This is a genomic window from Marinobacter lutaoensis, from assembly GCF_001981305.1.
Taxonomy (GTDB): domain Bacteria; phylum Pseudomonadota; class Gammaproteobacteria; order Pseudomonadales; family Oleiphilaceae; genus Marinobacter; species Marinobacter lutaoensis.
In genome coordinates this window covers 615,164-670,936 of record NZ_MSCW01000007.1, presented here as the reverse complement: position 1 = coordinate 670,936, position 55,773 = coordinate 615,164, and the positions used below count along the sequence as shown (strand labels likewise).

Annotated in this window: 51 protein-coding genes and 2 pseudogenes (2 of these 53 only partly in view); 28 read left to right on the top strand and 25 right to left on the bottom strand. The window is 65.0% G+C overall.

The window, feature by feature from the left end; all coding sequences use genetic code 11:
- From BTO32_RS12775 to BTO32_RS12760, 4 genes are all read left to right on the top strand, one after another.
- Positions 1–1,109: the final stretch of an acyl-CoA dehydrogenase gene (locus BTO32_RS12775; RefSeq protein WP_076724996.1), read on the top strand. The gene continues 1,342 nt to the left of window position 1, outside the view; only the last 1,109 of its 2,451 coding nucleotides appear in the window; the start codon falls outside the window, past its left edge; it ends in the stop codon at positions 1,107–1,109.
- Positions 1,110–1,188: 79 nt separating this feature from the next.
- Entirely contained in the window at positions 1,189–1,569 is a 381-nt protein-coding gene (gene crcB / locus BTO32_RS12770; protein ID WP_076724995.1) for a fluoride efflux transporter CrcB, read from the top strand.
- Positions 1,570–1,804: 235 nt separating this feature from the next.
- Positions 1,805–2,011: a transcription antiterminator/RNA stability regulator CspE gene (cspE, locus tag BTO32_RS12765; RefSeq protein WP_076724994.1), complete on the top strand. Its 207-nt coding sequence runs from the start codon at positions 1,805–1,807 to the stop codon at positions 2,009–2,011.
- Positions 2,012–2,147: 136 nt separating this feature from the next.
- Complete coding sequence (locus BTO32_RS12760; RefSeq protein WP_245820327.1) at positions 2,148–2,906, top strand: lysophospholipid acyltransferase family protein; 759 nt, start codon at positions 2,148–2,150, stop codon at positions 2,904–2,906.
- Here BTO32_RS12760 and BTO32_RS12755 read toward each other — a convergent pair.
- Positions 2,875–3,678, bottom strand: a complete 804-nt coding sequence (locus BTO32_RS12755; protein WP_076724993.1) for a dienelactone hydrolase family protein — start codon at positions 3,676–3,678, stop codon at positions 2,875–2,877. The two genes, BTO32_RS12760 and BTO32_RS12755, sit on opposite strands and share 32 nt — an antisense overlap.
- 200 nt (positions 3,679–3,878) lie before the next feature.
- Between BTO32_RS12755 and BTO32_RS12750 the strand changes: the two genes are divergently transcribed.
- From BTO32_RS12750 to BTO32_RS12740, 3 genes are all read left to right on the top strand, one after another.
- The gene (locus BTO32_RS12750) at positions 3,879–4,451 is read left to right on the top strand and encodes a glutathione S-transferase family protein (RefSeq protein ID WP_076724992.1); all 573 of its coding nucleotides are present in this window, start codon (positions 3,879–3,881) and stop codon (positions 4,449–4,451) included.
- 175 nt (positions 4,452–4,626) lie between these two features.
- Positions 4,627–5,235 (top strand): Yip1 family protein, encoded by a 609-nt coding sequence (locus tag BTO32_RS12745; RefSeq protein WP_076724991.1) that lies wholly within the window; start codon positions 4,627–4,629, stop codon positions 5,233–5,235.
- A 208-nt stretch (positions 5,236–5,443) separates the two neighbouring features.
- Entirely contained in the window at positions 5,444–7,174 is a 1,731-nt protein-coding gene (locus BTO32_RS12740; RefSeq protein ID WP_076724990.1) for an alkaline phosphatase D family protein, read from the top strand.
- Between the two features lie 18 nt (positions 7,175–7,192).
- Here BTO32_RS12740 and BTO32_RS12735 read toward each other — a convergent pair whose 3' ends face one another.
- The 4 genes from BTO32_RS12735 to BTO32_RS12720 form a co-directional block, all read right to left on the bottom strand.
- Positions 7,193–9,589, bottom strand: a complete 2,397-nt coding sequence (locus BTO32_RS12735) for a phosphoketolase family protein (protein ID WP_076724989.1) — start codon at positions 9,587–9,589, stop codon at positions 7,193–7,195.
- A 73-nt stretch (positions 9,590–9,662) separates the two neighbouring features.
- Complete coding sequence (locus BTO32_RS12730; RefSeq protein WP_076724988.1) at positions 9,663–12,278, bottom strand: EAL domain-containing protein; 2,616 nt, start codon at positions 12,276–12,278, stop codon at positions 9,663–9,665.
- Positions 12,279–12,449: 171 nt separating this feature from the next.
- Positions 12,450–13,142, bottom strand: coding sequence for a 16S rRNA pseudouridine(516) synthase RsuA (rsuA, locus tag BTO32_RS12725; protein WP_076725108.1), 693 nt, complete (start codon positions 13,140–13,142; stop codon positions 12,450–12,452).
- 28 nt (positions 13,143–13,170) lie between these two features.
- Positions 13,171–14,457, bottom strand: a complete 1,287-nt coding sequence (locus BTO32_RS12720) for a lytic murein transglycosylase (RefSeq protein WP_084206843.1) — start codon at positions 14,455–14,457, stop codon at positions 13,171–13,173.
- 196 nt (positions 14,458–14,653) lie between these two features.
- Here BTO32_RS12720 and BTO32_RS12715 point away from each other — a divergent pair, with 196 nt between their 5' ends.
- Positions 14,654–15,502, top strand: a complete 849-nt coding sequence (locus BTO32_RS12715; RefSeq protein WP_076724987.1) for a response regulator — start codon at positions 14,654–14,656, stop codon at positions 15,500–15,502.
- Between the two features lie 7 nt (positions 15,503–15,509).
- Here BTO32_RS12715 and phoR read toward each other — a convergent pair whose 3' ends face one another.
- From phoR to BTO32_RS12690, 5 genes are all read right to left on the bottom strand, one after another.
- A complete protein-coding gene (phoR, locus tag BTO32_RS12710) occupies positions 15,510–16,829 on the bottom strand; it encodes a phosphate regulon sensor histidine kinase PhoR (protein WP_076724986.1) in 1,320 nt (439 codons plus the stop codon).
- A gap of 50 nt (positions 16,830–16,879) precedes the next feature.
- On the bottom strand, positions 16,880–17,572 hold the full coding sequence (gene phoB, locus BTO32_RS12705; protein ID WP_076724985.1) for a phosphate regulon transcriptional regulator PhoB: 693 nt from the start codon (positions 17,570–17,572) through the stop codon (positions 16,880–16,882).
- Between the two features lie 77 nt (positions 17,573–17,649).
- Positions 17,650–18,537: a 4-hydroxybenzoate octaprenyltransferase gene (gene ubiA / locus BTO32_RS12700; RefSeq protein WP_076725106.1), complete on the bottom strand. Its 888-nt coding sequence runs from the start codon at positions 18,535–18,537 to the stop codon at positions 17,650–17,652.
- Positions 18,538–18,603: 66 nt separating this feature from the next.
- On the bottom strand, positions 18,604–19,170 hold the full coding sequence (locus tag BTO32_RS12695; RefSeq protein ID WP_076724984.1) for a chorismate--pyruvate lyase family protein: 567 nt from the start codon (positions 19,168–19,170) through the stop codon (positions 18,604–18,606).
- Complete coding sequence (locus BTO32_RS12690; protein ID WP_076724983.1) at positions 19,151–19,708, bottom strand: hypoxanthine-guanine phosphoribosyltransferase; 558 nt, start codon at positions 19,706–19,708, stop codon at positions 19,151–19,153. The genes BTO32_RS12695 and BTO32_RS12690 overlap by 20 nt, the downstream gene beginning before the upstream one ends.
- Positions 19,709–19,995: 287 nt before the next feature.
- On the opposite strand from BTO32_RS12690, the gene rubA reads away from it, so the two are divergent.
- The 3 genes from rubA to BTO32_RS12675 all read left to right on the top strand — a co-directional run bounded on the left by rubA (position 19,996) and on the right by BTO32_RS12675 (position 22,272).
- Positions 19,996–20,163, top strand: a complete 168-nt coding sequence (rubA, locus tag BTO32_RS12685) for a rubredoxin RubA (protein ID WP_076724982.1) — start codon at positions 19,996–19,998, stop codon at positions 20,161–20,163.
- Positions 20,164–20,182: 19 nt separating this feature from the next.
- Positions 20,183–21,337 (top strand): NAD(P)/FAD-dependent oxidoreductase, encoded by a 1,155-nt coding sequence (locus BTO32_RS12680; protein ID WP_076724981.1) that lies wholly within the window; start codon positions 20,183–20,185, stop codon positions 21,335–21,337.
- Between the two features lie 74 nt (positions 21,338–21,411).
- Entirely contained in the window at positions 21,412–22,272 is an 861-nt protein-coding gene (locus tag BTO32_RS12675; RefSeq protein WP_076724980.1) for an acyl-CoA thioesterase, read from the top strand.
- Here BTO32_RS12675 and BTO32_RS12670 read toward each other — a convergent pair.
- The 3 genes from BTO32_RS12670 to BTO32_RS12660 all read right to left on the bottom strand — a co-directional run bounded on the left by BTO32_RS12670 (position 22,269) and on the right by BTO32_RS12660 (position 26,553).
- The gene (locus BTO32_RS12670) at positions 22,269–24,824 is read right to left on the bottom strand and encodes an EAL domain-containing protein (RefSeq protein ID WP_076724979.1); all 2,556 of its coding nucleotides are present in this window, start codon (positions 24,822–24,824) and stop codon (positions 22,269–22,271) included. The two genes, BTO32_RS12675 and BTO32_RS12670, sit on opposite strands and share 4 nt — an antisense overlap.
- A gap of 97 nt (positions 24,825–24,921) precedes the next feature.
- Positions 24,922–25,368 carry a flavodoxin domain-containing protein gene (locus BTO32_RS12665; protein ID WP_076724978.1) on the bottom strand — a complete coding sequence of 149 codons (447 nt, stop codon included), beginning with the start codon at positions 25,366–25,368 and terminating at the stop codon, positions 24,922–24,924.
- Positions 25,369–25,458: 90 nt separating this feature from the next.
- Complete coding sequence (locus BTO32_RS12660; protein ID WP_076724977.1) at positions 25,459–26,553, bottom strand: GGDEF domain-containing protein; 1,095 nt, start codon at positions 26,551–26,553, stop codon at positions 25,459–25,461.
- A 196-nt stretch (positions 26,554–26,749) separates the two neighbouring features.
- Between BTO32_RS12660 and BTO32_RS12655 the strand changes: the two genes are divergently transcribed.
- Both BTO32_RS12655 and BTO32_RS12650 read left to right on the top strand, forming a co-directional pair.
- Complete coding sequence (locus tag BTO32_RS12655; protein WP_076724976.1) at positions 26,750–28,312, top strand: inorganic phosphate transporter; 1,563 nt, start codon at positions 26,750–26,752, stop codon at positions 28,310–28,312.
- Positions 28,313–28,403: 91 nt separating this feature from the next.
- Positions 28,404–28,670, top strand: a complete 267-nt coding sequence (locus BTO32_RS12650) for a hypothetical protein (protein WP_076724975.1) — start codon at positions 28,404–28,406, stop codon at positions 28,668–28,670.
- A 38-nt stretch (positions 28,671–28,708) separates the two neighbouring features.
- On the opposite strand, the gene panP is transcribed toward BTO32_RS12650, so the two are convergent.
- The 4 genes from panP to BTO32_RS12630 form a co-directional block, all read right to left on the bottom strand.
- Positions 28,709–30,385, bottom strand: a complete 1,677-nt coding sequence (panP, locus tag BTO32_RS12645; protein WP_076724974.1) for a pyridoxal-dependent aspartate 1-decarboxylase PanP — start codon at positions 30,383–30,385, stop codon at positions 28,709–28,711.
- A 186-nt stretch (positions 30,386–30,571) separates the two neighbouring features.
- On the bottom strand, positions 30,572–30,913 hold the full coding sequence (locus BTO32_RS12640; protein ID WP_076724973.1) for a DUF503 domain-containing protein: 342 nt from the start codon (positions 30,911–30,913) through the stop codon (positions 30,572–30,574).
- Between the two features lie 55 nt (positions 30,914–30,968).
- Positions 30,969–32,669, bottom strand: a complete 1,701-nt coding sequence (locus BTO32_RS12635; protein WP_076724972.1) for an acyl-CoA dehydrogenase family protein — start codon at positions 32,667–32,669, stop codon at positions 30,969–30,971.
- 2 nt (positions 32,670–32,671) lie between these two features.
- A complete protein-coding gene (locus BTO32_RS12630; RefSeq protein ID WP_076724971.1) occupies positions 32,672–33,301 on the bottom strand; it encodes a TetR/AcrR family transcriptional regulator in 630 nt (209 codons plus the stop codon).
- A gap of 299 nt (positions 33,302–33,600) precedes the next feature.
- On the opposite strand from BTO32_RS12630, the gene BTO32_RS12625 reads away from it, so the two are divergent.
- From BTO32_RS12625 to BTO32_RS12610, 4 genes are all read left to right on the top strand, one after another.
- On the top strand, positions 33,601–33,822 hold the full coding sequence (locus tag BTO32_RS12625; protein ID WP_076724970.1) for a hypothetical protein: 222 nt from the start codon (positions 33,601–33,603) through the stop codon (positions 33,820–33,822).
- A gap of 262 nt (positions 33,823–34,084) precedes the next feature.
- Entirely contained in the window at positions 34,085–35,137 is a 1,053-nt protein-coding gene (hemB, locus tag BTO32_RS12620; RefSeq protein WP_076725105.1) for a porphobilinogen synthase, read from the top strand.
- A 57-nt stretch (positions 35,138–35,194) separates the two neighbouring features.
- On the top strand, positions 35,195–37,333 hold the full coding sequence (gene ppk1 / locus BTO32_RS12615) for a polyphosphate kinase 1 (RefSeq protein ID WP_076724969.1): 2,139 nt from the start codon (positions 35,195–35,197) through the stop codon (positions 37,331–37,333).
- Positions 37,334–37,364: 31 nt separating this feature from the next.
- Complete coding sequence (locus BTO32_RS12610) at positions 37,365–38,645, top strand: DUF945 family protein (protein WP_084206842.1); 1,281 nt, start codon at positions 37,365–37,367, stop codon at positions 38,643–38,645.
- Positions 38,646–38,724: 79 nt separating this feature from the next.
- Here BTO32_RS12610 and BTO32_RS12605 read toward each other — a convergent pair whose 3' ends face one another.
- The 4 genes and pseudogenes from BTO32_RS12605 to BTO32_RS12590 all read right to left on the bottom strand — a co-directional run bounded on the left by BTO32_RS12605 (position 38,725) and on the right by BTO32_RS12590 (position 41,488).
- Positions 38,725–38,973 (bottom strand): YfhL family 4Fe-4S dicluster ferredoxin, encoded by a 249-nt coding sequence (locus BTO32_RS12605; RefSeq protein WP_076724968.1) that lies wholly within the window; start codon positions 38,971–38,973, stop codon positions 38,725–38,727.
- A gap of 13 nt (positions 38,974–38,986) precedes the next feature.
- Positions 38,987–39,469, bottom strand: coding sequence for a pantetheine-phosphate adenylyltransferase (gene coaD, locus BTO32_RS12600; RefSeq protein WP_076724967.1), 483 nt, complete (start codon positions 39,467–39,469; stop codon positions 38,987–38,989).
- A gap of 101 nt (positions 39,470–39,570) precedes the next feature.
- Positions 39,571–39,774, bottom strand: a pseudogene (locus tag BTO32_RS12595) (GMC oxidoreductase); the annotation flags it as partial.
- A 268-nt stretch (positions 39,775–40,042) separates the two neighbouring features.
- Positions 40,043–41,488, bottom strand: a complete 1,446-nt coding sequence (locus BTO32_RS12590; RefSeq protein WP_076724966.1) for a coniferyl aldehyde dehydrogenase — start codon at positions 41,486–41,488, stop codon at positions 40,043–40,045.
- A 176-nt stretch (positions 41,489–41,664) separates the two neighbouring features.
- Between BTO32_RS12590 and BTO32_RS12585 the strand changes: the two genes are divergently transcribed.
- Complete coding sequence (locus BTO32_RS12585; protein ID WP_076724965.1) at positions 41,665–42,333, top strand: TetR/AcrR family transcriptional regulator; 669 nt, start codon at positions 41,665–41,667, stop codon at positions 42,331–42,333.
- A 194-nt stretch (positions 42,334–42,527) separates the two neighbouring features.
- On the opposite strand, the gene yihA is transcribed toward BTO32_RS12585, so the two are convergent.
- Positions 42,528–43,157 (bottom strand): ribosome biogenesis GTP-binding protein YihA/YsxC, encoded by a 630-nt coding sequence (gene yihA, locus BTO32_RS12580; protein WP_076724964.1) that lies wholly within the window; start codon positions 43,155–43,157, stop codon positions 42,528–42,530.
- Positions 43,158–43,335: 178 nt separating this feature from the next.
- On the opposite strand from yihA, the gene BTO32_RS12575 reads away from it, so the two are divergent.
- From BTO32_RS12575 to BTO32_RS12565, 3 genes are all read left to right on the top strand, one after another.
- A complete protein-coding gene (locus BTO32_RS12575) occupies positions 43,336–43,944 on the top strand; it encodes a c-type cytochrome (RefSeq protein WP_076724963.1) in 609 nt (202 codons plus the stop codon).
- Positions 43,945–44,098: 154 nt separating this feature from the next.
- The gene (locus BTO32_RS12570; RefSeq protein ID WP_076724962.1) at positions 44,099–44,734 is read left to right on the top strand and encodes a thiol:disulfide interchange protein DsbA/DsbL; all 636 of its coding nucleotides are present in this window, start codon (positions 44,099–44,101) and stop codon (positions 44,732–44,734) included.
- Positions 44,735–44,803: 69 nt separating this feature from the next.
- Positions 44,804–45,670, top strand: coding sequence for an endonuclease/exonuclease/phosphatase family protein (locus tag BTO32_RS12565; protein WP_076724961.1), 867 nt, complete (start codon positions 44,804–44,806; stop codon positions 45,668–45,670).
- Between the two features lie 59 nt (positions 45,671–45,729).
- On the opposite strand, the gene rpmG is transcribed toward BTO32_RS12565, so the two are convergent.
- The 3 genes from rpmG to radC all read right to left on the bottom strand — a co-directional run bounded on the left by rpmG (position 45,730) and on the right by radC (position 47,024).
- Entirely contained in the window at positions 45,730–45,885 is a 156-nt protein-coding gene (gene rpmG, locus BTO32_RS12560; RefSeq protein WP_076724960.1) for a 50S ribosomal protein L33, read from the bottom strand.
- 11 nt (positions 45,886–45,896) lie between these two features.
- Entirely contained in the window at positions 45,897–46,133 is a 237-nt protein-coding gene (gene rpmB, locus BTO32_RS12555) for a 50S ribosomal protein L28 (protein ID WP_076724959.1), read from the bottom strand.
- Positions 46,134–46,349: 216 nt separating this feature from the next.
- Entirely contained in the window at positions 46,350–47,024 is a 675-nt protein-coding gene (gene radC / locus BTO32_RS12550; protein WP_076724958.1) for a RadC family protein, read from the bottom strand.
- A 171-nt stretch (positions 47,025–47,195) separates the two neighbouring features.
- Here radC and coaBC point away from each other — a divergent pair, with 171 nt between their 5' ends.
- From coaBC to argA, 7 genes and pseudogenes are all read left to right on the top strand, one after another.
- Positions 47,196–48,407, top strand: a complete 1,212-nt coding sequence (coaBC, locus tag BTO32_RS12545) for a bifunctional phosphopantothenoylcysteine decarboxylase/phosphopantothenate--cysteine ligase CoaBC (RefSeq protein ID WP_076724957.1) — start codon at positions 47,196–47,198, stop codon at positions 48,405–48,407.
- The gene (dut, locus tag BTO32_RS12540) at positions 48,404–48,865 is read left to right on the top strand and encodes a dUTP diphosphatase (RefSeq protein WP_076724956.1); all 462 of its coding nucleotides are present in this window, start codon (positions 48,404–48,406) and stop codon (positions 48,863–48,865) included. The genes coaBC and dut overlap by 4 nt, the downstream gene beginning before the upstream one ends.
- 95 nt (positions 48,866–48,960) lie before the next feature.
- On the top strand, positions 48,961–51,573 hold the full coding sequence (locus BTO32_RS18220; RefSeq protein ID WP_076724955.1) for a phosphomannomutase/phosphoglucomutase: 2,613 nt from the start codon (positions 48,961–48,963) through the stop codon (positions 51,571–51,573).
- A 55-nt stretch (positions 51,574–51,628) separates the two neighbouring features.
- The gene (gene argB / locus BTO32_RS12530; protein ID WP_076724954.1) at positions 51,629–52,525 is read left to right on the top strand and encodes an acetylglutamate kinase; all 897 of its coding nucleotides are present in this window, start codon (positions 51,629–51,631) and stop codon (positions 52,523–52,525) included.
- A 21-nt stretch (positions 52,526–52,546) separates the two neighbouring features.
- The gene (locus tag BTO32_RS12525) at positions 52,547–53,797 is read left to right on the top strand and encodes an alpha/beta hydrolase family protein (RefSeq protein WP_076724953.1); all 1,251 of its coding nucleotides are present in this window, start codon (positions 52,547–52,549) and stop codon (positions 53,795–53,797) included.
- 30 nt (positions 53,798–53,827) lie between these two features.
- A pseudogene (gene argE, locus BTO32_RS12520) lies at positions 53,828–54,996 on the top strand (acetylornithine deacetylase).
- Positions 54,997–55,009: 13 nt separating this feature from the next.
- A protein-coding gene (gene argA / locus BTO32_RS12515) for an amino-acid N-acetyltransferase (RefSeq protein ID WP_076724952.1) crosses the window boundary here: on the top strand, positions 55,010–55,773 show its 5' portion. Its footprint extends 544 nt past the window's final position; only the first 764 of its 1,308 coding nucleotides appear in the window; it begins with the start codon at positions 55,010–55,012; its stop codon lies beyond the right edge, outside the window.

Below are 55,773 nucleotides of genomic sequence, written 5' to 3'. Positions count from 1 at the left end.
CGTCGGCGATCCTGAAGTATCACCTGACCGAGTTCCAGCGGGCGGTGCTCAACGATGCCATGGACGTGCACGGCGGCAAGACCGTCACCCTCGGGCCGCGTAACTACCTGGCGCTCAGCTACAGCGGCGCCGCCGTCTCCATCACCGTGGAGGGCGCCAACATCATGACCCGCAGCCTGATGATCTTTGGCCAGGGCGCCATCCGCTGCCACCCTTATGTGTTGGCGGAGCTGGCGGCCAAGGACAACGACGACCTGCGGGCCTTCGACAAGGCGTTCTTCGGCCACGCCGGCCTAATTTTCGGCAACGCCGCCCGGGCCTTCACCCAGGCGCTGGGGCTGGGGCGGGCCGAGGTACCGTTTGACAGCGCCAGCCGCCGCTATGCCCAGGCGGTGTCCCGGTTCAGCGCTGCCTTCGGCCTGTGCGCGGATGCCGCCATGACCACGCTGGGCAGCGAACTCAAGATGCGGGAGCTGATTTCCGCGCGTCTGGGCGACATGCTCGCCAACCTGTACCTGGCCTCCATGGTGCTGAAGCACTGGTACGAGACCCAGCCGGTGGAGGGGGAGCGGGCGTTGATGGACTACAGCCTGACCCTGCTGCTGCACCGCACCGAAACGGCGCTCCTGGAATTCCTGGAGAACCTGCCGAACCGCCCGGTGGCCCTGGTCCTCAGGGCCATCACCCTGCCGCTGGGGCGGCGTTGGCCGGCGCCGGGCGATGAGCTCACCCGGACCCTGGCGCGGCTGGTCTCCACCGACAGCGCACTGCGGCACAAGCTGCTGGCCGGGGCCTGGACCACTCAGGAAGACGGGGGGGTGGACAACCCGGTGGCACGTTACAACGCTCTGCTCAGGGACTACGACAAGGCCGAGCAGTTGTATCGCAAGGCCACCCGGGCCTACGCTAAGGGCGAGCTGCCGGCCACCGCGCTGCATCCGGAGGAACGCTTCGAGGCCGCGCTGGCGGCGGGGGTGTTCACCCAGGAGGAGGCGGACTTCATGCGCGAGTACGAGCGCTCCGTGCTGGACATGCTGACGGTGGACGACTTCCCGTTCGACGCCTTCGCCCGCAACCGGGACACGCTGATCGACCACAACGCGGCTTGATTGTGGCCGGCGTTTCCGTACTGTAATAGAAGGCGCCGGTTCTGGCGCCTTCTGTCGTTTTCGAGGGGAGTTCCGGGCAATGTGGCTTTCGGTTGTAGCGGTCAGTCTGGGCGCGGTCGTCGGCGCCAACCTTCGCTGGGGACTCGGGCTCTGGCTCAACAGCACCTATCACGCGATTCCCATCGGGACCCTGGTGGCCAACCTGGCCGGGGGCTGGCTGATCGGTCTACTGATGGCCTATTTCACCCATGGCAGCTCGCTGGCGCCGGAGTGGCGGCTGTTTGCCGTGACCGGCCTGTGCGGTGCCCTGACCACCTTTTCCACCTTTTCCCTGGAGATGTTCTCGGCGCTGCAGGAGGGCAAATGGGCCATGGCTCTGGCGGGTATCCTGGCACATGTGCTCGGGTCGCTGCTGATGACCGCGCTGGGCTTTTGCAGCTTCTCCCTGTTGAAGGGATGAGCCCATGGGTAGCTTTACTTACGCCGTTATGAAAAAAAGCGCTTGGCTTTCGGGAATGACCCGAGTAAAGTTGAGCTTCAAGGAAAGAGTCAGTAAAGCTTTTCGTGAATAAGACGTACCTGTAGTTCAGTAGTGCCGTCCTGTTTTTGATTAAGCGAGTTCTGTATTTCCGTAAACGCTGATCCGGATGTTCCGGCTCGGCACCCTCATTTTGATTGATTTCAGGAAGTTTCCTATGTCTACTGTTACTGGTACCGTCAAGTTCTTCAACGAAGCGAAAGGCTTTGGCTTCATCACCCGCGAAAATGGCCCGGACGTGTTCGTTCACTACAGCGCCATCCAGGGTTCCGGCTTCAAGACCCTGGCCGAAGGCCAGCAGGTCGAGTTCACCGTGACTCAAGGCCAGAAAGGCCCGCAGGCGGAGAACGTGGTCGCTCTCTAAATCCCTCGGGATTCGCGACACAGAAAAAGGCAGCGTACGCTGCCTTTTTTGTTTTTTGTGATTTGCCCGCAACCCTGTAATCTTTATCTCCCTGTGCCTCGTGTACATCCGTTGTCGAGACCTGCCGGGAGACTTCATGCTGTTCCGCTTCGTTAAAGCCGCCTGGATCCTGTCCTGGGCCGTTGCGCTCACCCTGGTTCTGTTTTTCCCGATTCTGTTCGCCGCCTTGCTGGGCAAGCGGGGAGATGCGGCGTTCCATGGGACTCAGGTCTATGCCTGGGTGATCCTGAAGGTGTGTGGTATTCGTCTCCGGGTGAGCGGCCTGGAGCATATCCGGAAGGGGCAGAAGTACGTGATTCTGAGCAACCACGCTTCGTATCTCGATCCGCCCGCCCTGGTGCTGTCGCTCGGGCTACAGTACCGCTGGGTGATCAAGAAGGAATTGCGCAAGGTACCTCTGTTCGGGCTGGCGCTGGAAGCGTCCCGTAACCTGTTCATCGACCGTTCCCGGGGCAGCGACGCACTGGAGAGCATCCGGCGGGGCGTGGCGCAGCTGCCCGAGGGGACCGGAATCCTGCTGTTTCCCGAGGGCACCCGCTCCCGCGATGGCCGGCTGCTGCCGTTCAAACGCGGCGGCTTCGTGATTGCCCGGGACGGTGGCCTACCAATTCTGCCGGTGACCGTGGTGGGCTCCCATGAGCGCCTGCCCAAGGGGCGGGCGGCGTTCACCTCCGGGGAGATTCACGTCATCGTGCACCCGCCGGTGGCCGCCACCGATAAGCCTCTGGAGGCCCTCATGGAGGAGGTACGGGCGGTCATCGCCGGGCCGTTGGTTGCGGCCGGCGATGACACAGCGCCGGCACCTAGTCGGCAAACAGGCGCTGGTAAAATCTGAGCGTGCCGTCCCAGGCGCGTTGTGCCGCAGCCTCGTCGTAGCCGACCGGCATGCCGAACTGCTCGGCGATCCGGTCCGCGGCCGGGTTGGTGAAAGAGTGGCGCACGCCGGGAAACACCGTCAGGCTGAGGTCCACGCCAGCGTCCTGCATTTCCTTGACCAGACCGGCCACCTGCTCCGAGGGCACCATCTGGTCGGCACCGCCGGTGTAAACCTGGATCTGTGCCTTGACCTTGCCCGGCTCTGCCTGGATCGGGCTGGCCAGGGCTCCGTGGTAGCTGACCACGCCGTCCAGGTCGACGCCCAGGCGGGCCATGTTCAGCACCACCGCGCCGCCGAAGCAGTAGCCCTGGGCCGCGATGCGTTCGGGGTCCACGCTGTCATGGTTCTCCAGTATTTCCTTGGCTTTCAGGAACCGGGCCTTGACCTGATCCAGGTCCTTGGTGGCCTCGGTCATGAACGCCTTGGCGTCGTTGGGGTGGTCAGCCACCTTGCCGGAGCCGTACATGTCCAGGGCGAAGGCGGTGTACCCGGCCGCCGCCAGCTTCTCTGCCTGCTCGCGGGCAAAGGCATTGTGTCCCCACCACTCATGCACCACCAGGACGCCCGGGCGTTTCCCTTCCTCCTCGTCGTCCCAGGCCAGGTAGCCGGTGAAAGTTTCGCCGTTCACCTGGTATTCGACGGTTTCCGTGCGCAGCTCCCCAAGGGCCGGGCCTCCGGCCAGGGACAGGCCGAGGCCGGCGGCCAGTACAGTGTGTTTCAGGTGTGTCATGGCTCTGCTCCTTTCGGTGTTGGGTTGTCGGATGCCAGACCCGATCCTTCTTTTTACTACAGTTGTGCCCGAGACTCACGAATCCCGGGTGCGAGGCCCGGCACCGGGCTTCGGGGTTGGGCACGGGGCTGTGGTACAGTATGGCGTCGCGAACATGACACCGACCCCGCCCCCTGGGCATAGCGATTACGGGAGCTGCCATGAAACTGATTGGATCCACGACTTCGCCCTATGTGCGCCGGATTCGCATTCTGTTGGGCGAGGAGCCCTACGAATTCGTCAACCTGGACATTTACGGCCAGGACCGGGAGGCGCTGCGTCGTCAGAATCCGGCCCTGAAGATTCCCATGCTGATCGACGAGGCGCAGGTGCTCTACGATTCCCGGGTCATCGCCCGCTACCTCAGCGCCAAGCAGAACTGTGATCCGCTGACCTGGGATCAGCAAAATCAGCTGACCCTGATCGATGCCGCCAACGATTCGGCGGTCACCCTGGTACTGTCCAAGCGCTCCGGGCTGGATATCGACTCCGGCGCCCTGTTCTATCAGCTTCAGCACGAGCGGATCGCCACCACCCTTAAGGCACTGGCCGAGCAGGTGGAAGAGGGACATTTCCGGGACTGGAACTATCCCGCCATCTGTCTCTACTGCCTAGTGGACTGGCTGGATTTTCGCGGTCTCAGCGACTTTACCGGCGTGGAAAGCCTGCTGGCGTTCCGGGACAGCCACAAGGACAAGCCCTGGGTGGCCCAGACCGATCCCCGGCTGGCCTGACCCCGGGTACGCAAGAACCCCTGGGTCTGACAGCCGGGTTTCTTTGAACAAAAAAGCATCAAGGCCGGCTTTTCCCCCACCGGATCTTGTCTATAGTTATGGGTAGGAACGGTCGTCCGATTGGACGGGCTGATCGTATCTACCCATACTAACAACAGCAAGAAAGGGGGTGTCCATGCTCCTGCAACATGCCTTTGGTCTCTTCACGCACCCCGCAGACGAGTGGGTGTCCATCCGCAAAGAACACGAAACGCCAGTCCGGCTCTACGTCGCCTACGTTCTCATCCTCGCCGCCATCGGGCCGATCTGTGCTTACATCTCCACCGCGCACTTTGGTTGGACGGTGGGCAGCGAGCGCCTGATCAAGCTGACTGAAATCAGCGCCCTGCAACTGAGCGTGCTGACCTACTTGGCCATGCTGGTGGGGGTCTTCGCCCTGGGTTACGCCATCAACTGGATGGCTCGGACCTACGGTGCCAATGAAGAGCATGTGCCGTCCAACGGCGTGGCCTTGGCAGCCTATTCCTGCACACCGCTGTTCCTGGCGGGGTTCGCGCTGCTGTATCCGGTGCCCTGGTTCAACGCCGCAGTGTTCCTGGCCGCGGCCTGCTACGGCGCTTGGCTGATGTACGACGGCCTGCCAATCGTCATGGGGATCGAGAAGGAACAGGCGGTGCTGTACGGCGGAGCCCTGCTCACCGTGGCCCTGGTGATTCTGGTGGCCACCCGGGTCGGCTCGGTGATCCTCTGGAACTACGGTATTGGCCCGGTGTTCGTGGGCTAGCTGGCCCACGGGGGCCTCGGCCCACCGGTCATTTCATGAAAAAAAGGGAGCCAGATGGCTCCCTTTTTTTCGTTTGTGTCACATTGCGGCGTATCCGGTCCGCCGGTGTCGTCATTTGCCATGCCGGTGTCGCGATTCAGCAATCTGTTCTTCATCTGTCTGTACTAGTTTCTAGCTCCCCCCTCCTGGAGCGAAAGGACACAGACACATGAAACGACTGACACGCAGGGATTTTCTGAGGGCGTCGGCCCTGAGCATGGGGGCGGTCGCCGTCTCCACCGGATTGTCCGGCTGCCTGCTGGATTCGGATCACCGCTCCGTGGCGTTCAGCCACGGCGTTGCCAGCGGCGACCCGCTCCAGGATGGTATCATCCTCTGGACGCGGGCCGAGCCCGATCATGACCGGGATCGGCCGGTGAGTGTGGCCTGGGAAGTGGCCACGGACGACGCCTTCGAGAATCTCGTTCACTCCGGTACCACCCAGGCGTCCCGGGAGCACGACTTTACGGTCAAGGTCGATGTCCGGGGCCTGATGCCCGGTACCCTGTACTATTACCGCTTCCGAACCTCCCGCCGCACCTCGCGGGTCGGTGTGACCCGGACCCTGCCGGAAGGGGACGTGTCCCAAGTGAAGCTGGCGGTGGTTTCCTGCGCCCATTACCCGGCCGGCTATTTCAACGTCTACCGGGAGATCGGACAGCGGGACGACCTTGATGCCGTGGTGCACCTGGGAGACTACATCTACGAGTACAGCAGCGACGCCACCAGCTATGGTGCGGAGGATGCCGAGGCCATGGGCCGGACCTTCCCCGCCGACAACAATCTGGAGCTGCTGACCCTGGCACAGTACCGCCGGCGGTATGCCATCTATCGCGCCGACGAGGACTTGCAGGCCCTGCACGCGCGCCTGCCCTTCATCGCGGTCTGGGACGACCACGAGGTGGCGAACGATACCTGGCGGGACGGTGCCGAGAACCACAATGACGGTGAAGGTGAGTTTGCCTCCCGCAAGCTCCAGGCCCTCAAGGCCTACTTCGAGTGGATGCCGATTCGTCCGGTGACCGAGGGCAACGAAACCGAGATCTACCGCACCTTCCGATTCGGCAACCTGGTGGACTTGCACATGCTGGACACCCGCATCATCGGTCGTGATCAGCAACTCGACTACCTGGACTACCTGGGCCAGAGTGGCCTCGACACCGAGCGTTTCATGGCGGATCTGTCCGATCCGAACCGGACCCTGCTCGGTGCCGAGCAGCTGCTCTGGTTGCAGTCCGCCCTGGGCGGCGCCACCGGCACCTGGCAGGTGCTTGGTCAGCAGGTGCTGATGGGGCGCATGAACCTGCCGGCGGAAATGCTGCTGGCCATTGCCACCGGCGAGCTGGATGGGTTGCCGGAAACCATGGCTCAGCTGGCGGAACTGAAGGCGCGGCAGTTGCAGGGCGATCCGACCCTGACCGAGGCGGAGCTGACCAGAATCAACACGGTCGCGCCTTACAACCTGGATGCCTGGGACGGCTATCCGTACGAACGGGAGGTTCTGTTGGCCGTGGCGCGGCAGCTGGACCGAAACCTCGTGGTGCTGGCCGGCGACACCCACAACGCCTGGGCCAGCAATCTCAGGGACCTGGAGGGGAACCCGGTGGGTGTTGAGTTTGCCACGGCTTCGGTCAGCTCGCCGGGCCTCGAGGCGTACCTCGGGCTGCCACCGGAGATGGTTGCCGCCGCCGAGCAGGCCATTGGCCTGCTGGTGGACGACCTGGACTACCTCAACATCAACCAGCGCGGCTACCTGGTGGTGACGTTCGAGCCGGAGCAGGCCCGTGCCGACTGGCATTTCGTCGATACCGTCAAGTCGCGGGACTACAGTGAAGATGCGAGCCGGGCGGTGTCGCGGCGCGTCCCGGTGGGTGGCCGGCAGCTGGAAACGCCGGCGTGAAGCCGACCTGCCCGCGGCTCAGGCGGCGGGCAGGCCCCGGGTGATGGTGGTGGGGTCGCCATGGCCGCCCACCGCCTCCCGTTCCGGAGCGGACAGCCAGACTTCGGGGGCAGTCTCCAGCGCGGCTGCACAGGCCAGCAGGATATGCCCCCAGGAACAGCCGTTGGCGAACAGCAGGCCGGCCTCGTTCAGCGTGCCGCCCCGGTTGCCGTAGCCCAGTACCCGGCTGTGCGCCGGATCGGGAAACAGGGGGTGAAGGTGGCCCCGGAAGACTTCCGGCCGCAGGTGCGTTACCGCCACCCGGCGCTGCATACGATGCGGGAACAGGCGCTCACGCTCGAATTCGGTGGCGCAGAAGGGCGCTTCCCAGGCGTCCCGCGCCTGACGGAAGCGGCCGGGGGCCTGCAGGTAGACCAGCCGGAACGGTGTGCCGGTTTCCCGCAGCCGTTCGCAGGCGCGGATGCTCTCCGACAACTGGTAGGCGCCGCTGGCGATCAGCAACAGGGGCTCGCCGGGGCCTCCCACATCTTCGTCCACCACCAGCGCGCCCTGACGGGCCAGCACGTCGGCCTCGGACGCGTCGAACACTGTCGGCCGTTGCCGTTCCGGCACCACCAAGCCGGTGATCCGGCCCCGTTCCCGGTAGATCTCGGGCAGCACCGCGAGGGTACTGTTGTAGTCGGCGGGGAACAGCACCCGGGCCACGTCCTGGCCTTCGGTCAGCAGACCTTCGGCAAGACTGGTGTCCTGATGGGCCTGGCCTTGGCGGCTGCTTTCCCAGGTATGGGCGCAGGCCACCACCGCCAGTCCCAGCCAGCGGGCCGGGCGCCCGGCTTCCCGCCGCTGGCGGGTAAAGCGCAGGGCCTGGTGAAGCAGGCCGAACATCCGTGGGCCAGCGGCTTCGTAGCTCAATACCAGGTTCAGGCCGGCCTGGTTGGCCAGACAGGCGGCCAGCGCCGCCTCGGCATGGCCGGTGGTGATGATGCGGCCGGTAGGGCTCTCCCGGGGTGGGTCCGGGTCCGGTGCCCGGTATTGCAGCGCGGCCACCATCTGCGGGAGCCGGCGACCGGCCACATCCTCCAGGTTGGCCACCCGGGGCCGGAGCCCGGGGTTGGCCGCCGTCAAGGCCGTGAAGAAATGATCGACCGCGGCCAGAGGCGGGGCGAGCGGGTCCCGGCAGGGGGGCAGGACAGGCAACACCGGCCTGGCCGGGTCGCGGTGGGCCAGAGGGTGGTCCCGTTCCGGTCGGCCGGTTTCGGCCAGCCGGCGCACCGCCACGTCCAGTTCGCTGGGCGATACCCAGAGTGGTGCCACCTGGCGTTGGAACAGTTCCCGGGCCCGGGCGTCGATGCTCGGGTTACCGGGCAGCGGCAGGTCAGGGTCCTCGCCGTCCGGGAAAAAGCCGAAGCCCTTGCGGGTCTCGGCGATGCCGAACGGCAGGCGCACCTGGGCGCTGGCCTGTCGGCTCCGCTCCGCCAGGGTGCGCTCCATCCACTCCAGTGTGCAGACGTAGGCGGCGGGGTCGCGGCCGTCGAAACGGATGGGCTCGAAGCCACGGTGGACCAAGTGCCGTTCGAACCGTTCCAGTCCGCCCCGGGTGCCCAGGTCGACCCGCCGGTCTAGGCGCTGGCCGTTGGCCACCACCACCGGCATCACCAGGCCACAATCTTCCGGATGCCACCAGCGGGGGGCCTGATCGTAGCCGGGTTGGGCTTCGAGGGCTCCGTCCGACAGGAAGGCCACGAGGGCCTCGCCGGGCAGGGGCATATGCACGTACTGAAGCTCGGCACTGCCGGGATAGGCGCCGTCGAGGACGGCACCGGCGGTATGGGCGGTGATTTGGGAACCCAGCGGTGCCGCCGGCCGGCCGTGGGCGTCCTGCTGCTGGCTGTGGAAGTCGCTCACCAACTGTGACCAGCCCCGCGGCCCCCGGTAGCGGGCCCGTTGTTCCGGATGCAGGTTGTCGGTCAGGACGTTCAGGGCCTCTACCGCCGCGGCGCAATGGCCCTGCCCCATCAACCAGCTTCGGGTGGTGCCGGTCAGGCGGTTCAGGGCGAGGTAGGCGGCGTAGGCGGGTACCATGTTCAGAGCTCCGCCGGTGTGCCCTTCCGGGTGGGCCTTGAAGTCGGCTCGCTCCAGGGGATCGCCGCCAGCGTGCACGCGACGGGCGTAGGTCATGTGCGCCACCAGCCACAGGCCGGCACTGGTCAGCCGGTCGAGGGCGGCCAGGGCCCGGTACACGCTGGCTTCGTCCGGTTGCAGGCCCCGGCGTACCAGTCGGGCCGCCAGTGACCGGACTTGGGCACAGGTCAGGTCGGAGTGGCGGATGACGCCATAGCCCCGGCGCCAGCGCTCGTACTCGGGAGTATCAACACCGGCGGATGGCGCCGGCTTGGACCGCGTGGGCGATGGCATGGCATGGCTCCGTGGCGTCAGCAATCTGTGAAACGATTGTAAAAGCTGCCAGCGGCGCCGTGCTTGATGCAGGTCAGTCGGGTGGGGTTCTCTGTCCGCCGTCGGGGGGCAGCGGGCTCGGCCGTCCCCAGTAGTAGCCCTGGCCGTGGAGTCCCGGGAACTGGGACAGCCAGCCGGCCACGGCGGCGTCCTCGACACCTTCGACCACCACCGTTACTCCCAGGGCCTCGCCCAAGCCCAGGGCCATGCGCAGGATACGCTCCCGTTTCGGGTTGTCGAGAATGTCTTTGAGGAAGCTGCGGTCGATCTTCAGTTCGTCCAGGTCGAAGGTGGCCAGGGCGCTGAGGGACGAGTGGCCGATGCCGAAGTCGTCCAGAGCGATGCCGAAGCCGGCCTGACCGAGCTGGCGGAGGGTCGAACGGGCCGACTCCGGGTCGTTCATCACGGCCGTTTCGGTGATTTCCAGAATGATGCGGTCCGGCGCCAGCCGGTGCCGGCGGGTGATGTCGAGCAGTTCCCCGGGGAACTGAGGCAGGGCCAGATCCTTGGCGGAAATGTTCACCGACACCCGCAGTTCCGGACCATGCTGTTGCTGCAGCCTCGGATAGTCATGGCAGGCCCGCGCCAGCACCCACAAGGTGACCGGGTGAATCAGTCCGACCTCCTCGGCCAGGGGGATCCACTGTTCCGGCGAAATGGTACCGAATTCGCGGTGACGCCACCGTATCAGGGCTTCTACCGACATTACGCGCCGGTCCTCGATCCGGACTTTGGGCTGGTAGGCGAGGCTCATGTCACCGGACGCCAGGGCCTGCTCCAGTCCCAGCATGAGGGTCTGCTGGCGGGTCTGCCATTCGGCGATGGCTGGGTCGTACACCGTGATCGGCCCCTGCCGGTCGAGTGCGGCGAAGCCGGCGGAGGCCAGGATGCTGGCAGCATCCCGACCGTGTTCCGGGGCGTGGGCAACCCCCAGCGTGGGGCCCCAGGAAAAGGCGAAGCGCCCTTCCTGGTAACGTTGTCCCAGCCACCCGGCCACCGTTTCCAACAGCGCCGGGTCGTCATCGCCATGGCGATAAAAGGCAAAGGCATGATGGCTGGTGTCGATGGTAGCCAGAGCGTAGCCGTTGATCATCACCAGGCGGTCGCCGAGGGCCCGTTTCAGGAAACCGTTCATCTTGCTCAGGTACTGCCGCAGCACCTGCTCCGAGGTGCGGTAGCCCAGTGTCTGCTCCAGTTCCGCGAAGCGGGTCAGACGAACGATGCAGAGGGTGTAGGGCGTGGCCTGGCTGTCGAGGTTGTCGAGGGCTTCCTCGAGCATTGGCCGGTTGGGTTTGCCGGTGACCCGGTGCGTTTTCAGCAGGCGATCGTATTCCCGCTCGATCCGTGCCCGCAGTTGCTGTTCCTGGCGCACCTGGCGGTCGGAGACCAGGCGCCGCTTGCGCTCCTGTAGCAACAGCCGGCCCACGCCACTGGTAAGCACCAGGGAGCCGGAAGCGGCGCCCAGGAAAAAGGCGGAATCGGTCAGCCCGTTGACCGGCAGGAGGCCGATGGTGCGCAGGGCGGTGAGGGTGGCACCGGCGAGGATGGCCAGCACGGAAAGAATGAGATAGGGACCGTACAGATGGTGCCGGTGGCGCAGGACCAGGGCCAGGATGAACAGGCCCCCGAGCGCGGAGGTCACCAGGAACGCGTCCTGTCCCGGCAGGAATCCGGCAAAGGGCGCGGCCAGCAGATGCAGGCCGGCCACCAGGCTCAGGGTGCGCAGGACCCGGAAGGCCCGGCGGGTGACCGGCAAGAAAAAGCGGATCGATTCCAGCAGTGCGATCAGGGCCAGGGGCAGGGCCACCCCCAGCAGTGCGTTCAGCTCTGGGAACCGGGGCCAGAGCAGCCACAGACCAAGCCCGTCGAGGACCAGCTGGCTGTAGATAACGCAGGCCATGAAGACGCTCAGCCAGATCAGGCCCGGGTGGCCCAGCTTGTTGACGATGCTCAGGTTGAGCAGCAGCGCGAACACCAGAAGCCCGGTCAGGAAGGCTTTCCAGGTCAGGCTGAGAGCGCCGTCGCTGACCACTTCGTCGGCTTCTTCCAGCCGGATCGGCAGCAGCGTCGGGCCGGCATTCCGGACTTCGATCAGCACCAGACTGCGTCCGGGCTGGAGCGTGACCGGCCAGATCCATTGCGGCAGCGCCGCGTAGCGGTCCTCGAACGGGTAGCGGTCGCCGAGGGCCGCCAGTAGCTCCACGGTGCCTTCCGGTTGGATCAGCGCCGGCGCCAGGTGGTCCAGGCTCGGGGCCGGCACCACCAAGTGCTTGCGGACCAGATGGCCGGAGCGATTCTCGATGTCCAGGCGATAGGTGACCGGCTGGTAGGGATAGCCAAGGCCGGAGTGGCTGGGATCGAGGACGGTCCAGCCGGCGTCATCCCGCCAGGCCCGGCGTGACAACACCGACTGCAGCGGCGCGGTCTGGTAGCTGAGACGGGTCAGCTGCACCGACGGGCTGCCGCCCCCGGTAAAGATCGGCGGGCCGTCGGCCAGCCGGGGCATGGGAGCCAGGAAGGTCACCGCCAGCAGGCCGTAGGAGGCGACGGCCAGCAGAAGCAGGAACGGCCACCAACGGATCGCCCCGACAGGCAGGTGCCAGTGGCCGGTCAGGTCGGCACGGGCGTCGGAGCTGGGCGGCAATTCCATGCGGGGCATCCATGCTGGGGCGGCGGAGCGCGGTTACCGTTCGGTTACATCCTGAAATACAATGTAACCTTTTGAATTTTGGTAAATTTTACAGTTTTTTAATGGACTTTGCATGGATTGTTTCCAGGCCCTGTGAAACGCCCGGATGGCGCGGCGGCCGGCCGGACGGCGTCAGCCGATTCCCCGGATTTCCGGTTCGGTCAGGGGGCGGTACTGGCCCGGTGCCAGGTCCGGGTCCAGATGGATCGGGCCGATACGGGTGCGGTGCAGGGCCACCACCCGGTTGCCCACCGCCGCCAGCATGCGTTTGACTTGGTGGTAGCGGCCCTCGGAGATGGTCAGCTCGATCCGGTGGTCCCCGGTGATCCGAACCTGGGCCGGCCGGGTCGGGGTGTCCTCGTTCCGGAGCCGGACGCCCCGGGCCAGTTGCTCCGCCGCCTCGGCCGACAGCGGCTCGGCCAGGGTCACCTGGTAGGTCTTGGGGCAGTCCCGGCGGGGCGAGGTGACCCGGTGCGACCAGTCGCCGTCACTGGTCAGCAACAGCAGCCCGGTGGTGTCCCGGTCCAGCCGGCCGGCGATGTGCAGGTCCCGGGCCAGGGCCGAGGGCAGCAGGTCCAGAGCGGTCGGGTGATCACTGTCGGTGGTGGCACTGACCACGCCGGCTGGCTTGTTCATCATCAGGTAGCGGGGGCCGGGCAGCGACAGTCGCTCCCCGTCCAAGCGAACCTCGGCGTCTTCCGTCACCTTGTGACGGGCGTCCCGGCAGGGGCGCCCCTGAACCGAGGCGGCACCGCGGGCGATCGCCCGCTTAGCGTCCTTGCGCGACAGGCCGGTGGCGTTGGCAATGAACTGGTCCAGGCGCAGGGGCATCAGGACGTCTCCCTGGGCCGGGTCACTGGCCGCCCGGGTCCGGCGTGAGGGCCAGCCGTGCCAACACCGAGCGCCCGGGGTAGCCGTCGGCCACCAAGCCGGCGGCAGCCTGGAAATGGCGGATGGCCGAGCGGGTGGCCGGCCCGAGGATGCCGTCCGGAGTGCCGGTGTCGAAACCGCGGTCGTTGAGCGCCTGCTGCAAGGCCATGACCTGCTGCCGGGACAGTGCCGGGGCGTCCTCGGGCGGTGGTCGTTGGAGCCGGCCGGCGCCGGCGACGCGATCGGCCAGGTAACCCACGGCCAGGGCGTAGAACTCGGAACGGTTCCAGCCCAGGATGACATCAAAGTTGTCGTACACCAGGAACGCCGGGCCCCGGTGCCCGGCGGGCACGATCAGTCGGGCGTCGATGGGCTCATGGGCCAGGGGCTGGCCGAAGGCGTCGTGGATGCCGAGCCGGCGCCATTCCGCCAGTGGCAGACGGCGGCCGTCGGCCAGGGCGTAGTCGAATCCGGCCGGCAGCAGGACTTCCCGGCCCCAGCGGTAGTCGCCGTTCCAGCCCATGGACTGCAGGAAGCGGCCGGCGGACATCATGGCGTCGGGCAGGCTGTGCCAGAGGTCGCGGCGACCGTCGCCGTCGGCGTCCACCGCGTGCTTGAGGAAAACCGTTGGCATGAACTGCACATGCCCCATGGCCCCGGCCCAAGACCCTTCCATGTCGGCCGCGGCGATGGCGCCTTCGTCGATGATGCGCAGCGCCGCAATCAGCTGCTGGGTGAACAGGGTGGTCCGGCGGTCATCGCAGGCCAGGGTGGCCAGGGCGCTGGGCACCGACATCTTGCCGAAATAGCTGCCAAAGTTGGTTTCCAGCCCCCAGAAGGCCACGAGGTAGGGGGCGGGCACTCCGGTTTCCCGGGTGACCCGGTCGAGCAGGGCCCGGTGTTCCCGCAGCAGCTCCCGGCCCCGGCGGACCCGGTCGTCGTTGACCCTGCGGTTGAGGTAGTCGGCGAAGGGGGTGGTGAACTCCGGCTGCTGCCGGTCCAGCTCGATGACCCGGTCCAGATGACGGGCATCGGCCAGTACCTCCCGGGCGGTCCGTTCACTGACCCCGGCTTCGATGGCCAGTTGCCGGAGCTTGGTCTTGCACTGTTCGAAATCACTCGGGCCGGTGTCGGCCGGAGCTTCCGGCCCGGCCCAAAGGCTGGGGGCCACGGCCAGCAGGCCGGTGGCAAACAACAGGGCCAGGGGACGGCCCGGCCTTTTTCTCGGTGTACGCACTCGGTACCTCGAACAACGGATTGCGATGAACATCCCTGCTTTCATGGTAGCGTGTTTTCCTGATCTGAAAATACCGTGACCGCCACTCCCGGAGTGACAATTGTTTAATCTGCCGGTTCCGTTGTGTCACGGTTGTCATCTTTTTGTAGCCGGTGGCTTCCCCTGGCCGGGGTTTGTTTTATAGTGGGGCGAACCCCTGTCTTTGCGGCATGTCGGAAGGCTCCTGTCCATGGCAACACTGAAAGCGCTGGTGGTTGACGATGCCAGCTTTGTTCGAGATCTAGTGAAACGGACCGTGCGGCAACGTTTTCCGGTCATTGAGACGGCCGAGGCCCCCAATGGCCGGCGGGCGCAGTCCCTGATGTCCCGAACCGCCTTTGATCTGATCCTCTGCGACTGGGAAATGCCGGAAATGTCCGGCTTGGAGCTGCTGCAGTGGATGCGTCAGCAACCTCAGTATCAGTCGACGCCCTTCATTATGATCACCAGCCGTGGTGACAAGGACCACGTGATCGAGGCGATCAAGGAAGGGGTGTCGGAGTATCTGGGCAAGCCGTTCAGTCCCGAGGGGCTGAGCCGGAAAATCATCAAGGTGATGGGGCGGCGCCTCAAGGATGCCATGGAGCGCAAGGGGCGGTCGCTGGAAGGGCCGGCGGACGCCTTCAAGGAGTCGGCCACGTTGCTGACCCAGAAACGTCCGCCGCCGGAGGACCCCGGCAGGGCCGCACCGGCGCGCGTTGCGACCGCCTCCGGTCGGCCCCCGGTGGCGCTGGCCTCAATCCGGTTCGCCGAGAGCGTGCTCAAGTCGGTGATCAAGGATATCAACCTCACGGAAGTGAGCCTGGTGGCGAAGCGGGATCAGGATTTTCCGGGCATCCTGGAGCCGGCCGTGGTGGATATCGATCTCGGCGAGGGCCAGGTTGCCCGGCTCAACGGCTATGTGCATCAGCTGCAGGCGGTGGATAAGCGGCAGGACACGGATTTTGTCGGTGTCATCGTTCGCTTCGTGGACGAGGATCCCCAGAAGCTGGAGGACCTGTCGCGTTTTGTTGCCAGGTTCCGGGCCGGGCCGCGCTGACCCGGCGCTACTTGACCGGAGCTTCCGGCACCCGCTCGACCAGCCGCTCTCTCGGGAAGTGGCAGGTGAATTCGCTGCCCTCGCCAATCCGGCTGCGGATTTCCAGGTTCCCGTCGTGGTTGAGTAACACGTGCTTGACGATGGCCAGGCCCAGGCCGGTGCCGCCGGTGTCCTTGTGCCGGCTGGGGTCGGCCCGGTAGAAGCGTTCGGTCAGACGGGGAATGTGGATTGGATCGATGCCGATGCCGGTGTCCTTCACCGACAGGTGGGCGCCGTCCCGGTCGGTGCGCCAGGTTACCGTGATGCGGCCGCCGGCGGGTGTGTACTTGACGGCGTTGAAGACCAGGTTGGAGAAGGCGCTGCGCAGCTGGCTTTCGTCACCCCTCAGCAGGCGGTTGTCGAGAATGTTGACGTCGATGGTGTGCCCCTTGTCGCCACTGAGCGCACGGGCATCGTGGCAGATCTGGTGCAGCATCTCGTCAACGTCGGTGAGACTGTCGTCGACGGTATGTTCGCCGGTCTCGATCCGGGACAGCAGGATCAGGTCGGTAATCAGGGCTTCCATGCGCGAGGCTTGCGCTGCCATGGTTTCGATGGCTCTGCGCCACTTGGGCGGCAGCTCGTCGGCGTGATCCACCAGGGTTTCCAGATAGCCGCTGATCACCGTCAGCGGTGTCCGCATCTCATGGGAGACGTTGCCCACGAAGTCCCGACGCATCTGCTCCAGCTGGTACAGGCGGGTCACGTCCTTGGCGACGATCAGCCGGTCGTCGTCCCCGAACAGGCTGATTTGGATCTGCAAGCGAATGTGGGGCTTGGCCGGCGAATGGATTTCCAGCGGCTCCCGGTAGTCGCGGGAGTCGAAATAGGCCTTGAACGCCGGCGTCCGGATCAGATTATGGATGTACTGGCCGCGATCGGTGTTGCGGCGAAAGCCCAGCAGGTGTTCGGCCGAGCCGTTCCACCACTCCATGGCACCCTGGGCATCGGTCATGATGACGCCATCGCGCATGGCATTGGTGGACTCCTGGACGCGGTTGACCTGGGCCCGCAGCCGGTCCTGGGTGCGCAGGTGGCTCTGGTGCAGCTTGTGCAGTCCGTCGAAGATGTCACCCCAAAGCCCCAGGCTCTGGGGGGCTTCGTCGGTGCCGTTCGGGTTGGCGAGCCACTGGTGCAGGCGCCGGGCCTGGACCAGTGTCCACCAGACGTAGGCCAGCAGTCCGGCCAGCAGGCCATACAGCGGGTAGCCGAAAATTGCGCCGATCAGCGTGGTGGCGATCAGGCCCCCGATGACCGTGCGCAGATAGCGTGACCATTTGCGTTGCATCGAATACTGCCCTGTGAGGGAAACCGCCGGATACCGCAACGCCACGCAATTCAGGCGGCTTTGGTGGAAAAACGGTAGCCGGTGCCCCGGACGGTTTGGATCAAGTGGTCATACTTTTCACCCAGTGCCTTGCGCAGGCGCCGGATGTGCACATCCACGGTCCGTTCCTCGACGTAGACGTTGCCGCCCCAGACCTGGTCGAGCAGCTGCGAGCGAGTATACACCCGTTCCTGGTGCGTCATGAAAAACTGCAGGAGCCGGTATTCGGTGGGGCCCATGCTCAGGGGGCCGTCCTCGGTGGTGACCCGGTGGCCGACCGGGTCCAGGGTCAGGCCGTCCACCTCGATCGGGGTGTCCACGCCCGGTGGCGTTGCCCGGCGCAACACCGCCTTGAGGCGGGCCACCAGCTCCCGGGGGCTGAACGGCTTGGTGATGTAATCGTCGGCACCCACCTCCAGCCCTTGGATCTTGTTGTCTTCCTCGACCTTGGCGGTCAGCATGATGATGGGGATGTCGGCGGTGGCCTCTTCCTTCTTCAGACGGCGGGCCAGCTCGACGCCACTGGTGCCCGGCAGCATCCAGTCGAGCAGGACCAAGTCGGGTTTCTTGTCAACGATCAGGGCATGGGCTTCCCGGGCATCCGCTGCCTCCAGATAGTTGTAGTCTGCCATTTCGAGGGCCACGGCGATCATCTCGCGGATGGGGGCCTCGTCATCGACAATCAGGACGGTTTTTCCATTCATGGTGTGCAAACCCGTGTCGGACCTTGATTTGTTGCTGCCCCATTACAGCGTCCGAGTATGACAAGTATATGACAGTCTCAGCGGGTCAGCTGATCGAGCAACAGCCCGGCGAAGACGGCAAAGCCCGCCCAGTTGTTGTTCAGAAAGGCCTGAAAGCAGCCCTGCCGGCTCCGCTCCCGGGCCAGATAGTGCTGGTAGACGAACAGGGTCGCCATGGCGACTACGCCCAGGTAGTAGAAGGTGCCCCGCTCGGCCTGGCTGCCCACCAGAACCAGGATCAGCACCACCATGGCCTGAAGCAGGCCGATGATGGTCCGGTCGGCGTCGCCGAACAGAATGGCCGTGGACTTGATGCCCACCTTCAGGTCGTCATCCCGGTCGACCATGGCATAAAAGGTGTCGTAGGCCACGGTCCAGAGCACGTTAGCGGTGAACAGCAGCCAAGTCAGCGGGCTCAGCTCATTGGCCTGGGCAGCCCAGGCCATGGGAATGGCCCAGGAGAACGCGGCCCCCAGGAACAGCTGGGGTAGGTGGGTGTAGCGTTTCATGAACGGGTAGATAAAGGCCAGAAGCACGCCGCCGAAGGAGAGGTACAGGGTCAGGGCATTGGTCAGCAGCACCACCATCAGGAAGGAGATCAGGCTGAGGCCGGCGAACAGGGCCACGGCCTCCCAGGACTGAATGCGGCCGGCGGTCAGCGGCCGGTCCTTGGTGCGTTCGACGTAGCGGTCCCACTCCCGGTCCGCGAAATCGTTGATGGCGCAGCCGGCGGCGCGCATGAAGAAGACTCCGAGCGTGAATACCACCAGGTTGATCAGATCCGGGTGACCGTCCGCCGCCAGCCAGAGCGCCCAGTAGGTTGGCCAGAGCAGGAGCAGGGAGCCGATGGGGCGATCCAGGCGCAGCAACCGGGCGTAGTCGGTCAGGCGGTTGCGAAGGGGCTCGGGCAGGGCGTTGGGGGTCATGGTTCGCATCCGGTGATTCCAGAGGGTGTCGGGATGCGGTGATTATAGCCAGCCGGCTCGGGCGGGTTAAAGGTCCGGGTTCGGTGACGACTGGTACAGGGTTGGCAGCAGGTACTCGCTGACCAGCAGGGCGTCGGCCCCGTTGTGAAAGAGCGAACGGCGGGCCAGACGGGGGTGTGCCGGGCTCTCCAGCCGGCACACCCCGGTTTCCAGGGGACCCCGGTGCCAGTGCGGATCGCTGAACAGGTAGGCGCCAAGGGGGCGGCTGCCCAGGTTGAGCAGGACCCGGTTGGGGCCTTCCAGGCAGCCGAGGGGAATCACCGTCCGGGCCAGCACCCAGGGTTCGCCGTCGCCACACAGACGCACCTCCCGGATCCAGGCGTACCGGCGCGGCGGCTGGCGCAAGCGGCGCGCCTCCTCCGGGGTCGGGAAGTCGAAGCCCTGATAGCGGACATCGACGTGGAACCTGCGCCGGCACCGGCGCTGCAGGGCCCGGGTAAAGGAACCCTCCACCTGCAGCCAGTACCGGGCCGGGCCGTGGACCTCGGGGTTGTGGAGACCGGCCGCCGCCAGGGACCGGTACCAGTGCGCCGCAGGGATGGACAGGTGAGTGTCAGAGTCCCTTGACGGCATAGATTCCCGGGGCGTTGCGCCAGTAGCCCTTGTAGTCCATGCCATATCCGAACAGGAAGCGGTCTTCCACCTCCAGGCCAGTGAAGTCGGCCTTCAGCCCCGGCCGGGCTTTGCGTTCGTGCTGTTTGTCCACCAGTACGGCGGTCAGCACTTCCCGGGCGCCGTGGGCACGGCAGTAATCGGCGATGGCGCAGAGGGTGGTGCCTTCGTCGAGAATGTCGTCGACGATCAGGACGGTCCGGTCTTTCATGTCCGCTTCGGGCTGCAGTTTCCACTCCAGGATGCCACCGGTGGTTTCCTGGCGGTAGCGGGTGGCGTGGAGGTACTCGGCCTGAACCGGGAAGCGCAGCAGGGGCAGCAGCTGGCCGGTCAGGATCAGGCCGCCGTTCATTACACAGAACACCAACGGGTTGCTGTCTTTCAGGCGGGCGGTGATCTGGTCGGCCATGGTCCGGATGGCCGCCTGCACCTGCTGTTCATCCACCAGGCAATCGGCTTCTGCCATGACCTGGTTCATTTCGGCGACGGTATCGGTCATAACGGTCGGATCCTGTCTAAAACCGGCGATTATACCGGAGAGGATTCCGGTAAGGGAGGGGCAGGCCCGGTGCGTTGAGTCTGTATTTGTGTCTATTGGCAGCAACTCCCCCGGGCGGCCGTCGGCAACGGCATTGGTGCGGCTCCGGGGGAACGGTATGATGGTCGGGGCGTCGGCGTTGTGGCCTGAAAAGACAGTAATTGCGGCCGAAAAGCCCGGCAAACGCCTTGCGTGTATGATTGTCGGACAATTAATATGCGCCAAGTCCGAGACATCAGGAGAACAGCATGAAAAAGTGGCAGTGCGTCGTGTGTGGCTTCATTTATGACGAGGCGGAGGGTTGGCCGGAAGACGGCATTGCGCCGGGCACCAAGTGGGAAGACGTGCCGGATGACTGGGTCTGCCCTGATTGCGGGGTGGGCAAGGAAGACTTCGAAATGATCGAAATCGGCTGAGCGACGGAGGCGCGGGCGAATGACGGAACAGGCTCCCATCGTGATTGTCGGAACCGGGCTGGCGGGCTACTCGCTGGCACGGGAGTTCCGCAAACTGGATCCGGACACGCCGGTGCTGATGGTCACCGCCGACGACGGAATCAGCTACTCCAAGCCGATGCTGTCGACCGGCTTTACCAAAAACAAGGACGCCGAGGGCCTGGCCCAGGCCTCCACCGACGCCATGGCGGCACAGCTCGGAGTGCGTATCCGGACCTTCACCACGGTCACCGGTATCGATCCCGGGGCGCACCGGCTGCGCCTGGGGGACGCCTGGCTGGACTACCGCAAGCTGGTGCTGGCCTGGGGTGCCGATGTCATCCGCCTGTCCCTGGAGGGGGATGGCCAGGACCGGGTATTCGCGATCAACGACCTGGTGGACTACCGGGCATTCCGTCAGGCCCTGGCGGGGGGGCGACGGGTGGCGATCATGGGGGCCGGGCTGATTGGCTGCGAGTTTGCCAATGACCTGCGCAACGGCGGCTACGAGGTGGAGGTGATCGCCCCGTCCGAGACGGTGATGCCCGGCTTGCTGCCGGAAGCGGCCGCCCGGGCGGTACAGACGTCGCTGGCGGATCTCGGCGTGCGCTTCCACCTGGGTACCCTGGTGCAGCGGATCGACCGGGCCGGGCGGGGCGTCAGCCTGAGTCTTGCCAATGGCGCGCGGCTGGAGGCGGACCTGGTCATCTCCGCCGTCGGCCTGCGGCCGCGCACCCAGCTTGCCCGGGATGCGGGTCTGGCGGTGGGGCGTGGTATCCGGGTGAACCGAGCACTGGAGACCTCGGCACCGGACGTTTACGCTCTGGGTGACTGCGCCGAGGTGGACGGCCATGTGTTGCTGTACGTGCTGCCGCTTATGGCCAGCGCCAAGGCCCTGGCGAAGACTCTGGCGGGGGAACGCACGGAAGTGCGTTATGGCGCCATGCCGGTGATGGTCAAGACGCCCTGCTGTCCGACAGCCGTGTGCCCGCCGCCTGAGGGCGCCGAGGGGGAGTGGCAGGTGGAACAGGACGGCACCGACGTCCGGGCCCTGTTCCGCGGCCCCGGCGGGGAACTGCTGGGGTTTGCCCTGACTGGCCGGTTCGCGATGGAAAAACAGGCGCTGTCCCGGGAGGTGCCTCCCGTTCATTCCTGAGCCTAGTCGTTGCGAAACGGACCTGCTTAAGGTAGAAAACTCCTTCGCGAGCTAAGGATTTGACAGGAGTGGGCATGCTGGACGTTACACGAAGGTTGTTGGAGTTGCTGGACCTCTCGCCCATCGGCGACGATCACTTCCAGGGGGACAGCGAGGATCTCGGCTTTCCCAATGTGTTTGGCGGGCAGGTGCTGGGGCAGGCGTTGATGGCCGCCAGCCGTACCGTCGAGAACCGGCTCTGTCATTCCCTTCACGCTTACTTCCTGCGCCCGGGCAACCACCGCATGCCGATCGACTACGAGGTGCAGCGGGTGCGGGACGGCGGCAGTTTTTCGGTGCGCCGTGTGATTGCGCGCCAGGACGGCAAAGAGATCCTGACCGGCTCGATGTCGTTCCAGGTCCAGGAAGAGGGGCTGGAGCATCAGTTCGAGATGCCCCGGGTACCGGGGCCGGACGGTCTTCAGTCGGAACAGGAGCTGGGGCGCCTGCTGGCGCCTCACGTGCCGGAGCGGATGCGGGACATCCTGACCCGTGAGCGGCCGATTGAGATCCGTCCGGTGGACCCGATGAATCCGTTGCGGCCGGAGCCGCGCCCACCCTACAAGCAAAGCTGGTTCCGGGCCCTCGGGCCGTTGCCGGATGATCCGGTTCTGCACCGCTGCCTGCTGACCTACGCCTCGGACTTCCAGTTCCTGGGCACCTCCCTCAATCCCCACGGCATCACCTTCATGAGCCCGAACATGCAGGTGGCCAGTCTCGACCATGCCATCTGGTTCCATCGCGATTTCCGCATGGACGAATGGCTGCTGTACGACAAGGACAGCCCCAGCGCTTCCGGTGGCCGGGGCTTCAACCGGGGCAACTTCTACAACCGGGACGGGGTCCTGGTGGCCTCCACCACCCAGGAAGCCCTGATCCGCCGGCGCTCGTCCTAACCCAGCCCGAGCGCGGGTTGTCGGCGGGGCGTGGAGAGCCACGCCAGCAGCTCATCGAGGGGGCGTGGCGGTGTCAGCAGGTAGCCCTGGATCATGTCGCAGCCCATGGATCTGAGAATCTCCGCAGTGGCTTCGTCCTCCACGCCTTCGGCCACCACCTGATAGCCCAGGCTGTGGCACATGTCGATGGTGTTCTGCACGATCACCCGGTCCTCCGGCTGGGTTGCCAGGTCGGCGATCAGGGAGCGATCGATTTTGATCTCGCTGGCGGGCAACTGCTTGATGTAGGACAGCGACGAATACCCTGACCCGAAATCATCGATGGAAATCCGGATACCGGCCCGCTCCAGGGCGTTGAGCGCCCTCAGGGAATTGGTGGGGTCCTGCATCATGGAGGTTTCGGTGATCTCGAAGATTACCGCGCCCTTGTGGTCGGGATAGCTGGCCATCAGGCGCTGAACGTGGGGATGAAAATCCGGTTCCCGGAGGTTGTTGGGCGAGATATTGACCGACAGGTTGAGGTGCCAGCCCTCGGCCAGGAGCCGGGTGCGCAGGCTCAGGGCTTCTTCCAGTACCCAGCGGGTCAGCGGCTTGATCAGCCCGGTCTGTTCCGCCACCTGGATGATCTCGTCCGGCCGCGTGCCGTGTTGCCGTCGGGGCCAGCGGATCAGGGCCTCGACGCCGACAATCTGTCCGGAAACCATGGCCTGCTTGGGTTGCAGGTACAGCGCCAGTTCCCGGTTTTCCAGCGCGTTGCGCAGCTCCGTCACCAGAGTGAGGCGGTCGGCGCTGTAGGAATCTCGAGCCGGGGAGTAGTACGCCATGCCCCGTTCCCGGGCCCGTTCACTGCCCTCGGCGATGGTGGCGCGTCGGATCAGGGTATTGGCGTCGGCGCCGTGGTCCGGGAACAGGGCCACGCCCAGGCGGGCATCCAGGGGGATCTGCATGCCCAGATAGTCCACCGGCTGGCGCAGGGTGTCCAGATGCTGCACCGCGGCCTTCGGCGTGGCCTCGGCACGGTCGACGTCGACGATCAGGCCGAACGACTGCCGGTCCAGCGAGGCCAGGAAAAAGGTGCGTGATTTCGACTGTTCGATCGGCAGGGCGCCGGGCAGGTGGCGGGCCTCGCCGTTGAAACGCTGGGCCGTCAGCTCCAGAATGCGGTCGGTGTTGCGGTGGCCCAGGGTCTTGGTGACCGAGCCAAGATTGTTCAGGTTCAGGACCGCGACCCCCAGGCGCTTGTCGGGATGCCTCATGATCAGGTCGTTGAGCACCATTTCAAAACTGATGCGGTTGGGCAGTCCGGTCAGAGGGTTGTGCAGGGCCTGCTCCATCAGTTTCAGCTCGACCGAGCGGCGGGCCTCCAGTGCCCGCAGCTCCGCTTCCCGGGCGATGATCTTGTCCTGTCGTTCCTGGTAAATCCGACTGGCCAGGGCCATGGCCAGCAACGCCGCCTGCAGCGCCGAGCCGATCTGCATGCCATAGACGGTGACGAACGACACCGGCAACAGGCCGTACTTGTTGGCGGCGGTGACGGCGCTGCCCAGGCTCAGAGCGCCCCAGGCCAGGGTGTAGTAAACGGCCTGGCGGTTGCCCCGCAGCCATTGCTGCGGGCCGAGGACCGTGAGCAGCAGGCAGCTGGGAATGGACAGGGCCACCACCAGGCGGATAGCGGTGTTGTAGTCGGTGGCGAAGGTGAGCAGGCCGGCCGCCAGGTTCAGCAGGATCACCCCGTCCACCAGGCGTTCCAGGGTGCGGCTCTGGCTGCGCAGGTTGAGAAAGGCCTGGGAGAACCAGAGGGTGAAGATCATCGCGAAGGGGATGGCGATCAGCATGGCCCGGTTCTGGATGTCCGGGGCACCGGGCCACAGGAACTGGTAGGCGATGCCGTTGAGACTGGCGATCAGCAGCAGGTAGCCCAGAGTTGACAGTACGTAGAGCAGGTAGATTTTTTCCCGGAGGGCCAGGAACACGAAAAGATTGAAGAAAATGGCGGTGATCAGGATGCCGTAGTAGACCGCATGCACCAAGTCTTCAACGAAGGCCGCCTCGAAAAAGGCCTTGTCGTGCCACAGCCGCAGGGGGATCTGCATGGCGCCGTTGCTGCGGACCTCGAGCAGGATCTGGTAGTGGCGGTCGGGGCGGTGTTCGAACGGAAACAGGAAATTCCGGTGCCGGACCGGGCGCTGGGCGAAGGGCACCTGATCGCCGGTGCGTTCCTCCGCGATACGCCGGCCGTCCGCCCACAGCTGGAACCGGATGTAGTCCAGGTGGGAGTAGCTGATTTCCAGCAGGTTGAGGGCCGGGTCGTCCGGGACGTTGAAACGGAGCCAGACGGTGTCCCGTATGTAGCCGAAGTTGGGGCTCCGGGGCCCCAGCGTCTGCCAGCCGTCGGTGGCCATGACCTGCTCCGGGGTCAGGTGCGGGTCCGGGGGCAGGCGCAGGTACTCGATCTCCGGTTGCACGCCCGGTTCCGCGCCCTGAACGGGCAAGGCCAGCACGGCCAGCAGAGCCAGGGTTGTCAGAAGGTGGTACCAGCGCTTTGGGGTCACGGGGCTACACGTTTTATTGTTGTGTCCTGCAGTATGACCCCTCGCTGCCAGCGGCTCAAGCGTGGGGGTGGCCGGATGTGACGGCGTCCGGGGGAGGTCAGAGCTGCGCCAGCCAGGTCCTGGCCCAGGGCACCGCTTCGGTTTCCGGCTCCAGGGTTTCCAGGGCGTCGATGCGCAGGGTGTCGCCCGATTGGCTCGCGCCGGCCTCCAGCAGCGCCTCCTCCATCAGGTTGCCGGCGCCACAGAAGGTGTCGCCGTAGGAGCTGTCCCCCAGCACGATCACCCCGAACGTCCGGCCAGCCAGCGAGGGCAGCCGCTCGCGCAGGTCCAGATAGAACGGCAGCAGGTTGGGCGGGATCTCGCCCTGGCCGGTGGTGGAGGTGCACACCAGCAGGGCGTCGTCGTTGTCGAGAAGGTCGTCGAGTTTGGGCGCTTCCAGCACGGTGACCTGGTGCCCGTCGGCCTCCAGGTCGGTCTTGATGGCTCGGGCGGTCAGCAGGGCGCCTCCGTAGACGCTGCCGACCAGAATGCGGAGGCGTGTCATAGTCTGTCCTGTCGATGGTTCCGGTGATGGCCGGTGGCCAGTGGTCGCGCCCGATCATAGCGGCCCCGGCCCGGCGACTCAAGGCGAGGTTCAGACCGGCGCGACGGAGCTGCGGACCCGGGGGTGAACCCGGTTACGGCCGGCGGCCTTGGCGTTGTAGAGGTGCTGGTCGGCTTGTCGCAACAGGTCTTCCAGAGTGTCCGTCTTGGCCATGGAACAGACCCCGGCACTGAGGGTGACCGGCAGCGTCCGGCCTTTGAACTCGAATCGGGCCGAGGCCACTCGGGCCCGCAGCCGTTCCGCCAGTGTCAGTGCCTGCAGCAGTGAGGTGTCGGGCAACAGCAGTAGGAATTCCTCGCCCCCCCAACGGGCGGCATGATCGCTCTGGCGGGTCAGGCTGGTCAGCTGTTGGGCGAACTGGCACAGCACCGCATCACCCGCGTCATGGCCAAAGCGGTCATTGATGTCCTTGAACAGGTCCAGGTCGATCAGGGCGATGGAAAAGTGGCGGCCGGTGCGCTGATAGCGGGAGAATTCGCTGGCCAGCCGCTGCTGCATGTCCCGGCGGTTGGCCAGACCGGTCAGCTCGTCGGTCCGGGCGGCCTGTTCGTGAGCCTCGGCGAGTGCCAGCAGCTGGTTGCGTGCCTTCAGACGGCCGGCTTCCAGTACGAAGCAGAACACCGCCTCGAATGCCTGGGTGGCGAAGAAGCGGAGCTTGAAGTCGGTGCTGTAGTGGGCGGATACGAACGGCAGGTCCGGAAACTGGAACACCACGACCACCCCCAGGTAGCACAGCAGCAGGATGGCGGTGCCGGTCTTCAGGTTGGTCAGGAAAAACAGCAGCGGCGGAAAGACGTAGAACCAGAGCGGGCCGGTGTTGCTTTCGCCACCGGACGCAATCAGGTAACCCAGCAGCAGGCCGACGATCAGGATCAGGTGGGCCTTCTGGCGGGCCCGGTTGCCGGACCGGGCGAAGTACAGCATGTTCAGAAGCACCAGGCCGGCAAAACACCAGAGGATGCCACCATGGAGGGTATGGCCGGCATACCAGGCCTTGCCGCCGATGCCCAGCAGCAGGACGATGGCGGCCACTGAGAGCCAAGTCAGCAGGCGCGAGATCTGGGCATCCTCGAGGGCGCCGGCGGTCTGGTGGCTGACGGATCGCGGTCGGGTCTTCGGTGCCATGGCGGTATTCTTATCGTTGTTCTGGCGACGGATTCATTATGCGCCAACCGGCACCGGGTTCGCGGTGCCCCGTCACACTTGCGGAAGCCCCGTATTCCCGGGCCGGTTGAGTTTCAATTTCATGACAAACTCTTTATAGTGGCGCCGCGGCCCCAGGCCCTGACGATATCTTGACCAACACGAGATCTGATCTGCTATGGCCCGTTCGACCGGATTCCTGGATTCCCTGCTTACCAGCCCCTCCACGGAACGCTTCAGGGTTGGTATCGGCCTGCTGTTCCTGCTTGGCATCTGGCTGGCCGTTGGTTCGTTCAGCAAGGGCATGCCCGACAGCTTACTGCTTGTCGCTGCGGCTGTCATTGGCGGCTATATGGCCATCAACATTGGCGCCAACGACGTTGCCAACAACGTCGGCCCGGCGGTGGGCTCCGGAGCCCTGTCGCTGGGAGCCGCGGTTCTGATCGCGGCGGTGTTCGAAGCCGGCGGCGCCCTGATCGCCGGGGGGGATGTGGTCTCCACCATTAAGGGCGACATCATTGATCCGACCATTCTTAACGACGGCCGTGCCTTTGTCTGGCTGATGACGGCGGCGTTGCTGGCCGGAGCCCTGTGGTTGAACCTGGCGACCTGGATGGGCGCGCCCGTGTCCACCACCCATTCCATCGTGGGCGGGGTGCTGGGTGCCGGCATCGCCGCCGGCGGCTGGGGCATTGCCGACTGGTCGGTGATGGGTAAGATCGCCGCCAGCTGGGTGATTTCACCGGTCCTCGGCGGCGCCCTGGCGGCCCTGTTCCTGTTCCTGATCAAGAAGACGGTGCTGTACCGCCAGGACGTGGTTCCGGCCGCCCGGCGGTTCGTACCCTGGCTGGTGGCGGTCATGGCCTGGGCCTTCGGCACCTATCTGATGATCAAGGGCGTGAAAAAGATCATCAAAGTGGACTTCGTCGACGCCTCCCTGGTGGGGCTGGCGGCTGCGGTGGTGGTGTTTTTCCTGGTGCGGGCTTTGGTCAGCCGGAAGGCGGCCACCATGGAAAACAGCGCCTCCGGGGTCAACGGCCTGTTTACCTGGCCGCTGATTTTCGCCGCGGCCCTGCTGAGTTTTGCCCACGGCGCCAACGACGTCGCCAATGCCATCGGCCCGCTGGCGGCGATCAATGATGCCCTGGCCGGCGGCGCGGTCGTGACCAAGGCGGGCATTCCGCTATGGGTGATGATGATCGGGGCGCTGGGCATTGCCGTGGGCCTGATGCTGTTCGGGCCGCGGCTGATCAAGACGGTGGGCAGCGAGATCACCGAGCTGGATAAGACCCGGGCCTTCTGCATTGCGCTGTCGGCGGCGCTGACGGTCATTCTGGCGTCCCAGCTCGGCCTGCCGGTGAGTTCCACCCACATAGCCATCGGCGGCGTGTTCGGGGTCGGTTTCCTGCGCGAATACCTCAAGCGTAACTACGCCACCCAGTTGCACAAGATTCTGGAGCAGCACGATCCGGACGAGCAGCGTCGGCTGCAGCCGTTCCTGGATGATTTCCGCAGTGCGTCGGTGGAGGAGATGGAGCGGCTGCTGAAACAGGCCAAGAAGAACAAGCGGCAGGTGCCGCTGTCCAAGTCCGAGCGCAAGCGGCTGAAGAAGATCTACCGGGAAGAAATGGTGAAACGCTCGCACCTGGTCCGGATCGCTGCTGCCTGGGTGATCACCGTTCCGGCATCGGCGGTGATGGCGGCACTGGTGTTCTTTACCCTGCGCGGCTTGCTGATCTGAGGCGGTCGGTTGTATAACGCCGGTTTGGTCATACAATGAAACAACAAGGGGGTGGTTCACCCCCGAGCCACCTGTCTCCGGGGAGTGATCTATGAGTACATCCGTTGAGAGCCGTCAGGCCAAGATGATTGAGGAGCTGAGGATCTTCATCAAGAAGGTGCTGAGCGATCCCACCATCGCCGTGAAGTCGATGGAAGTTGCCCGAAAGTACCGGGGGCAGCCCAACGCCGACGAGCTGATCGCCCGGGAAATCAGTGCCACCACGACGATCCGGATCCCGGAAAACTGGAGCGAGGCAGACCGCATGTTCCTGGACATTCTGCACGACGTCCTGGACGACGAGGAAGCCCTCTACTGACCCTCCTCCAGGGCCGCCGGGCGCGCCGTTCGCCCGGCTCAGGCCTGACGCGCCCCCGGCTGGCGCTGTTTCAGCACCGCTTCCGCCATCTGATGCAGGATCGACATTTCGTCGGCGATGCCCTCCTCCTGGGCGAGCATCCGCTGTTCCTTCAAAATGTCTGCGAGAATGTCCCGTGTGGTCAGCGGGTTGGCCAGAACCACCCGGAACACGATGCAGGGGAAATGGTAGTAGCGGGCCGGCTCCAGCCGGGTACGTGACACGAACGCCTTGCCCCGTTCCCGCTGGGTTTTCTGGATGAACTTGGTGATCCGGTTCAGGCAGGTGTTCATTTTCTCCGCCTGGAACTCATCGGCCAGGGCCAAGGCCCGCTGCACCGGTTCCGGGCAGTAGCGGTAGGTGAGGATGTTGAGTTCCGGTCGGGTGACCAGCTCGAAGTCGGGCTCGGCATCGATCATTCCGGCGAAGGTCCGGGCCTTCTCGATGCCCTGGTCGATCAGGATTTCGTAGCCTTCCCGGCCCAGGATGCGCAGGCCGGAGTGGATCAGCATGGACATGCCGGGGCGCGAGCCTTCCAGGGTGGTGCTGCCCAAGTCCCGGGAGCCCTTGCGGATGATGTACTGGGCGTGGTGTTCCACCGAGGATGCCAGCGCCGGGTCCTTGAACACCACCAAGCCGGCGCCCATGGGCACGTACAGTTGTTTGTGGGCGTCGAAGGTGACCGAGTCGGCCTTTTCGATGCCCCGCAGCAAGTGCTTGTGGCTGCGGGAGAACAGGGTCGGGCCGCCCCAGGCTGCGTCCACGTGGTAGTGGGCGCCGAACTCACGGGCGATGTCCGCCACGGCGTCCAGGGGGTCGACGTTGCCGGTTTCGGTGGTGCCAGCGACACCGCAGATGGCCAGGACCTTGATCTTCTGCTTCTGCAACTCCAGGCATTTCTCCCGCAGCGCGTCCGGCAGGATCCGGTTGTCATCGTCGGTCTCCACCGACACCAGCGCGTCGCGGCCGAAGCCCAGGACATCGGCCGCCTTGCGCAGCGAGTAGTGCCCGCGCTTGGAGACCAGTATGGCGGCTCCCTCGTAACCGTAGTACTTGAGGGCCCGGTACAGTCCTTCCTGATGCAGGCCGCGGAAGCTGCCCTCGGCGGGGAATGCGTGGTTGCGGGCGACCCAGAGGGCGGTCAGATTGGCGATGGTGCCGCCGGAACACATCACGCCCAGGGTGTGCCGGGGGTCGTGCATCCATTTTCGGTAAAAGGCGCCATCCTCCTGGTACACCAGCCGGTGGATCATGCCCAGCACCTGGCGCTCCATGGGTGTGAACGCCTTGGAGGTTTCCGTCTTCACCAGATTCTGGTTCAGGGCGATCATGATCTTGGACAACGGCAGCATGAAATAGGGCAGTGCCGAGGTCATGTGACCGATGAAGGCGGGCGAGGCGGTGTGTACGGAATTGGCCACCAGCTTGTCGAGCAGGAACTGCGCTTGTTCCGAGACGAAAATCGGTTTCTCGGGAATGTTGTAGTCGGCGAAGTCCTTCTCCACCTCGGCCAAGTCCCGCTCGACCGCCACGATGTGTTCCTGCAGGAAGCCGGCGAGGTTGCGGGAAATGTCCTGATCAATGCGACTGAGCGTGGAGTCCGGTGCCTCGGGCACGGTGAACACGCGATACATCGCCTCGATCGAGGCCTGGGCGGTTTTTTTCTTTCCGGTCATAGGCACCACACACAAACAGTGGTCATTCGACGGGCCGGTTCCGGATGCCCCTCGAACGCGCCGGCGCGGCGGCCGGCTCTGGCACACGGGTCGCCCGCGTCCGGCGGGTACCACGGGTATCCCTGAGGAGGCGTAGTATACGGCGTGGGACCGTTGGGCGCCACACGGCGGTGATCCGGTGGCGGTTCAGAGGATTTCCCGGTGCACGTCCAGGATGGCGGCGTCGATGCGCTCCTCGATCGCCTTTTCCACCGCGTCCAGGCGCTGCTGGATCTGCATGGCCGAGGCGCCGAGCGCGGCGACCGTCCAGGTGGCGCAGTCCAGGGCGTCCTGGTCGGCGGTTTCAGCCACGGCCAAGTCCGGCTCCCGGCCCCAGACCGCGCGCATGGCGGCGAAGGCCTTGCGCTTGGTTTTCAGGTCCGGGCAGCCGTAGAGCTGAAAGTGCAGTGTCATCACGCCGACATGCGGCGTGATCACCGGATGCGTTCCAGCGGCCTGGTTCAACAGTTTTCTCAGGGCGTCAGACATAGGGCTCCGTCGGGTGACCGCGCCGGTCGGCGCGGTGGAGGGGTGTCGTTGCCCGTCAGCCTACTACAGGCGTGGCCCGTTTGATAATGCTGGCGGCATCCGTTCCCGAGGGCAGGTTGCCGTAGTTCATGGCCGTCCGCGGTTCCAGCCGTGAGGCACAGAAGGCGTCGGCGACCGCCGTCGGGGCATGCCGGATCAGCAGGGACGCCTGCAGCGCCAGGGCCATGCGGTCGACCAGATTGCGGGCCCGGTACTGGAAGTCGCTGATGTCGGCAAAGTCGTCCTTCAGGCGGCCGAGGAAACGGTCGAACCGGGTGTCGGCGCCAGTCGCCAATGCCGCTTCGGCAAAGAAGGCATGCAGGGTGTCGGGTTCTTTCTGCAGTGCCCGCAGGGTGTCCAGGCACTGAACGTTGCCGCTGCCTTCCCAGATGGCGTTTACCGGCGATTCCCGGAACAGCCGGGGCATGATGCAGTCCTCCATGACACCGCTGCCGCCGATGCATTCCATGGCCTCATAGGCGTGGTTTGGTGTGCGCTTGCAGATCCAATACTTGCCCACCGGCGTCGCCAGGCGCGCCAGCAGGCGTTCGTGCTCCTGATCCTGTTGGTCCAGGGCGCGGGCGATGCGCAGGGTGTAGGCCAGGGCGGCCTCGCTTTCCAGAGCCAGGTCGGCGAGCACGTTCTGCATCAGCGGCTGATCACTGAGTCGGGCTCCGAAGGCGCTGCGATGGCGGCAATGGTGGCTGGCCTGGGCCACGGCTTGGCGCATGCCCGCCGCGCTGCCGATCATGCAGTCGAACCGGGTCATGGCCACCATCTCAATGATGGTCCGCACGCCCCGGCCTTCCTCGCCCACCATCCAGGCCAGGGCACCGCGCAGTTCCGCCTCGCTGGAGGCGTTGGCGACGTTGCCCATCTTGTTTTTCAGGCGCTGGATCTGCCAGGGATTCTTGCTGCCGTCGGGGCGCCAGCGTGGCATCAGGAAACAGGACAGGCCGCCGGGTGCCTGTGCCAGGACCAGGAAGGCATCGCACATGGGCGCCGAGACAAACCACTTGTGGCCTACCAGCTCGTACGGCTGGCCGGGCCCCTCGGTGCCGACCGGGTAGGCTCGGGTGGTGTTGGCGCGGACGTCGCTGCCCCCTTGTTTCTCGGTCATCGCCATGCCGATGGTCACCGACGTCTTGTCGCCGTCGGGCACGTTCCTGGGGTCGTAGTGGTTGGCCAGGATCTTCGGCTCCCAGATCCGGGCCAGGTCCGGCTGCTGGCGGATCGAGGGTATGGCGGCGAAGGTCATGGTCACCGGGCAGCAGTGGGCGGCCTCCACCTGGGAGTGCATGTAGTACTTGGCGGCGCGAATGACATGGGCGCCGGGGCCCGGTTGGGTCCAGGGGCTGCTGTGCAGGCCGTGCTCCAGAGCGATCCGCATCAGCTCGTGGTAAGCCGGATGGAAATCCACCTCGTCGATGCGGTGACCGAAGCGGTCGTGGGTATGGAACACCGGTTTATTGGCGTTGGCGCGAAATCCGAGGTCGATGGTTTCCGCCTTGCCGGCCAGTTCCCCGAAGGCGTTCAGCTCATCGGTGGCGGCCCGGCCACTTTCCCGGGCGACGGCTTCCCTGAGGGCCGTGTCCTGCTGGTAGAGGTTGTAATTTTCCAGCGCCGGTGGCTGGTTGAACACGTCATGGGTGACCGCCAGATAGCGGTCCTCGGTCTGGGGCATGTGACATTCGGGTTTGGACTGGTGCGCGGTCATGGCTACCTCCTGGTGCCGGTCAATCCCTGCAGGCAGAAGGCCAGAAGGGTGTCGACCAGGCGTTTTTTGTCGATATTGGCGAGTGTCGCCTGCCCCGACAGCGTCGGTGACAGGGGCCCAACCAGGCTTTCCGCGATGGCGCCGACCAGACACGTACTGCTCAGGCGGGCGTCCTGGTCCGGAAAACTGCCGTCTTCGATACCTTCCCGGATCGCTGTTTCAAAGAGCTCGGCATAGGCCCGGCGATAGAGCAGCCGCTCCTCCTCCAGCTGCGGGTCGACCGGCTCGGCGATCAGGGCCCACGCCATGGTGGGCGCGCGCAGGGCCCGTTCGGCGAAGCGTCGCAGCGCCGCCTCCAGGCGCGCGGCGGCGTCCGCCGGGCCGTGCAAGGCCTCCGCCACCTTGTCCACCTCCCGCTGGGTGGCGGTGCGGAAGATCTCCGCGAACAGATCCTCCCGCGATTCGAAGTGGCGGTAGATGGTGCCGGTGGCGACCCCGGCCAAGCCGGCAATCCGGGTGATGCGCGCGTTCCGGAAGCCGCCGCTGGCCACGCACGCCCAGGCGCTGTCGATGATGCGTTGGCGCGCCTGGGCCTTGCGCTGGCGCATTTTTTCCGTTTCACGATAGGCCATGCGAGCTCCTTTGAAGTAGTGAATCATTATTCATTTTTTGTGTCAACGAACTCTGGCTGTGAGTTATTCTATTATCATCATGAAAATCAATCACTTATTTTTATTTACAAAAAATTACAAAAAAAGCGTTGTCAGTAAATAGCGTCGTCACAAAAACGGGATTATAAAGACGCCAAGACGAGGCCGCAGGCGGTTTCTTCGGCGGTGTATTCGTCGAGGCGCAGTGTCTTTGCCGAGCGCGTGAACGGCGCTTACCAGACCAGTTTCACAGTCCTGTTTTCGTTGATGGAGAGAAGACCATGAGTGAATTCGACGAAAGCAATCTGGAGCAGTCCGGCGGCTGGGGGAGCGACAGCGAGGATACGCACTCCATCGCCAGTCGGGCCCGGGTGCGGGCCCAGCTCGAGGCTGACATCCAGGCTTTCCTGGAACGGGGGGGCAAAATCCAGCAGGTGGATACCCACTTCCGTTCCGATTCGCCCCGCAAGGTGGAAGTCGGTTTCAACAACCGTTCCATCTGAGTCAGGCTGACCGCGAGGACAGGGCCGGCCCTGTCCTCCGGTTTCTCTGTTGGTTCGTTTCCCCATTCGCTGTCCCTTCGTCCACGCTTTCGTGTTTCCAACCTCCGCGACTGCCTGCCGGCCTGGAAGAGCCGTGCCGGGCACGGGCGACTGTCATGAAACCGACACGCGCGGTCGCTAGGGTTGCCCGGGTCACTGCAACCCGGGGCGCCAGGGGTGTATCATGGCACGGTCAGTGCCCGCCGGCCGATCCGGCCCGCTGATGGTTTCCATCGTCAATCGTGTCAGGAGGTTACCCGTGCCCAGTCTTACTCCCCGCGTCTTTCCCGCCACCCGACTGCGTCGCAACCGGGCCAGTGCGTTTTCCCGCCGGTTGGTCCGGGAGCACCAGCTGACGCCGGACAACCTGATCTACCCGGTGTTTGTGCTCGAGGGCGAGGGCCAGCGCGAGCCGGTGGCATCCATGCCGGGCGTGGAACGTCTGAGCATCGATCTGCTGGTGGAGGCCGCCGCCGAGTGGGTGGCCCTGGGGATTCCGGCGGTGGCCCTGTTCCCGGTGGTGCCGGCGGAGAAAAAGAATCTCTCCGGTTCCGGTGCCTGGGACTCCGACGGTTTGGCGCAGCGGGCGGTCCGGGCCCTGAAACAGGCCCATCCGGCGTTGGGGGTGATCACCGACGTGGCGCTCGATCCGTTCACCACCCACGGTCAGGACGGCATCATCGACAATGACGGCTATGTACTGAACGATGTGACGGTGGAAGCCCTGGTCAACCAGGCGCTGTCCCACGCGGACGCCGGTGCCGATGTGGTGGCGCCGTCCGACATGATGGACGGCCGGGTGGCGGCGATTCGGGAAGCGCTGGAGTCGGCCGGCCATGTGAATACCCGCATCCTGGCCTATTCCGCCAAGTACGCCTCCAGCTACTATGGCCCGTTCCGGGACGCGGTGGGGTCGGCGGCGAATCTGGGTAAGGCCGACAAGGCCACGTATCAGATGGACCCGGCCAACAGCGACGAGGCCCTGCACGAAGCAGCGATGGATCTGGCCGAGGGCGCGGACATGGTGATGATCAAACCGGGCATGCCCTATCTCGACATTGTGCGGCGGGTCAAGACCGAGCTGCAAGTGCCGACGTTCGTGTACCAGGTCAGCGGCGAGTACGCCATGCACATGGCGGCGGCCCAGAACGGCTGGCTGGACGGCGACGCGGTGATGATGGAAAGCCTGATGGCGATGCGCCGGGCCGGCGCCGATGGCATCCTGACCTATTTCGCGGTTCGCGCCGCGCGGCTGATGCGGGCTCGGGGCTACTGACACGCCACCGGCGCTTCCCGGCCGGAGGAACACAACACCAGTACGGAACAGGACAGCATGACAACGGAAAACACGGGACGGATAGCCGAAGGCAGCCAGAGCGTACCGGCGCCGGTGGAGGCGCCACCGGTCAGCCAGGAGCTGGACCTCGATGCCAGCGAAAACTACTTCAACCGGGAACTGAGTCAGCTTCAGTTCAACTACCGGGTGCTGAAACAGGCGCTGGATCCCGCCCATCCGCTGATCAACCGCCTGATCTTCTGCTGCATCTTCAGCAGCAACATGGACGAGTTCTTTGAAATCCGCGTGGCCGGCCTGCGGCAGCAGATGAAATACGGCCGCGAGACCGTGGGGCCGGACGGCATGTTGCCGGAGCAGGTGCTTGGCGAGATCAGCCGGGTCGCCCATGAGTACATCACCGAGCAGTACGACATCCTCAACAATGTCCTGATTCCGGAGATGGAGAGGGAGAACATTCACTTCGTGCGCCGGCGGGAGTGGACACCGGCGCAGGCGGAGTGGGTGCGCCAATACTTCGAGGAGGAAATTCTGCCGGTGGTCAGCCCGATCGGGCTGGACCCGTCGCACCCGTTTCCCCGACTGGTGAACAAAAGCCTCAACTTCATCGTTGAGCTGGACGGCAAGGATGCCTTCGGCCGGGAAACCGGCATGGCCATCGTGCCGGCGCCACGTTCCCTGCCGCGCCTGGTCCGGTTGCCGGACGAGGTGTGCGACGGCGGCGACAACCTGGTGTTCCTGTCGTCCATGATCCACGCCCACGCCGACGAGCTCTTCCCCGGCATGGAAGTGAAGGGCTGTTACCAGTTCCGGGTGACCCGGAATGCCGACCTGGAACTTGAGGACGACCTGGAAGACCTGGCCTCGGCCCTGCGCGGCGAGCTGCTGAGCCGCCGCTTCGGCGATGGCGTGCGGCTGGAGGTGGCGGACAACTGCCCCGAGGAACTGGTGCAGTTCCTGCTGACGGAGTTTGGCCTGACCGAGCGGGATCTGTACAAGGTCCACGGTCCGGTGAACCTGACCCGGCTGATGGCGGTGGGCAGTCTAGTGGACCGTCCGGATCTGACCTATTCCGGCTTTTCGCCCGCCATCCCGCGGCAGATCCGCAGCAAGGAATCCATGTTCGACGCCATCCGCAAGCAGCCGATCCTGCTGCTGCACCCCTACGAGAACTTCAGCCCGGTGGTGGACCTGTTGCGCCAAGCCGCCAAGGATCCCCAAGTGCTGGCGATCCGCCAGACCCTGTATCGCACCGGCGCCGATTCCGAGATCGTCGAGGCGTTGGCCGACGCCGCCCGGCGGGGCAAGGAGGTGACGGCGGTCATCGAACTGCGGGCCCGGTTCAGCGAGGCGGAGAACCTTGAGCTGGCCAGCCGGCTGCAGGAAGCCGGCGTCATCGTGGTGTACGGCGTGGTCGGATACAAAACTCACGCCAAAATGATCCTGATCGTCCGTCGCGAGGAGGGCCGGCTGCGACGCTACGTGCACCTGGGCACGGGCAACTACCATGCCGGCAATGCCCGCCTGTACACCGACTACAGCTTCATGACCTGCGACGAGTCCATCGGCGATGACGTCAACAAACTCTTCCAGCAGCTGACCGGCATGGGCAAGGCGCTGAAAATCAAGAAACTGTTCCATGCCCCGTTCACCCTGCATTCCCGACTGATCAGCCTGATCGAGCGGGAAGCGGGTCATGGGGAGCAGGGGCGCATCATCTTCAAGTTCAACGCCCTCACCGAGACCCAGCTGATCAAGGCGCTGTACCGTGCCTCCCGGGCCGGTGTGAAGATCGACCTGATCGTGCGGGGCATCTGCTGCCTCCGGCCCGGGGTGCCCGGGTTGTCGGAGAATATCCGGGTTCGCTCGATCATTGGCCGTTTTCTGGAGCACACGCGGGTGTACTACTTTGGCAACAACGGCCACCCCGAGTTCTACTGTTCCAGCGCCGACGGCATGGAGCGCAATCTGCTGAGTCGGGTGGAAACGGCGTTTCCCATCGAGGCCCCGGCATTGCAGGCGCGCCTGCACGACGATCTGGAAACCTACCTCGCCGACAACTGCCAGTCCTGGTCTTTGCAGCCCGATGGCAGTTATATTCAGAACCAGCCCGCGGACGGCGAGGAGCGGTTCGCTGCCCAGCTGGTGTTGCTGGAACGTCTGACGGGCAAACCCTGACACCAATACGACAACCAATAAGGAGCCTTCCTTGAAGCGCAAATGGATCATTGCCGGAGCCGTGGTGCTGGCCGCTGCCGGTGCCCTGCCGTGGGGCGTGGGTTACCTGACCGAAACCCAGTGGCGCCAGGCCGTCACCGAAGTGAACGATGCCCAGCCGTTCCTGCAGCTGGAAACCGAACAGTATGACCGGGGTATTCTCGGTGCCCGGGTGCGCCTGACGGCGATCGTAACGCTACCGGAAACTCACGAGCAGCGCCGGCTGGAATTCCTGGGGGATGTGAGTCATGGCATGACCGGTAGCCTGATGGTGCTTGAACCGGCGACCGGCTGGGCGCCGGAGGGCGCCGACTGGTTTCCGGAGGAGCCCCCCCGGCTGACGCTGGAATCCCGGGTCTGGGGAACCGCCCGGCTGGCGCTGGCGATCCCCGAAACCCGGATCCGGGACGACAACTCCGGAGAGGTTCTAACCACCAGCGCCGGGGAAGCCTGGCTCGAGGCGCGGGACGCCGGTTCTCAGCTGGACATGTTCATGGCATTGCCGCGGCTGGCGCTGACGGGCCCGGATGCCGAGGTGACCGTGGCCGGGATTGAAATGGATCAGTCCATGGAGCACCTGTTGGGTGACCTTTGGCTGGGGGGCGGCGCCTTTCGTATCGAGAATGTGTCGGTCCGGCCCGGGGCCGGAGCCCCGGTGGTTCTGTCCGGCCTGGCGATTCTGAGTGACAGCGAGGCTCACGACGATCGCAGCCGTCTGGACTCCAGCCTGACCGTGACCTTGTCAGAGCTGACCCTGCCCCAGGGCAGCTACGGTCCGCATCATGTGGAGTTTGTCCTGCATGATCTTGAGGTCCACAGCTGGAATCGTTTCTCCAATGCCCTCACCGGATTGCAGAACTTGGCGCTGACCGATGGCGACCCGGATGTCGAGGCCCAGGCGCGGGTCATGCAGGAACTGATGGCGTCGTTTCAGGATGTCGCCGCCGCTGGCTTCAGCCTGGGATTCCCCCGGGTCAGCCTGGCGACACCGGAGGGGGAGGTTCGTGCCGAGGCGGAGGTTCACCACCCGGAACTGACGCCGGATGAGCGTGCCGCCATGCTGCTGGTGATGCAGCGGTTGTCCGGCAACCTCGACCTGAGCCTGCCGCTGGCGCTGGCGGAGGAGTATCCCGCGCTGCGCATGCAGCTGGCCCCGTTGATCAAGCAGGGGCTGCTGGTGCAGGAGGGCGACCGCCTGACGCTGGCTGCCACCCTGGCGGACCTGGTGGTCACCGTTAACGGCGAGGAGTTTCCTCTGCCGCCGGTGCTGTAACGCCCGGAGATGGCACGCATGAAAAAGCCCCGGCACGGAACCGCGCCGGGGCTTTTGCGTTTCGGGGGGCGACGCGGGCTCAGCTGCCGGTCAGGCGATGGTATTTTTCCATCAGCTGCTCGTGGGTTTCCTGGTGCTCCGGGTCGTGCGGAATGCAGTCCACCGGGCACACCTGTTGGCACTGGGGCTCGTCGTAGTGACCAACGCACTCGGTGCACTTGTTGGGGTCGATGACGTAGATTTCGTCGCCCGGCGAGATGGCCTCGTTGGGGCATTCCGGCTCACACACGTCGCAGTTGATGCATTCGTCGGTAATCATCAGGGCCATGTTCCGTTACCTCTCAGGCTGAGTTGAACTTCTGTTTCAGAGCGGCCGCTACGGCGGGATCGACGAATTCCGACACATCTCCGCCCAGGGCGGCGATTTCCCGAATCAGGGTGGAGGAGATGTACGACAAATGGTTCGCGGGCGTCAGGAAGACGCTTTCCACGTCCGGGGCCAGGCGGCGGTTCATGTCCGCCAGCTGGAACTCGTATTCGAAGTCGGAGACGGCGCGCAGACCACGCAGAATGACGGACGCCTGTTGTTCTCGGACGAAATCGGCCAGCAGGTTGCTGAAGCCGGTAACGGTCACATTGGGCAGATGCGCGGTGGCCTTGCGGACCAGTTCGCACCGGGTGTCCAGGTCGAGCAGCGGCTGCTTCTTCGGGTTATGGGCCACGGCGACTACAATTTCGTCGAACATGCGGCCGGCCCGTTCGATCAGATCGGTGTGGCCGTTGGTGATCGGGTCGAATGTGCCTGGGTAGACGACTTTGGTCATGCACAGCTCCTTCCTTCGCTGGCAGCCATGATACCAGCATTCCCAGGGCATCTGTAGGTGCCGGCGGCGCGGGTACCGGCACGGGAAAACCGAGACTGGCCGGCCAGGTGATGGCTGTTCCGGGCCGACCGGGCGTAGACGGACAGCTGGGGATTGGCTCCGATACGGGTGGGGAACCGGGATGCGTCGTGCACGCTCAGGTTGCTCACAGGGTAGTGTTCGCCGAAACCGTTGACCACCGATGTTTCCGGGTTCGGGCCCATGGCGCAGCCGCCCATCTGGTGCGCGGTGAACAGGCGCACCCGTGGGGTGCCATGGCCGGGTGCAGGGGCGGGACCTCCAGTTTGAAGCCGGCCGGTCCCGATGACCACGACATCGGCTTCCAGAGTCTTGGGGCCGGACAGTGGCCCGGCGCCGGCCAGCACAAGGGCGCCGCCAAGGCCGGTTTTCAGAAAGCCCCGGCGACCCAGACCGGCCAGGGCCGGACCGCTGGCCGGCAGGTCTGGGTGGTCGTTCATGATGGGCTCGCGTTCTTGTTGTTGTCGAGTCTCAGTTGGGGGTATCGGCCGTTTGTCAGCGGATGAAGAAACGGTACACCAGCCGGTGCATGGCCGTGCCGTGGGGGGCGTAGACGAACTTGCCGCTGTTGAACTTCTGCTTGGTGAAAATGGCCCGGTGGTGGGAGAAGGTCAGGAAGCCTTCCTTGCCGTGGTAGTGGCCCATGCCGGAGTCGCCGATGCCACCAAACGGCAGGTCGTCCTGGGCCACGTGCATCAGGGCGTCGTTGATGCACATGCCACCGGAGTGGGTGTTGTCCACCACGTGCTGCTGCTGTTGCCGGTCGTAGCCGAAGAAGTACAGTGCCAGAGGCCGGGGCCGGTCGTTGATGTAGTGGACGGCCTCGTCCAAGCTGCCGTAGGGCACGATGGGCAGGATCGGTCCGAAAATCTCGTCCTGCATCACCTTCATATCCGGCGTGGTGCGCAGTACCAGGGTTAGCGGCAGCTTGCGGGTGCCCGCGCCCAGATTTTCCCGGGCAGGGTTCAGTTCCACCAGCTCGGCCCCCTTGTCGCGGGCGTCCGCCAGATAACCTTGCAGGCGTTCGTACTGGCGCTCATTGATGATGGCGGTGTAGTCGTCGTTGTCCCGCAGGCTCGGGTACATCGCGGCGAACTGGCGCCGGAACTCGTCGACAAAGCCCTTGACCCGGTCCGCCGGGCACAGCACATAGTCGGGAGCCACGCAGGTCTGGCCGGCATTGAACGCCTTGCCGAACGCGATGCGCTGGGCCGCGTCGGCCAGGGGCACGTCCGGCGAGACGATGGCCGGGGACTTGCCGCCCAGTTCCAGGGTGACCGGCGTCAGGTTCTCCGCCGCTGCACGCATCACCAGCTTGCCCACCGATGTCGAGCCAGTGAACAACAGGTGGTCAAACGGGCGGGCGGAGAAATCGGCGGCCACGTCGGCTTCGCCGTTGATCACCGACACCAGGTCCTCCGGAAAGGTGGCTTCCATGATGTCCCGGAACAGGGCGGAGGTGTGAGGGGTATACTCGGACATCTTGATCATGGTCCGGTTGCCGGCTGCCAGCGAGGCCACCAGCGGGCCCACCGCGAGGTACAGCGGGTAGTTCCAGGGGACGATCACGCCCACCACGCCCTTGGGCTGGTAGTACACTTTGTTGCTGGCCGGCTGGAACAGAATGGATACGTGCCGCCGCGACGGTGCCATCCACTCGCGCAGGTGCCGAAGGGTATAGTTGATGCCCTGGATCGACGGCATCACCTCGGCGATCAGGGACTCGTCCCGGGAGCGGCAGCCGAAATCCCGGTCGATGGCGTCCACCAGCCGGTCCTTGTGGTCCAGCAGGGCCTGCTTGAGCCGTCGCAGGTTGTCCTGGCGCTCGGTCAGCGACGGCATGGGGTTGTTGCGGAAGGCCCGTTTCTGCGCCTCGAAGACACGGTGGGTGTGCTGGATGTGCTTCTTGCTTTCGGTGAGCTGGACGACGGTGGCTGCCATGGCGTTCTCCCCTGCGCAGCCGACCGGCTGCGATTGCCTGTTGTTGTCGGCTGTCCAAAAAATGGGCAATTTGCGTTCAGGGGTATTATTAGAGTATATACTCTAGGGAGTCAAGCCAGGGGTGATGGCCGATCGGGCCAGACACCGGGTCAACAACAATAAGTGTCCCAGGTATCATGAAAACCAGAGACAAGATCCTGCTCGCCAGCCTCGAACTGTTCAACGAACGGGGCGAACGCAACGTCACCACCAATCACATCGCCGCGCACCTGGCGATTTCCCCGGGCAACCTGTACTACCACTTCCGCAACAAGTCCGACATCATTTATGAGATCTTCCAAGCCTACGAGAAGCTCGTCGACTATTATCTGGACATCCCCGAGGATCGCGCGCTGACGCTGGATGACCTTACCTTTTATCTGGAGTCGGTGTTCGACGGGCTCTGGAGCTACCGCTTTTTCCACCGTGACTTGGAGTACCTGCTGGACAGCGATCCCCGCCTGCGCCGGGATTACCGCGAATTCACCGAACGCTGTCTGGCGGCCATCACACTGATTTTCGAGAAAATGGCGGAAGCGGGCATCATCGAGCCCCAGCCCGAGGAGCTGCGCCGGGCCATGTCCCTGAATGTATGGCTGGTGATCACCAACTGGATGGCCTACCTGAAGACCGCCCATGCCGCGGACGGTCCCTCGGGGCTCAGCTTGGCGGAGCTGAAGCAGGGGATCTACCAGGTCCTGACCCTGGAGATTCCCTATCTCACGCCGGCCTACCGGGAGCGCGTGTTGGCGTTGCGGGAAAAGTATCGGCCCCGACGGGTGGCCGTTGAACCGGTCGCCGGCTGATCGTTAGGTAGGTAAAAGTCGAAATTTTGATCAAAAAAGCGGCGTTTCGGGGAACTTCCCCTGACCTGGCGGCTCTAACCAAGTGACGTTGGAAACTCGGACTTTCCTGCGTCTTCTGAGCGAAAGCTCAGGTTTAGCACGTCGCAAACCCTGACGTTTTGCCGGTCTGCCGCAAGGCAGGCCGGTTTTTTCGTTCAGGCTTCCGGAGATTCCAGCCACTGACTCAGTGCCTCCCGGCAGGTGTCGACGCCCCGCTTGGTGGTGGCCGAGAACATGATCTGGTGCTGGACACAGCGATAAGCCTGAAGCTTCCGGGCAATGGTCAGCATGGCCGTCTTGGCCTGTCCGAATTTCAGCTTGTCCGCTTTGGTGGCCAGCACCATCAGGGGCAGCTGGTTGTGTTCGCACCAGTCCACCATCATCTGGTCGAAGTCGGTCAGCGGATGGCGAATGTCCATCACCAGCACCAGGCCCCGCAGGCAGCGCCGTTCGTTGAGGTAGTGGCCCAGGTGCTGCTGCCAGTCATCCTTCATGTCCCGGGAGACCTTGGCATAGCCATAGCCGGGCAGGTCCACCAGCCGGCAGCCCTCGCGGTTCAGGGAAAAGAAGTTGATCAGGCGGGTGCGTCCCGGGGTCTTGGACGTCCGGGCCAGTTTGCCGTTGGCGGTGATGGCGTTCAGAGCGCTGGACTTGCCGGCGTTGGAGCGGCCGGCAAAGGCCACCTCGGCGCCGACATCGGGCGGACATTCGTCGAGGCGGGAGGCGCTGAGCAGGAACCGGGCACTGTTGAAAGAGAGGGATTTTTGAGTCAGATCAGGGTCCACAACGGTTGGCTTTCCTTTGGATTTCAGTTGTTGGCGATTAATGTATAATGCTACACCAATTCCGGGCGGCGCGCTGCGCGCGGCCGCTGTCAGCCCCGGTTTTGAGCCTGCCTGGTCAGCGCCTGCCGGCTGCATATGAAGAACACCTTTATTAAAAGATGAGAGAAGCGGAGCGAGCATGAAAAAACTGATCGCAGGAGTGGTTCTTGGTGTAAGCCTGACGACCTTGGCGCACGGAGCCGGAAACCCTCAGGCAGGTGAACAGAATGCAGCAGTGTGTGCCGGCTGTCATGGTCAGGGCGGCCAGAAGCCGGTGATGGGCAACTACCCGAAGCTGTCCGGTCTCGGTGAACGGTACCTGTATAACCAGCTCAAGGCCATCAAGGCCGGCAAGCGGGTGGTACCGGAAATGACCGGCCTGCTGAACAATCTGTCCGACCAGGATCTGCAGGACCTCGCGGCCTTTTTTGACAGCAAGGAAATGATCGTCAGCCAAGCCAACCCGGATCTGATCGAGCGGGGCGCGGCCCTGTATCGTGGGGGTAACTTGGCCTCCGGCGTACCGGCCTGCGCCGGTTGCCACAACCCGCAGGGCAAGGGTAACGAACCGGGCGGTTACCCGGCTCTGGGCGGTCAGAACGCCGAGTACGTGATGAAGCAACTGAAAGCCTACCGTGACGGCACCCGGGCCACCGATGCCAACTCGTCCATCATGATGGACGTGGCCTCCCGGCTCACCGACGCTGAGATCGAGGCTGTGGCCAACTACGTATCCGGCCTGCACTGACCGGGTCCGGCCGATGGAAAAACCCCGCGATGCGGGGTTTTTTTTGGGCCAGTCTTACCATGCTGTAATGCGACCCTGGGGCCCGGCTGTAGAACTTTTGGCCTGGCGTGGGTCATAATCCCCGACACAAAATCAGGCAGATCGGAGACGTTTCATGATCAGATCCTTCGGAGTGGTGGCCATCCTGTCCCTGGCGATGGCTTTTGCCGGGGTAGCGAACGCGGAGACCTGGCAAGAGGGCGTTCACTATCGCAAGCTGGAAACTCCCGTGCACACCGAAAGCACGGATGGCGTCGAGGTGGCGGAAGTGTTCTGGTATGGCTGCCCCCACTGCTACCGGTTCAAGCCACTGGCGGAGGCCTGGGAAGCCCAGGCGCCGGACTATGTTCATTACGTGCGCATCCCGGCGGCACTGGGGCGTTCCTGGGAGCCCCACGCGCGGGCGTTCTACGCTCTGGAGGCGCTGGGGCAGCTGGACAAGGTTCATGATGCCCTGTTTGATGCCCTGGCGGGCGAGCACCGGCCCCTGAACGACGGCGAGTCACTGGCGAAATTCGTGGCCGGATACGGCGTGGACCCGGATGAATTCCTGAAGGCGTACAACAGCTTTGGCGTGAACGCCAAGCTGCAACAGGCCCAGGCCAAAGTCCGGGGCGCGCGCATTACCGGAACACCGTCTATGCTGGTGAATGGCAAGTACGTGGTGACCGCCAGCATGGCCGGCAGCCACGAAGCGGTATTGAAAGTCGTTGATTACCTGGTCGAGAAGGAACACAACGCCGGTAACTGACCCGGGAACCGGCGGCCCGGCTCCGGCGCCGCCGGTGTCCCGGGGGTGTCAGGATGGGACCGCCGGACTATGTACAAGCGCATTCGCAACCAGATTCACGGACTGCTGAAGCTGGAGCAACCCCGGCCGCCCCGGGGGCGCTGCTCCGGCCTCGACCATGTGCCGGAATTCGAGCCGAACCGGCACCTTCGACTGCTGACGTTCAATATTCAGGTGGGAATCAACACCGCCTCCTACCGACATTATCTCACCCGCAGCTGGCAGCATGTGCTGCCCTATCGCAACCGCATCGAAAACCTGGACCGAATCGCCCGGCTGATCAGCAACTACGATGTGGTGGCGCTGCAGGAGTGTGACGGTGGCAGTCTGCGCAGCGGCTACATTAACCAGGTGCAGTACCTGGCCGAGGCGGCCGGGATCCCATACTGGTATCAGCAGCTGAACCGCAACTTGGGGCAGATCGCCCAGCACTCGAATGGCCTGCTCAGCCGGTTCCGGCCGCTTGATGTCACCGAGCACCGCCTGCCGGGCCTGATTCCCGGCCGGGGTGCGATTGTGGCTCGCTACGGCGACCGGAGCGACCCGTTGGTACTGGTGCTGATGCACCTGTCGCTGAGCCGGGCTGCGCAGCAGCGGCAACTGGGGTATATCCGGGAGCTGATCGCCGATTACCGGCACGTGGTCTTGATGGGGGATATGAACAACCACGCCGAGGAGCTGCTCAACAACACGCCGTTGAAGGAAACCGACCTGGTACCCCTGCCACCCACCGCCCACAGTTTCCCCAGCTGGCGCCCGGAAAAGGCCCTGGATCATATCCTGGTTAGTCCGACCCTGGAGATTCGTCGCTCGGAGGTGGTCAGTTACCCCCTGTCCGACCACCTGCCCATTGCCATGGACGTGGCGCTGCCCAAGGGCTACCTGGAGAAGTTCTGACGACAGGCACAAAAAACCCGGCGCCGGGCCGGGTTTTTTTGTGCCTGTGCTGCCAAGAATTACTTGATCTTGGCTTCCTTGTAGGCGACGTGCTTGCGCACCACCGGATCGTACTTCTTGATCTCGATTTTTTCCGGGGTGTTACGCTTGTTCTTGGTGGTCGTGTAGAAGTGACCAGTGCCTGCTGAGGATACCAGCTTGATCTTCTCGCGCATGATGCGGCTCCTTATACCTTCTCGCCGCGGGCACGGATGTCGGCCAGCACAGCGTCAATACCTTTTTTGTCGATGATGCGCATGCCCTTGGCGGATACGCGCAGCTTCACGAAACGCTTCTCGGATTCAACCCAGAAACGGTGGTTCTGCAGATTCGGCAGAAAACGACGACGGGTGTGGTTCATCGCGTGGGATACGTTGTTACCGGTGACCGGACGCTTACCGGTAACCTGACAAACTCTGGACATACTTGCCTCCGACCTGAGCAGTGGTCTCTATCAATACGAATTCGTGTTAGTGCGTCTCTGGTGTCCGGGGAGCCTGCAACTCCCTGCCCGCGCCTTGAATACGGAGCGCTGTCTGCCAGACGCCGCCAGAAAGGGACGCTTTTATACCAGAACTGCCCGCCCAACGCAAAAAATTGTTGGGAAATTGGCCAGTGCGCCGGCCGGGGCCGCCGCCGCTCACATCAATCCGCGTTCGGCCAGGGATATTACCTCACCGTGGCCAATCACCATATGGTCAAGAACCCGGATATCCACCAGGTCCAGTGCCTCCTTCAGGCGCCGGGTCAGGGCGATGTCAGCTTGACTGGGCTCGGCGACGCCGGACGGGTGGTTGTGGGCGAAGATCACCGCCGCCGCGTTGTCCTCGAGTGCCTGGCGGACCACTTCCCGGGGGTAGACGGCGGCACCGTCGATGGTGCCCCGGAACAGCTCCCGGTACTGGATGACCCGGTGACGGTTATCCAGGAACAGACCCGCGAACACCTCGTGGGGATAGGTGCCCAGGCGGCTGGCGAGAAAGCGCCGGGTATCGGCGGGGGATTGCAGCGGGTCGCCGTGGCGCAGTGGTTCGTCCATCACCCGGCGCGCCATTTCCATGGCGGCCTGGAGCTGTGCGTACTTGGCGGTGCCCAGACCGCGGACGGCGCAGAACTGGCGGTGTGAGGCCGCCATCAGGGCACGCAGGCTGCCAAAACGGTGAATCAGGTGTCGGGCCAGTGTCATTACCGGCATGCCGGCGGTGCCGGTACGCAGAAAAATAGCCAGCAGTTCGGCGTCGGAAAGGGCAGTGGCGCCGTGGGCGAGCAGGCGCTCGCGCGGGCGCTCGTCTTCGGGCCAGGGGGTGGTTGGCATCGCTCGGCGTCCTTGCGTGTCTGGGGCGTCCTGCCCCGGTGGAATTCAAGGTTACAAAGGTTACTTGAAAAAGTAACATGCCGTAAACGTTCCCGATGGCGTTCCGGCTGCTGTCGCCGGGCGGGCGTGCTATCGTATTACCCCTTTGTTTCTGGGCACTATGGAGCCGGTATGGGCGCCAAGAGAATTCTACTGGGTATCACCGGCGGCATCGCGGCCTACAAGAGCGCGGAGCTGGTCCGGTTATTGAAAAAAGCGGGCTGCGAGGTCCGCGTGGTCATGACGCGTGCGGCGGAGGCGTTTGTCACGCCGCTGACCTTTCAGGCACTGAGCGGCGAACCGGTCAGGACCTCGTTGCTGGACCCCGAGGCGGAAGCCGGAATGGGGCATATCGAACTGGCCAAGTGGGCCGACCAAGTGGTGGTGGCACCGGCCTCCGCCGATTTCCTGGCCCGGCTGGCGCAGGGCCTGGCGGATGACCTGTTGACCACCGTCTGCTGCGCCACCGAAGCGCCCATTATCCTGGCTCCGGCGATGAACCAAGCCATGTGGCGAAACCCCCGTACCCAGCGCAATGTCGCCCTGTTGCGGGACGACCCCCAGGTCTGCCTGTGGGGGCCGGACCAGGGCGAGCAGGCCTGTGGCGATACCGGCCCGGGCCGGATGTTGGAGCCGGCGGAGCTGGCGGCGCGCCTGCTGGCGCCAGCGTCGGAGAGGGCTCTGGAGGGGATCCTGCGGGGACGCCGCGTGGTGATTACCGCCGGGCCGACCCGGGAGCCGTTGGACCCGGTGCGTTACCTCAGCAACCACAGCTCCGGAAAAATGGGCTACGCCCTGGCCGAGGCCGCCCGGGACGCCGGTGCCCGCGTGGTCCTGGTCAGTGGTCCGGTCAGCCTGGCGCCGCCGGCCGGAGTCGAGGTGCGCCCGGTGGTGACGGCGGAGGACATGCTTGGGGCCACCCTGGCGGCGGTGGACGAAGGCTGCGATCTGTTCGTGGCGACGGCGGCGGTGGCCGATTACCGGCCCCAGAACCGCGCCGGTGACAAGATCAAGAAATCCTCCGAGACCCTGACCGTGTCGCTGGTGCGCAACCCCGACATCCTGGCAACGGTCGCGGCCCGTCCGGGCGCGCCGTTCACGGTGGGGTTCGCGGCGGAAACCCGGGACGTGGCCCGTTACGCCACCGACAAGATGGCGCGGAAAAACCTGCGCATGATCGTCGCCAACGACGTGTCGGTTCCCGGCTTGGGGTTCAACAGCGATCGCAACGCCGTCACCGTGTTCTGGCCCGGCGGTCAGGCGCAGATCGGCCCGGACAGCAAGCAAGCCATCGCGACCCGCCTGGTCGCGCTGATCAGTGAACAGATGGATAAGAGCGCATGAGCAAGAAAACCCTGCAGGTCCGGGTTCTCGACGACCGGATCGGAACCACCATCCCGTTTCCAGAATACGCCACCGACGGCTCCGCCGGCCTTGATCTGCGGGCCTGCCTGGAGGCCCCGCTGACCCTGGAGCCGGGCCAAACGGCCCTGATTCCCACCGGCCTGGCCCTCCACATCGGCGACCCTGGCCTGGCCGCCATGATCCTGCCCCGCAGTGGCCTGGGCCACAAGCATGGCATTGTTTTAGGCAACCTGGTCGGCCTGATCGACTCCGACTATCAGGGCGAGCTGATGGTCTCCTGCTGGAACCGAGGCAACACCTCCTTCACCGTGACGGTGGGCGAACGCATCGCCCAGATGGTTCTGGTCCCCGTGGTCCAGGCCGATTTCGAGCTGGTGTCGGATTTCCAGACGAGTGCCCGGGGGGCGGGTGGCTTCGGCTCCACCGGCCGCCACTGAGGCGCCCGCTGTCACGCATAAGTCAGGTGCGAGGTCTATACTTTTGCGGGTAACTGCTTGTCCAGTTCGAAAAAAATACAACGGCGGGATGGACTATGAAGCTCGGTAGGAAGAAAAAAACGGACGAGGTTTCGGCGGAGCCGTCGGCCAAGGCCGCCGCCAAGGCCAAGGGCCCGGAGCGCCGGCTCAAGCGCCTGGGGTCGGTGGCCCTGGGCCAGGCCCTGGTGGTGCTCCTGGCTGGCGTGGTGTCGGTGGTGTTGCTGTATTTCCTGGCAATCCAGCCCACCGTCGATAAGCGCCTGCGCAGCCAAGCCAGTCACCAAGTGGAAGGGGCGGCCTTTCGTCTGAACCAGTACCTGACCTGGCTTCAGCGCAGCGTCGACGGCCTCGCCAGCCAGGCCTATGTGCGGGAGGCACTGGCCAGCCCGGTATCCCTGGATGCCGCCGAGGCCCAGCTGGCCCGGGCGTTGCCGGGTATCCAGGCGGTCTATCTGTTTCCCTTTCGCGAGGTTCCCAGGTCCGCTCCGGACAAGCCCCTGCTTGGCTTCGCCGGCCTGGAGCTGGTGCGCCGGGCGGAAACCGGGCGGCCGCTGCTACCGGACGCCTTCCCCAGGGACGACCGCTGGTTTCTCCAGATCGCGACGGCGGTGCGTAACCCGGTCAGCCAGGCGGTGATGGGTAGCCTGCTGGTGGTGTTCGATACCCAGGAGCTGCAGGCGCTGCTCACCGTGACCGACGCCGATCTCGGTGGCCGGCTGGCGCTGATCCAGACCGTGGCTGGCACCTCGCGCACGGTGGCCAGCCAGGGTGCCGGCTCGGGGCCGTCATTATCCCGCACCCTGATGAACCCGGACTGGTCGGTGCAGTACACGCCGGCCCGGCTGCCGGAACCGCCGGTCAGTTTGACTTGGCTGGCGCTGCTTGTCGGCCTGCCGGCACTGGTTGCGGCGATCCTGGTGTGGGGCCTGCTGGGCAACGCCCAGCGCTCCCTGCGCGCGGATGTGTCGGCACTCATCCAGTGGGCGCATAAGGTGTTTGCCGGCGACAAGGCCCGCCTGCCGGGCGCGCACTGGGACCTGGTGGGGTCCCTTGGTGAAGTGCTGTTCCGCATCGCCCAGATGGTGGAGAAACGGGTGGCCAAGGCCTCGGAGTCGGCCCGTCCCAAACCGGCTTCTGGACCCGCCTCCGAGGTCGTGGAGGAGCCCCTGTTCCAGAACACCGACATGCCCGATATCGACATGCTGGACGGCGATGAGGATGTGCTGGGGTTTGGCGGCGACGCTCCCCTGGCCGGGGACGAGGCTCTGGTGGTGGAAGAGGTGGCCGCGCCGGCGGTTGAATTGGCGCCGGAGATTTTCCGGGCCTATGACATTCGCGGCATCGTCGGCGAGACCCTGTCCGCTGAGGGGGTCGAGGTGATTGGCCGGGCCATCGGCTCGGAGGCCCTGGCGCGGGGTGTCTCGAGCCTGTGCGTGGGCTACGACGGCCGCCATTCCAGCCCCGAACTGGCGGATGCCCTGGCCCGTGGGGTTATGGCCGCCGGCTGCGATGTCATCCATGTCGGCGCCGTGCCGACGCCGGTGCTGTACTTCGCCACCTACCAGCTGGAGACCGGCTCCGGGGTGATGGTGACCGGCAGTCACAATCCGGCCAACTACAACGGCCTGAAGATCATGCTCGGGGGGGAGACGCTGTCCGGCGACGCCATTCAGGCCCTGTACCAGCGTGTCCGGAACGGCGATCTGGCCCGTGGCCAGGGCCGCCAGTCGAGCCAGGATGTGCGTCGGGCCTATCTGGATCGGATCGTTGGGGACATCGCCGTGGCGGCTCCGCTGAAAGTGGTGGTGGATGCCGGTAACGGCATCGCCGGCGAGCTGGCCCCGATGCTTATTGAGGAGTTGGGCTGCGAGGTGGTGCCCCTGTACTGCGAGGTGGACGGCGACTTTCCAAATCACCATCCGGATCCGGGCAAGCCGGAGAACCTGGTGGATTTGATCGCCCGGGTGCAGTCGGAAGGTGCCGACCTCGGCATTGCCTTCGACGGCGACGGCGACCGGCTCGGGGTGGTGACCCACTCCGGCAAGATCATTTGGCCGGACCGGCTGCTGATGTTGTTTGCCCGGGACGTGGTATCCCGCAACCCCGGCGCGGATGTGTTGTTTGACGTGAAATGCAGCCGTCGCCTGGCCAGCGTCATCACCGAGGCCGGCGGCCGGCCAATCATGTGGAAGACCGGCCACTCGCTGATGAAGGCCAAGATGCAGGAAACCGGCGCCCTGCTGGCGGGAGAGATGAGCGGTCATATCTTCTTCCAGGAACGCTGGTACGGCTTCGATGACGGACTGTACGCCGCCGCCCGTCTGCTGGAGATCCTGGGGATTGAGGATCGCCACGCCGATGAGGTGTTCGGGGATTTTCCGGAGGACATCAGTACGCCGGAACTGAACGTCGAAGTCACGGAAAGCCGCAAGTTCGACATCGTCGAGCGCCTGGCCAACGAAGGGGCGTTTGGCGAGGCCAGCGTCAGCACCATCGACGGTGTCCGGGTCGACTACGCCGATGGCTGGGGACTGTGCCGGGCGTCCAACACCACACCGGTGCTGGTGCTGCGGTTCGAGGCGGAGTCCGAGCAGAGCCTGGCGCGGATCCAGGGGATTTTCCGGGAACAGCTGCTGAAGGTGGCGCCCGATCTGGTGGTGAATTTCTGACTGACCGGCCCCCCGAGGGGGTCACAACCGATTCAACTGGAAGGTAAGGAACAAAATGGCGCTTGATCGTGATACGGCCATGCAGGTCGCTTCGGTACTGAGCAAGGGGCTCCCGTACATCCAACGGTTTACCGGCAAGACCGTGGTGATCAAGTACGGCGGCAACGCCATGGAAAACGAAGAGCTCAAGAGCAGCTTCGCCCGGGATGTGGTGCTGATGAAGCTGGTGGGAATCAACCCCATCGTGGTGCATGGCGGCGGTCCCCAGATCGGCGAGCTGCTGTCGCGCCTGAACATCGAGTCCCGCTTCGTCAACGGCATGCGGGTCACCGACGCCCAGACCATGGATGTGGTGGAGATGGTGCTCGGGGGGCAGGTGAACAAGGAAATCGTCTCCCTGATCAATGCCCACGGCGGCACGGCGGTCGGCCTGACCGGCAAGGACGCCAACCTGATCCGCGCCCGCAAGCTGGAAGTGGTGAACCGCTCGCCCGAACTGGAGCGGCCGGAGATCATCGACATTGGTCACGTCGGCGAAGTCGCCAGCGTCAACGTGGATGTGATCGACATGCTGACCCGGAGCAACGTCATCCCGGTGATCGCCCCGATCGGGGTCGGGCCGGACGGCGCCTCCTACAACATCAACGCCGATCTGGTGGCCGGCAAGGTGGCCGAGGCGATGAAGGCGGAAAAGCTGATTCTGCTGACCAACGTGTCCGGTCTCAAGAGCAAGACGGGCGAGGTCCTGACCGGGCTTACCGCCCAGCAGGTCAACGCCCTGATTGAGGATGGCACCATCCACGGCGGCATGTTGCCGAAAATCCGTTGTGCCCTGAGCGCGGTGGAAAACGGTGTCCGGACGTCCCACATCATCGACGGCCGGGTCGCCCATGCCTGCCTGCTGGAAATCTTCACGGATGAGGGCGTGGGCACCCTGATCTCCCGCAACTGAGTCCTGCCAAGGAGTTTCCGGATGAAACGCCTGCTGACAACGCTGGTTCTGCTGCTCCTGCTGGCTTTCGCCGGCTTCAAGGCCGCCGTCTGGTGGCTGACGGACCAGCGCATGGCCGAGGCACGCTCCGCACTGGAGCACCAGGGCGTGCTGTCCCGGGGGCGTATCGGTTCCGGACTCGACGGGCACCTGGTGCTGAGCGACGGTTACTGGCAGGACTTCCGTCTGACCCAACCCCTGGCGTTCGGCCGCGTGGTGTTCGACGCCGGCTCGCCCCTGGCGCTGCTGCGGGCACTGCTGGATCCTGCCGACCTGCCGCTGTCGTGGACGCTGCAGGCGGAAGGCCTGGGGCTGGTGCTGGATGCCAACCTGCTGCGGAACTGGGTCACCGCCGATGGCGAGGATGGCCAGGGCCGGCCGGCCCTGATGGTGCTGCCCTGTGCCCCGGACACCCGGCAACAGCTCGGCAGTGGCGATTTGATGCGCATGGGCATCACTGGCTTGGCGGGCGAGGCCCTGATCCGGCAGGACGCCGACGGGGTGCGGGCGGAGCTGAACACCGCCGGCGTCGGCAGCCTGGAACTGGTCTGGCCCGGAGCCCGGCTGAATGTGCGCCAGCCGTCCGCCACTCTGTCCAGCACCGCCAATGCCATGACCGTGACATTGCGTGATGGTGGCCTGATGCGGCGAGTGACCGCTTACTGTGCCCGTGAAACCGGGCTTGAACCCCAGGCCTGGGCCGATCGGGTGACCGCGGCACTGGCGGCCGGGCTGCGGGCGCGGGGGGTGGCGGCCAGCGAGCCACTGCGGGCGCTGTACCGGCAGTGGTTGCTGGAGGGGGGCGAGCTGACTCTGAGCCTGTGGCCGTCCCGACCCTGGTGGGGCATTCCGGTGCGGGCGGACGCCGGGGAGGGAGCCGCGTGGCCGGTCAGCTACAACGGCAGGGCGGTCCCCGGCCTGTACCTGACGGCGCTGCCGCCGTCGACGTCGCCGCCGGAGGCCGTGGTCGGGCCTGGCAGCCCGCCACCGGAGGCCGGAGCCCCGGACCGGGAAGGCTGGTCCGAGCAGCCTCTGGCCGATGCCGATGCCTGGCTGGGTTACCGGATCCGGGTCACCCTGGATACCGGCAAGGTGGTCGAGGGCCGGCTTGACGCCGTCGACGAACGGGAACTGAGCGTGGCCCGGCGGATGGCGGGTGGCGAAGTGGTCTATCCCATCCTGAGACGGGCGGTGAGTCGTCTGGAAATCGGGCGTCCCGGGCGGTCGCACTAGAAGCGGGCCGGACCCGCGCGGAGGTGAATCATGGCACACGGAGTGCGGGGCGGGCAGGGGCTGCCGCCGTTACGGGAGATGCTGGCGCGACTGGTGTCGCTGCCGTCGATCAGCAGCGCCTCGCCGGACTGGGATCACAGCAACGAGGCGGTGGTTCGGACCCTGGCGGAGTGGTTGGAGTCCCTCGGGTTCGTGGTGGAGGTGCTGGCGGTCCCCGACCTGCCGGGCAAGTTCAATCTGGTCGCCACCCTGGGCCAGGCCCGGGGGGGCTGGTGCTGTCGGGGCACACCGATACCGTGCCGTTCGACCCGCAGCGCTGGCGCAGCGACCCCTTTACCCTCACCGAACGGGACGGTCGCTGGTACGGGCTGGGTACCTGCGACATGAAGGGGTTCTTCCCCCTGGCGATCGAAGCCGCCCGGCACTACGTCGACCGCCCCCTCAGGCAGCCGCTGATCATCCTTGCCACCGCCGACGAGGAAACCTCCATGAACGGGGCCCGGGCCCTGGCGGAGGCAGGTCGCCCCAGGGCCCGTTATGCTATCATCGGCGAACCCACGGGACTGCGTCCGATCCGTATGCACAAGGGCATCATGATGGAGCGGTTGCGATTCGAGGGCCTGTCCGGGCATTCCTCCAATCCTGATCTGGGCCGCAACGCTCTGGAAGGGATGCACGAGGCGCTGACGGAGCTGTTGGATCTGCGCAGCCGGTGGCAGCAGCAGTACCGGAATCCGAACTTCGATGTTCAGGTGCCGACGCTCAACCTCGGTTGCATCCACGGTGGCGACAATCCCAACCGCATCTGTGGTCAGTGCGAGCTGCATTTCGATCTGCGGCCGTTGCCGGGGATGGACATGCAGGCCCTGCGGCAGGCCATCCTGGCGCGGGTGCGGCCGGTGGCGGAACGGCGTGGCCTGTCGCTGTTGTTCGAGCCCCTGTTCGACGGCGTGCCGCCGTTTGAAACCCCGCCGGACGCGGCCCTGGTCCAGGCCTGTGAACGGCTGACCGGACACACCGCCGAAGCGGTGGCTTTCGCCACTGAGGCGCCCTGGTTGCAGAAGCTGGGCATGGAAACCCTGGTCATGGGACCGGGCTCCATTGACCAGGCCCACCAGCCGGACGAGTACCTGGAACTGTCGCAGCTGGCTCCCACCGTGCGCCTGTTGCGTGGACTGATCGAGCAATTCTGCCTGTAACGGAGAACCGGACTTGAAATCGAACGACTGGCTGCACGGATTCCGGCACTCATCTCCCTACATCAACACCCACCGGGGCCGGACCGTGGTGCTGACCATTCCCGGCGACGCCATCGCCCATGGCAATTTCATCAACATCATCCACGACATTGCCCTGCTCAGCAGCCTCGGTGTTCGCCTGGTGGTGGCTTTTGGCGCCCGTCCGCAGATCCAGGCACGGCTGGATGGCGCCGGCGTTGAGTCCACCTTCGTGCGGGGCCTGAGAATCACGCCGGAAGCGCACCTGCCGCTGGTGATGGAAGCCATCGGCGGCCTGCGCGCCTACCTGGAAAGCCAGCTGTCCATGGGGCTGGTCAACTCGCCGATGCACAACGCCAGGATTCGGGTCAGCAGCGGCAACTATGTGGCGGCGCGGCCAGTCGGCGTGCTCGATGGCATCGACTTCGGTCATACCGGCAAGGTCCGCCGGGTCGACGCCGAGGGCATCGGTCGGCTGTTGGAACTGGGCCACATCGTGCTGCTGCCCCCGATGGGCTACTCACCGACCGGGGACGCCTTCAACCTGTCCTACGAGGACGTGGGCAGCCAGGTGGCGATGGCGCTCAAGGCCGAGAAACTGATCGTGTTCATCGACGACCAGGGGGTGCTGGAGGCGGACGGCTCCCTGATCCGCGAACTCACCACCCGTCAGGCCTCGGAACGGCTCGCCGCCGGCGTGGTGACCGGCCACGACGCGGACTTGCTCAAGGCGGCCTGCGACGCCTGCATCAAGGGGGT

What these genes read in the sequence shown, in the direction of transcription:
- crcB (WP_076724995.1), top strand. Translation starts at nt 1,189, where the DNA reads ATGTGGCTTTCGGTTGTAGCGGTCAGTCTGGGCGCGGTCGTCGGCGCC.
- cspE (WP_076724994.1), top strand. Translation starts at nt 1,805, where the DNA reads ATGTCTACTGTTACTGGTACCGTCAAGTTCTTCAACGAAGCGAAAGGC.
- BTO32_RS12760 (WP_245820327.1), top strand. Translation starts at nt 2,148, where the DNA reads ATGCTGTTCCGCTTCGTTAAAGCCGCCTGGATCCTGTCCTGGGCCGTT.
- BTO32_RS12755 (WP_076724993.1), bottom strand. Translation starts at nt 3,678, where the DNA reads ATGACACACCTGAAACACACTGTACTGGCCGCCGGCCTCGGCCTGTCC.
- BTO32_RS12750 (WP_076724992.1), top strand. Translation starts at nt 3,879, where the DNA reads ATGAAACTGATTGGATCCACGACTTCGCCCTATGTGCGCCGGATTCGC.
- BTO32_RS12745 (WP_076724991.1), top strand. Translation starts at nt 4,627, where the DNA reads ATGCTCCTGCAACATGCCTTTGGTCTCTTCACGCACCCCGCAGACGAG.
- BTO32_RS12740 (WP_076724990.1), top strand. Translation starts at nt 5,444, where the DNA reads ATGAAACGACTGACACGCAGGGATTTTCTGAGGGCGTCGGCCCTGAGC.
- BTO32_RS12735 (WP_076724989.1), bottom strand. Translation starts at nt 9,589, where the DNA reads ATGCCATCGCCCACGCGGTCCAAGCCGGCGCCATCCGCCGGTGTTGAT.
- BTO32_RS12730 (WP_076724988.1), bottom strand. Translation starts at nt 12,278, where the DNA reads ATGGAATTGCCGCCCAGCTCCGACGCCCGTGCCGACCTGACCGGCCAC.
- BTO32_RS12720 (WP_084206843.1), bottom strand. Translation starts at nt 14,457, where the DNA reads ATGTTCATCGCAATCCGTTGTTCGAGGTACCGAGTGCGTACACCGAGA.
- BTO32_RS12715 (WP_076724987.1), top strand. Translation starts at nt 14,654, where the DNA reads ATGGCAACACTGAAAGCGCTGGTGGTTGACGATGCCAGCTTTGTTCGA.
- phoR (WP_076724986.1), bottom strand. Translation starts at nt 16,829, where the DNA reads ATGCAACGCAAATGGTCACGCTATCTGCGCACGGTCATCGGGGGCCTG.
- phoB (WP_076724985.1), bottom strand. Translation starts at nt 17,572, where the DNA reads ATGAATGGAAAAACCGTCCTGATTGTCGATGACGAGGCCCCCATCCGC.
- ubiA (WP_076725106.1), bottom strand. Translation starts at nt 18,537, where the DNA reads ATGACCCCCAACGCCCTGCCCGAGCCCCTTCGCAACCGCCTGACCGAC.
- BTO32_RS12695 (WP_076724984.1), bottom strand. Translation starts at nt 19,170, where the DNA reads ATGCCGTCAAGGGACTCTGACACTCACCTGTCCATCCCTGCGGCGCAC.
- BTO32_RS12690 (WP_076724983.1), bottom strand. Translation starts at nt 19,708, where the DNA reads ATGACCGATACCGTCGCCGAAATGAACCAGGTCATGGCAGAAGCCGAT.
- rubA (WP_076724982.1), top strand. Translation starts at nt 19,996, where the DNA reads ATGAAAAAGTGGCAGTGCGTCGTGTGTGGCTTCATTTATGACGAGGCG.
- BTO32_RS12680 (WP_076724981.1), top strand. Translation starts at nt 20,183, where the DNA reads ATGACGGAACAGGCTCCCATCGTGATTGTCGGAACCGGGCTGGCGGGC.
- BTO32_RS12675 (WP_076724980.1), top strand. Translation starts at nt 21,412, where the DNA reads ATGCTGGACGTTACACGAAGGTTGTTGGAGTTGCTGGACCTCTCGCCC.
- BTO32_RS12665 (WP_076724978.1), bottom strand. Translation starts at nt 25,368, where the DNA reads ATGACACGCCTCCGCATTCTGGTCGGCAGCGTCTACGGAGGCGCCCTG.
- BTO32_RS12660 (WP_076724977.1), bottom strand. Translation starts at nt 26,553, where the DNA reads ATGGCACCGAAGACCCGACCGCGATCCGTCAGCCACCAGACCGCCGGC.
- BTO32_RS12655 (WP_076724976.1), top strand. Translation starts at nt 26,750, where the DNA reads ATGGCCCGTTCGACCGGATTCCTGGATTCCCTGCTTACCAGCCCCTCC.
- BTO32_RS12650 (WP_076724975.1), top strand. Translation starts at nt 28,404, where the DNA reads ATGAGTACATCCGTTGAGAGCCGTCAGGCCAAGATGATTGAGGAGCTG.
- panP (WP_076724974.1), bottom strand. Translation starts at nt 30,385, where the DNA reads ATGACCGGAAAGAAAAAAACCGCCCAGGCCTCGATCGAGGCGATGTAT.
- BTO32_RS12640 (WP_076724973.1), bottom strand. Translation starts at nt 30,913, where the DNA reads ATGTCTGACGCCCTGAGAAAACTGTTGAACCAGGCCGCTGGAACGCAT.
- BTO32_RS12635 (WP_076724972.1), bottom strand. Translation starts at nt 32,669, where the DNA reads ATGACCGCGCACCAGTCCAAACCCGAATGTCACATGCCCCAGACCGAG.
- BTO32_RS12630 (WP_076724971.1), bottom strand. Translation starts at nt 33,301, where the DNA reads ATGGCCTATCGTGAAACGGAAAAAATGCGCCAGCGCAAGGCCCAGGCG.
- BTO32_RS12625 (WP_076724970.1), top strand. Translation starts at nt 33,601, where the DNA reads ATGAGTGAATTCGACGAAAGCAATCTGGAGCAGTCCGGCGGCTGGGGG.
- hemB (WP_076725105.1), top strand. Translation starts at nt 34,085, where the DNA reads ATGGTTTCCATCGTCAATCGTGTCAGGAGGTTACCCGTGCCCAGTCTT.
- ppk1 (WP_076724969.1), top strand. Translation starts at nt 35,195, where the DNA reads ATGACAACGGAAAACACGGGACGGATAGCCGAAGGCAGCCAGAGCGTA.
- BTO32_RS12605 (WP_076724968.1), bottom strand. Translation starts at nt 38,973, where the DNA reads ATGGCCCTGATGATTACCGACGAATGCATCAACTGCGACGTGTGTGAG.
- coaD (WP_076724967.1), bottom strand. Translation starts at nt 39,469, where the DNA reads ATGACCAAAGTCGTCTACCCAGGCACATTCGACCCGATCACCAACGGC.
- BTO32_RS12590 (WP_076724966.1), bottom strand. Translation starts at nt 41,488, where the DNA reads ATGGCAGCCACCGTCGTCCAGCTCACCGAAAGCAAGAAGCACATCCAG.
- BTO32_RS12585 (WP_076724965.1), top strand. Translation starts at nt 41,665, where the DNA reads ATGAAAACCAGAGACAAGATCCTGCTCGCCAGCCTCGAACTGTTCAAC.
- BTO32_RS12575 (WP_076724963.1), top strand. Translation starts at nt 43,336, where the DNA reads ATGAAAAAACTGATCGCAGGAGTGGTTCTTGGTGTAAGCCTGACGACC.
- BTO32_RS12570 (WP_076724962.1), top strand. Translation starts at nt 44,099, where the DNA reads ATGATCAGATCCTTCGGAGTGGTGGCCATCCTGTCCCTGGCGATGGCT.
- BTO32_RS12565 (WP_076724961.1), top strand. Translation starts at nt 44,804, where the DNA reads ATGTACAAGCGCATTCGCAACCAGATTCACGGACTGCTGAAGCTGGAG.
- rpmG (WP_076724960.1), bottom strand. Translation starts at nt 45,885, where the DNA reads ATGCGCGAGAAGATCAAGCTGGTATCCTCAGCAGGCACTGGTCACTTC.
- rpmB (WP_076724959.1), bottom strand. Translation starts at nt 46,133, where the DNA reads ATGTCCAGAGTTTGTCAGGTTACCGGTAAGCGTCCGGTCACCGGTAAC.
- radC (WP_076724958.1), bottom strand. Translation starts at nt 47,024, where the DNA reads ATGCCAACCACCCCCTGGCCCGAAGACGAGCGCCCGCGCGAGCGCCTG.
- coaBC (WP_076724957.1), top strand. Translation starts at nt 47,196, where the DNA reads ATGGGCGCCAAGAGAATTCTACTGGGTATCACCGGCGGCATCGCGGCC.
- dut (WP_076724956.1), top strand. Translation starts at nt 48,404, where the DNA reads ATGAGCAAGAAAACCCTGCAGGTCCGGGTTCTCGACGACCGGATCGGA.
- BTO32_RS18220 (WP_076724955.1), top strand. Translation starts at nt 48,961, where the DNA reads ATGAAGCTCGGTAGGAAGAAAAAAACGGACGAGGTTTCGGCGGAGCCG.
- argB (WP_076724954.1), top strand. Translation starts at nt 51,629, where the DNA reads ATGGCGCTTGATCGTGATACGGCCATGCAGGTCGCTTCGGTACTGAGC.
- BTO32_RS12525 (WP_076724953.1), top strand. Translation starts at nt 52,547, where the DNA reads ATGAAACGCCTGCTGACAACGCTGGTTCTGCTGCTCCTGCTGGCTTTC.